Source organism: Gemmatimonadota bacterium (assembly GCA_009835325.1).
Taxonomy (GTDB): Bacteria; JAAXHH01; JAAXHH01; order JAAXHH01; family JAAXHH01; genus JAAXHH01.
Genome location: VXWP01000027.1, coordinates 1 through 40,448 on the forward strand (window position 1 = coordinate 1; position 40,448 = coordinate 40,448).

The window sequence follows — 40,448 nt, forward strand, 5'->3', positions numbered from 1 at the left end:
CCCCCAACCCCAACGAACGGAATCGCAAATCATGGACAGCGTCATTTCGTACCTGGAAGGACAGCGGACCCAGGCCCTGGAGGGCTTGAAGGATTTCCTCCGCATTCCCAGCGTGAGCACCCATCCCCACCACCGGGAGGACCTGCGCCGGTGCGCCCGGTTCCTCGCCGGCGAACTGGAGCGGATCGGCATGCATAACGTGGCCGTGAATCCCACGCCCGGCCATCCCATCGTGACGGCGGATTGGCTCGGTGCGCCCGGCAAGCCCACCGTCCTGTTATACGGCCACTACGACGTCCAGCCCGCCGAACCCTTTGAGTTGTGGGAAAGCGATCCCTTCGATCCCGTGATCCGGGGCGACAACCTCTACGCCCGGGGATCGACGGACGACAAGGGGCAGGTCTGGCTGCACGTGAAGGCACTGGAGGCCCACCTGCGGGAGAACGGCCGGCTGCCCGTGAACGTCCGCTTGTTGATCGAGGGCGAGGAAGAGGTCTCGAGCGAGAACCTGGAAGCCTACCTGGAAAGCCACAGGGAAGCACTGGCGGCGGACGTGGTGGTCATTTCCGACACGTCCATGTTCGACTACGAGCAGCCCTCGATCGGGTATGCCCTGCGGGGCATGGCCTACATGGAAGTCCGGCTCGAGGGACCCAATAAGGACCTGCATTCGGGCGTCTACGGCGGCGCGGTTCCCAACCCCCTGAACGTATTGTCGGAGATCCTGGCCAGGATGGTGGACGGCGACGGAAGGATCACCGTCCCCGGTTTCTACGACGACGTCCTGGCCCTGGACGATGAAGAGCGTGCGTCGCTTGCCGCCCTGCCCTTCGACGAGGAAGGATTCGCCGGGAGACTGGGCCTGCCGGAATCCACGGGCGAGAAAGGCTACTCGACCCTGGAACGCCTGTGGGCGCGGCCTACTCTCGATGTGAACGGAATGCTGGGAGGATTCACGGGCGAGGGATCGAAGACCGTGATCCCTTCGAAGGCCATGGCCAAGGTGAGCATGCGCCTCGTGCCGAACCAGGACCCCGAAAAGATCGCCCGGTCGTTCGACGACTACGTCAGAAGCCTCGCACCGCCCTCGGTCAAGGTGGAAGTCATCCATCACGGCACGGGCAAGCCAGTCCTCACGGCGCGGGACCATCCCGCGGTGACGGCCGCCCACGAGGCCATAACGAGGGGCTTCGGCAAGGAGCCCGTCTACATCCGGGAAGGCGGCAGCATACCGGTGGTGGCCATGTTCGAGGAGATACTCGGCCTGCCCACGGTCCTGATGGCTTTCGGCCTGCCCGACTGCGACGCCCACGCGCCCAACGAGAAGTTCCACCTGCCCAATTTCTACCGGGGCATCGACAGTGCGGCCTGGTTCTACGAGGAATACGGACGATACGCGGACTGACCGGCCGTTACGCGGACTGACGGGCGGCCGCCCGTTTCTCCATGGCGTCCACCGAGGTCGCCACGGCGGCGTCGCCCGTGACGTTCACCGCGGTGCGGCACATGTCGAGGATGCGGTCGACGCCGAGGATCAGCGCGATGCCCGCGGCCGGCACGCCGATGGTCTCCAGGATGATGATCAGCATGATGATGCCCGCGCCGGGCACGGCGGCGGTACCGATGGAGGCGAGTACTGCCGTGAGGACGATCTGCAACTGGGCGGTCATGTCGAGCCCGAGACCGAGGGCCTGTGCGATGAACACGGCGGCCACGGCCTGGTAGAGCGCGGTGCCGTCCATGTTGATCGTGGCGCCGAGAGGCAGGACGAAGGACGAAACCTCTTTTGAAACCCCGAGATTCCGTTGGCTCACATCCATGGTGACGGGGAGCGTGGCCCCGCTGGAGCTGGATGAGAAGGCCAGGAGCTGGGCCGGGGCGATACCCCGGAAAAACCGCCCGATTTTCATGTTGGAGAAGATCTTGAGCATGACCGGGTAGGTGATGATGCCGTGGATCAGCAGCCCCAGGAGGACCACCAGGCAGTAGAAACCCAGGGCGCCGAGGAGTTCGCCGACCGCGGACAGGTCGTCCTGGGCTACCTGGTTGATGGTCTTGGCGATCAGGGCGAAGACGCCGATCGGCGCGACGACCATGATCATGTTCACGATCTGGATGATGACCGACGTGAGACCGGAGAAGAAATCCACCAGGGGTTTGCTCTTGTCGGACGGGATCAGTACCAGGGCGATGCCGAAGAGGAGTGAGAAGAAAACGACCTGGAGCATGCGTCCGTTGTTGCTCAACGCGCCGAAGATGTTATCGGGAGTCATGTCCACGAAGACCTGCAGCGGCCCCCGCTCCCTGGCCGTTTCGGCCCGTTCCATGTCGGATTCCGCGTCGGTCTGGTAGGCCGACTGCAGCTGTTCCTGCAACCCCTGGGGCACGCCCGTCCCGGGTTCGAGCAAATTGACCATGACGAGCCCGATGGTCACGGAGACGGTCGTCGTGAGGATGTAAATGGCGATCGTCCTGCCGCCGATGCGCGACAGTTTTCTCACGTCCGACAGGGAGGCGACGCCCATGATGAGCGAGCCCAGCACGAGGGGAACGGCGATGACCTTGAGCAGGTTCAGGAAGATGTCGCCGAAGGGCGTGATCCAGTCCTCTGTGAACCGGCTCCAGCCCATGGCCGCGGAGAGGATCCCGTAGAACAATCCGAGAATCAACCCGATGATAATCTTCCAGTGCAGGGGAAGGCGCCAAAGGTTCATTTAGTATGATCGCTCCGCAGACTCGGCTTAATCCGCAGTCTCGGTTTAGACGGTAACGTCGTGGAACAGGCCCTGGACGGTGTGGACAAGTTTCGCCTCGTCGGGAATGGTCTGCGGCTCCAGCCCGGGACTGAAGGGTACGGGGACGTCCATGGCGCCCACGCGCTTCACCGGGGCGTCCAGGTAGTCGAAGGCTTCGTCGGCGATCCGGGAGGCCAGTTCACCCGTGACTCCGTAGCTCTGGTAGGCTTCGTCGACCACCACGGCGCGGCTGGTCTTCTCGACGGAACGAATGATCGTGTCCATATCGAGAGGTGAAAGCGTCCTGGGATCCACCACCTCCGCGCTGATTCCCTCCTTGTCCAGCATGTCCGCGGCCTTGAGCGCGGTATGCACCATGCTCGAGGTGGCGACGAGGGTCACGTCCGACCCTTCCCGCTTTATGTCGGCCACGCCGAAGGGTATGGTGTAGTCGTCGTCATCGGGTACCGGCCCCTTCAGGGCGTACATCATCTTGTCTTCGTAGATGACGGTGGGGTTGTCGTCGCGGATGGAGGTCTTGAGCAGGCCCTTCAGGTCGGCCGGCGTGGAGGGGATGGCCACCTTGACGCCGGGTATGTGGGACAGCCAGGCCTGCAGGCTCTGGGAGTGCTGGGCTGCCGAGGAACGGCCCGCGCCGATCGTGGTCCGGATCGTCAGCGGCACTTTGGCCTGTCCGCCGGTCATGTAACACATCTTGGCCGCCTGGTTGACGATCTGGTCCATGGCGATAGTGATGAAGTCGCCGAACATGATCTCGACGATGGGCCGCATGCCCGTCAGGGCGGCGCCCACACCGGCGCCCATGATGCCCGCTTCCGAAATGGGCGTGTCCCGCACCCGGTCTTCGCCGAACTCTTCGAGCAGCCCCACGGTGACCTTGAAGACCCCGCCCGCGGCGGCCACGTCCTCTCCCATGAAGAAGACGGTCTCGTCCCGCCGCATCTCCTCCGCGATGGCCTCGCGTACTGCTTCGCCATAGGTGATCACACGCTCAGGCGTAGACATGGTCGGTTACCTCGTCGGCCGTGGGATAGGGGGATTCGTTGGCGAAGGCCACGGCGTCTTCCACCCGTTTCGTGATATCCGCGTCGATGGATTCCAGTTCCGTCTCGTCGACCATGCCCGCCTTCATCATGCGCCGGGCGAAGCGGGGAATAGGATCTTTCGCGAGCCAGGTGTCCGTCTCCTCCTGGGTCCGGTAGGTCTTTTCCGGGTCGCCGTCGCCCACGTGGTGCCCGCGGTACCGGTAGGTCTTGTTCTCGATCAGGCACGGCCCCTCGCCGGCCCGGGCCCGCTTCACCATCTCCACCGCGGTCTGGTGCACCGCAACGGCGTCGTTGCCGTCCACCACCATGGCCGGCATGTTGAACCCCGCGGCCCGTTCGGCCACGTGCTCCCGGACGGCCGTTACGTCGCTGGCGGCCGTATATTCTCCATAGTGGTTGTTTTCGCAGACGAACAGGACGGGCAGCGACCAGACGGAAGCCAGGTTGGCGGATTCCAGGAAGGCACCCTGGTTGATGGCGCCGTCGCCGAAGAAGCACACGGCTACCTGCCCGGAACCGCGCATTTTGCCGCTCAGGGCCGCGCCGGTCGCCATGCCCATGCCGCCTCCGACGATGCCGTTGGCGCCCAGGATGCCCAGGCTCATGTCGGCGATGTGCATGGTGCCGCCCTTGCCGCGGTTGTAGCCGTCGACCTTGCCCATCATTTCCGCCATCATGCGATCGACTTTGCCGCCCTTGGCGATCAGGTGGCCGTGGCCCCGGTGGGTGCTGGTGAGGTAATCGTCGTCGTTCAACGCCGAGCAGATGCCCACGGCCGAGGCTTCCTGGCCGATGTACAGGTGCGCCAGGCCGCGCATCAGGCCCTGGGTGTAGATCTCCAGAACGGCCTCCTCGAAACGCCGAATGGTCAGCATTTTATCGTAGATTTCCCGGCACAGCGGCTCGGGCAGTGGCAGCGTTCCTTCGTCGCTGGAGGTCGTGATCAGCTCCAGGGATTCGGACATGTTTCGAGCTCTCCTTGGCCGTAGCGGCGGGATTGGAGATTCGGTACGGACGTATAGGAATAAACGGTTCGGACGAATTGTGACATAATACGGGAGGGCCGGCCGTCAGGCAAGAGGAAAATACCCCCGCCGAGGCGTCGTCGATCCCACCCGGTTTCGGCGGTTTCCACGCCTGCGCTCACCGGGTTTGTTCCGGCGCGAATCCACGGTTGAGCCGGCGGACCAGCGGCGGGGCGAAGAGGAACATCAGGACCGTCTCGGGAACGACGACGCTGGCATTGTAGAGCAGGGCGTAGAGCCACGGCGCCGTCCAATCCTGGAGCAGTGGGGAGAGGGTGATCCCCGTGTAATCCCGGACCAGTTCGTAAACCTGCCGGTTCAGTTCCGGGGGCGTGAAGGCCGCGAAGTAGACCGCGCCGGACACCACGTGGCTTGCCAGGCGGAGTACGCCGGCCGCCAGGATGCCCACCCGGGGCCAGGAAGGGAAGAAGCCGATGATCCCGATCAGCGCGTAGGGCAGCAGGTAGTCCAGGAAGACCTGTATGGGATGGAAGATGACCGGGTCGAGGATCAGCGTGACCAGGCCCGCGGCGAGCCCGCCGGCCATGCCCGCCCTGGGTCCGTAGGTGATCGCCAGGTAGACCAGGGGCAGGATCTTGAGCGAAAGCGAACCGCCCCACGGCAGCCGGTACAGACGGATGAACCCGAGGAGGACCGCGAGGGCAACGGCCACGGCCATGGCCGTCAGGCGGCGCGTGCCGGCGGCGCTATTCGCCGTCTTTGGATTCGCTTTCTTCGGGCTCGTGCTTGCCATGTCCGTTCATTTCGGCCACGCGCTTCAGTTTTTCCTGCTTGTCCAGTTTCTGCATCGTCACGAGGAGCGCCGTGTCGAGTTTCCTGATCCGTTCCGTGGTGGAAGTCAGTTCCAGCAGGGATTGCCGGTCCTTCAGCACCATGTCGATCGTCGACGCGATGATGAAGGAGAAGTGCACCGGGTCGAATATGCCGCGGATGGCGCCCACGCCCCTGGTCTGCAGGCGGATCATCTTCTGGTAGGCGTTCAGGACCTTTTTCAGGAGGTCGGAGGGGATGTCCTCGTTCTCGTCGTCGAAGTACTCCACGACGGCTTCCAGGTAAGACTCGCGGTTCAGCACGTCGAGGACCCGGAACCGCCTGCGGCCCTCGGTGAGGATATCCATGGAACCGTTCTCGAACTGTCTCAGGATCTGCGTGATCCGGGCCGTGCAGCCTACCTGGCACAACTGGGTTTCATGGAGGAGGAGAATGCCGAATTCCGTTTTCTCGTGGAGGCACTTTTGCACCATTTCCTTGTAGCGGGGTTCAAAAATGTGAAGGTGCAGGGGCATGCCCGGAAAGAGCACGGTATTGAGCGGGAAAAGCGGTATCTCGAGCGTGTTCATAGCCATGCTGGAGGTTCGGAATTTGAGAAAATGACGCGGGAAACCACTATTGAAATGGATGACGAACGCGGCACGATGGGCGGCGAATCCGGAAATCGCCGCGCGCGATTATCGCGATCAAAAGTGTGATCGGGTCATGCGAATCTTAACCGGTGGGTGTCGAAAATGTCAACGGAATTCGGCAGCTCCCGCGGGTGTTTCAGGGGAGCACTTCCCGCTTGACGACCCCCTGCCCGTGGCTATATTACGGTGTTGATTGTGGGTGTAACTGAAATAGTCTGGCGCAATTAAGTCTTGCCGGGCGGTCGCGATGGACGGAATGAAAAGAAAGCCGAAGGAAGCTGAAAACGGGGGGCGGCCCCTGCGCAAGGCTTCCTTCACCAATATCTCCGGGTCTCCCGTGGAAGGGTTGTATACGGCCGGCCGGCAGTCCGGTACCGGTTATCTGCGCGACGAAGGATACCCGGGGCAGTACCCCTACACGCGCGGGATCCACGCTTCCCTGTACCGGGGCAGGCCCTGGACCATCCGGCAGTTCTCCGGCTTCGGTTCCGCGGCCGATTCCAACGCCCGTTTCAAGTTTCTCCTGGAACAGGGCCAGAACGGCCTGTCGGTGGCCTTCGACGTGCCCACGCTGATGGGGCTGGATTCGGACCACCCGTCCTCCGAAGGCGAAGTGGGCGTCTGCGGGGTCGCCGTCGACACGCTGGAAGATATGGAGACCCTGTTTACCGGCATCCCGCTGGACCGGATCAGCACGTCCATGACCATCAACGCCCCGGCCGCCGTGCTGCTGGCCATGTACCTGGCCCTGGCGGAGAAAAGAGGCATACCCTGGACCGGGTTGCGGGGCACGCTGCAGAACGACATCCTGAAAGAATACATCGCGCAGAAGGAGTGGATCTGCCCGCCGTCCTCCGCGGTTGGGTTCGTATCCGATACGGTGGTTTTCTGCACGGAGCGCGTACCCCGGTGGAACCCCGTCAGCATCAGCGGGTACCATATCCGGGAGGCGGGCGCGACGGCCGCCCAGGAACTGGCCTTCACATTGGCGGACGGATTTGCCTACGTCGACGCCTGCATGGCCTCCGGCCTCGAAGTCGACCGCTTCGCGTCCCGGCTTTCCTTCTTCTTCAACGCCCACATCGATTTCTTCGAAGAGATCGCAAAGTTCCGCGCCGCCAGGAGGATCTGGGCGCGCCACATGCGCCGGCGGTACGGCGCCCGGTCCGAGCGATCCTGGATGCTGCGTTTCCACACCCAGACCGCCGGGTGCAGCCTGACCGCCCAGCAGCCGGAGAACAACATCGTGCGCACGGCCGTGGAGGCGCTGTCCGCGGTGCTGGGCGGCACCCAGTCGCTGCATACCAACGCGCTGGACGAAGCCTACGCACTGCCTTCGGAAAAGGCGGCCCGCATCGCCGTGCGGACCCAGCAGATCATCGCCCATGAAACCGGCGTGACCGACACGGTCGATCCATTGGGAGGATCTTACTACGTCGAGTCCCTGACGAACCGGCTGGAAGAGGAGGCCGAGGCGTATTTCAAGAAGATCGACGCCTTCGGCGGCATGGTGGGGGCGATCGAAGCGGGCTTTCCCCAGCGCGAGATCATGTCCGCGGCCAACCGGTACCAGGCGGAGATCGAAGACCGGGAACGGATCATCACCGGCGTGAACGATTTCTTCGCCCCCGAGGACCGCGACCTGGAGACGCTGCGCATCGACCCCCGCATCGAAAGGGAACAGCGAAGCCGACTCGACGCGGTGCGGCGTCGGAGAGACGACCCTGCCGCCGGGCACGCCCTCGATGACCTGGGGACCGCGCTGCGGAACGGGGAGAATATCATGCCGCCCATGCTGGCCGCGGTGAAGGCCTACGCCACGCTGGGAGAGATCGTGGGCGTGATGCAGGAAGTGCACGGTCTGTACGAGGAACCCGCGGCCTATTGACGCGCGACGACCGCAATTGCCATAGGATGCCAAAGTGGCCATGCAGAATGCCATAGCAATAAGAAACCTTAAGGGAAACCGGATCACATGCCGCGTAACAAGAAGGGACTGTCCACCCGCTCCGTGCATGGCGGGGAACACCGCGACAAACCGTTTTCGTCGGTGACCAATCCCATCGTCCAGACTTCCACCTACGTGTTCCAGAATACCCGGGAGTTGATCGAATACACCACGGGTGAGGTCGACCGGGAGGAATACGGACGCTACGGCAACCCCACCAAGTCGGTGGCGGAGCGCAAGATCGCCGAGCTGGAAGGCGGTGAGGACGCCGCCCTGTTCTCTTCGGGGATGAGCGCCTTCACCTCCGTGCTGCTCGCCATGCTCTCCTCCGGCGCCCATGTGATCGTCATGGACGAGTGCTACCGGCGCAGCCGCCAGTTCTGCCGGCAGATCCTCCCGCGGTACAACATCGACGTGACCTTCGTCAAGACGGGCGATTACGATGAACTGGCCTCGTCGATCACCTCGAAGACCCGGCTCATCGTATCCGAATCTCCCACGAATCCGTACCTGAACGTGATCGACCTGGAGAAAGTCGTGGAGATCGCCGATCGGCACCGGGTTAAGGTGCTGATCGACGGCACGTTCGCCACGCCCTACAACCAGAAGCCGCTGGAATTCGGGATCGACCTGGTCCTCCACAGCGCCACGAAGTACCTGGGCGGCCACAACGACCTGCTGTCCGGCGCCGTCGTGGGCAGCGCGCCGCTTATTGCCGCCGTCCGCGAGTTCCGCGACGTCACAGGGGGCATCGTCGATCCGCACGGCGCGTACCTGCTGATCCGCGGCCTGAAGACCTTCGCCCTGCGCATGGAACAGCACAACGCGAACGGCCTGGCCGTCGCCCGTTTCCTGGAAGACCATCCGCGCATCCGGAAGACGTACTATCCCGGACTGGAAAGCCACGCGGGGCATGAAATCGCACGCAGGCAGATGAGCGGTTTCGGCGGCGTGGTGAGCTTCGAGGTCGACGGCGACATGGATACGACCATCCGCTTCATCGACGCGGTGCGCATCCCCTACATCGCGCCGAGCCTGGGCGGTGTGGAGAGCCTGATCGAGCAGCCCGCCATCATGTCCTTCTATGAAATGGACCGGTCCGAGCGCCTCGAGATCGGCATCAAGGACGAACTCGTCCGGTTTTCCGTGGGGATAGAAAACGCCGACGATCTGATCGCCGACCTGGACCAGGCCCTGGGACAGATCTAGGCGGATCATGGGTTGCGGGTTCTCAGGGACGGGTAACCCGCGACCATCCGTTACCGTTCCTCAGATTCCGTCCTGACGTTCGATCCATCTTCCTGCATCGGTAATTCGATCGTGACCGCTGGTTCTATTCGAATCAGTTGTTACTTTAGCAGAAATGTTTATATTCAGAGAATAGTCGTTTTCTTCATGTGATGTGTGAACCCACATTTCCAATAAGGCGATTATGCAGAGAAAACCGACAACAGGCCCGGAAGGCAAGCTGATCGAAAGGTTCGTAAATGCGGTTGAACATCTGAATCGCTTGATGTTCAGCGGTCGTATTACAGAACTCCGACGCCTGCACGTGAATACGCACCAGATGAACACCCTGTTCCTGCTGGGATACTTCGGCCCCTTGAAGATGAGCGCTATCGCGGGCGAACTGGGCACTTCGATCGCCCACACGACGATCATCGTGAAGAACCTGGTTCAAAAGGAGTATGTCAAGCGAGGCTCGAGTCCGACCGACCGCAGGTTGATTATCTGTGAACTTACCGATCTCGGCAGGGAAGCTACGGAAGTGTTCTTGAGTCACGCTCGACAGCGTGCGTTGCAGATCGCGGAGAGGTGGGATGCGGAGAGTCTGGAGTCCATGGTGGATTCGTTGGAGTTATTGTGGCAGACCGAAGACGAAGTACTGAAATCAGCAGGGGCAAATTCAAAGCGGCAAACTCCGGGGCCAGGACTCGAACCTGGATAGCCAGAACCAAAATCTGGTGTCCTGCCAATTGAACGACCCCGGAATACTCACGGACCGGTCGGCGTTTCTGACCGGAAGACTTCTACCCGCCACGCGATTTCGCACGCCCCCGTCTGCACGTTTCTTTCAGCCCGGTACCTGAGAATGGTATCGGCGGCGACTTCCACCGAGTTGCGGTCGACTCCCGCACAGGTAGGGGATTCCACCGACAGGATGTGCGTCCCCGGCTTGACGGACCGGAACTCCGTGTACGCGCCTACCGGCAGTTCCCTCGCGTCCCCCGCCAGGTCGACCTGAATGGCTTCGGTACTCTCCAGCGTGTTGTATACGGTCAGCACGAAGGTATCTTCGCCCCCGCAGGCCGCATGCACGAATGCCGCTAAAAACAGGGCAGCGACGCAACCGGCTCGCTTTCGCATTGACCCTGAGCCGTTGTTTCCATCCATAAGAATACCCGAAACAGTTGCCCTGACTACCGCGGTACCAGCGGCCCGGCTCAATCTACCCGGCCGGCCGCCGCGTGTCAATCGGAAGTTGGCTGTTGACCCGACTTGACAGGTAGTCCGCGACAGCCGGCATCCCGAGTTGACCCGCGCGCCCGGGCCGTTATCTGCTTGACAGGCGGTCCAATCGATAGTAAAATGTTGAAACTCACACGATCCCCTCCTCCAGATCAGGTATTACTGGGCGGTGTTTTCATGCTGAAAGCACGGCATCTCACGGTCAGAAACCTGCTTGCCTGCACGTCGATCCTGGGCCTGTCCCTGCTGTTTTTACCCGACGCGGTCCTCGGCCAGTCCCAGGTGCGTCCGGAGCCACAGGAGCGCCTTAATCCCCAGGACAGCCCGGCTTTGGAAGGCGGTGTGGTCACCATCGGCAAGGTGGCCGTCGGAGATCTCACCTTCCACCCCCTGTTCAACAGTCTCGGCGTGGAGCGGGAGATTGCCTCGTTGATCTACGGCGATGGCCTGCTTCGCGTGGATGAATCGGGTACGCCGTCGGACGGGCTGGCCTATCTGCCCTTCAAGCTGTCGAACGGCCGCGACTGGGTGTTCCGGCTGAAACAGGATATTGAATTCCACGACGGGGAGCCGATGACGGCCGCCGACGTGATCTTTACGTACACGCGGTACAAGGCCGCCCGGGTGTACGATCCCGTCTTCCACCGCTATTTCCAGAACATCGATCAGATTACCGCCCTCGACCAGCAGACCGTTCGCATCATCATGAAGTCGCCGATCGAAACCTTTCCCAACCGGCTCGCGACCCTGCCCATTCTGCCCCGTCACCAGATGGGCCCCGGCCTCTTCGCCGACGCCGGCGCGCACCTGGAAACGACCCGGCCAATCGGACTGGGTCCGTACCGGGTCGCGTCATGGCCCGTCCACGATACGGTGACGCTCGAGGCCAATGAAACCTGGCACCAGGGCCGCGCGAGCCTGGACCGGGTGGTCTACCGGTTCTACCCCACGTCCGAATCCCTGCAGGCGGCTTTCATCATGCGGGAAGTGGATCTTATCGAAGTGGAACGCGACGGCACGCTGAAGGACCTGAAGCGGGCGCGGTCCGATGCGAAGATCCAGGCGATCGTACCCGGAAGCCGCGCCTTCTCGGCGGTGTTCTACAATCACCGGCATCCGCTGCTTGCAGATTTGGCCATTCGGCGCGCGCTGACCTTTGCCACGGACCGCCAGCGCATCCTGGAAGAGGTGCTCGTGCGCGGCGCCGGGGTGTTGGCCCAGGGTCCCCTGCACCCGGATTTCGAGTTCAAGGGCGGCGACATGGAATTCGATTACCGTCCGCGCGAGGCCCTTGAGCTGCTGCGTCTGCAGGGCTGGGAGGACGGCGACGGCGACGGGTTCCTCGATCGGGAGGGACGGCCCCTCCGGTTCGAACTGCTCTTTCCCAGGGGACAGACCTCGGCCGAGAAGACGGTGCGGGTCGTCAAGCTGAACCTGAACCATATCGGCATCCAGGTCGTTCCCGTGCCCGTTACCCAGAAGGAACTGGTCCAACGGCTCGGTATCGGCAGCTACGACGCGGCGCTGTTCGTGCAGGATTTCGAGCCCACGGCAGACGATCTCTACGCCGTCTTTCACTCGGAGAGCATCGGCCTGGGGAACATGCTCGGATACCGGAACCGCCAGGTCGACCGCAACATAAACTTCCTCTTCGGGCTGCCCGACCAGTACCGGGCCGGACCCGTCTACCAGCAGCTCGAAATGCTTCTGGTCCGGGACCAGCCCTGCATGTTCCTCTACTTCGTGGATACCCGTTACATCGCGTACGATCCCACCTTGAATAACCTGGGCCGCCCAGGTGAAGCGCTCAGGTCGCCCGCGGCCTGGTTCCGGACCGAACACGCCCCTTGACGGCGCGCAAAACCATGTTTCCCAGAAACTTACGAGAAGGATTGTGGCCACGGCTGCTCGTGTCCCATATCGCGCTGGCCACCATTCCGGTGCTGATCGTCGGACTGCTTCTGCTCGCGACGGCCCGCCGTTCCATCGAGGACACGGTAGCGGACGGCAACCTCGAGGTCGCGCGCCGGGCGAGTAACGAGATCCGCCTGTATATCGAACAGGCGCAGCGCGTGATCGACCTCGCCGCGGACAACATGGACATGATCGACGCGACGGACGCGGTGTACCAGCAGTTGATCGACAACCTGGTCATCCGCCAGGACTTCCTCAGCGAACTGTCCGTGCTTGACCTTGTGGGAAGCGAAAGGCTGACCACACGGCTCGAAGGGCCGTTGCGGGCACGGCCGGACCTGGCGCTTCCTTCGGAGGACGGCACCACGATCTCCCCGGTGTTCATTGCGGACGATGGCCTGCCCGCGGTGACGATCACCGTGGCAGTGAGGCGTCTCGACGAGCACACGGGTTATCTCGCGGCGCGGGTGAGCCTGAAGGATATGTGGGACCTGGTGGACAACATTCAACTGGGGGAGGGACAACGGGAAGGATTCGGCAACGCCTACGTCGCGACCGGGAACGGCCGCCTGATTGCCCATCCGGAACGGGAAAGGGTGTACCGCCAGGACGATTTGACCGGCTCTCCCGTCGGCACGGCGCTGGGTGAACAGCAGAGCGGCACGCTGGTCTACACCGGGGCGTCAGGCGAGATGGTCGCCGCCTTCGCGACCGTCGCGCCGATCGGGTGGAAAGTCGTCATCGAACAACCGGCGGACCGGGCCTTTGCCAGGTCGCGGGACATGATCGTGGGCATCAGCGTACTCATGGTGATCAGCGCGGCGGTCGCTTCGCTGATCGGTGTTCTCGTCGTCCGGAAAATTGTCCGACCGATCTACGAACTGGTGCGCGGCGCGCAGTTGTTCGCCCGGGGCAGGCTGACCCATACCATAGAAACGCCGGGCCATGGCGAACTGACGACCCTGGCCCGGGAGTTCAACCAGATGGCCCGCGAGTTGCTGGAGAAGGAACGCCGCCTGAAACAGGCCGAGCGACTGGCGACGCTGAGCAAGTTCGCCACCATCCTCTCCCACGAGATCCGGAATCCGCTCAATTCCATGATCATCAACCTCAGGATTCTCAAGCGGGACATGGAGAAGCAGAACGGCGACCTGGATAAACCGGGCGGGCACTATGAGAAGGTGATTTCGGAAATCTGGCGTATCGACAGCCTCGTCGAGAACTTCCTGAACTACGCCCGGCCGCCCGAACTGGTGCCTTACCCTCACGACATCAACGAGGTGCTCGACGAAGTCGTCGCCACCCACAAGGGCACGGCACAGGAACGGGGCGTCCGCATCGACACCCGGTACCAGATAGGCGAACTGCCGGTATCGGTCGATGTCAACCAGATCAAGCAGGTGTTCCTGAATATCATGCTGAATGCTTTCGACGCCATGGAGGCCGGGGGCACGCTTACGATCTCCACGGAACAGGCGCCGCCCCGCAACCGCGGGGACCTGACCCTGGAAGGCTTCAGCGAAAGCCCCCGGGTCCACATTAAATTTGAAGATACGGGAAGGGGTATTGATCCCGACCGGCTGGATCGTATATTCGAGGTGTACTACACGTCCAAGTCGACCGGTACGGGCCTGGGCCTACCCATCGCCCAGCAGATCGTGGAGAAACACGGGGGCGTGATCTCGGTCGAAAGCACGCCCGGCAAGGGGACGGCCTTCACGCTGACCCTGCCGGCGCTGGAAGCGGAAATCGCCGAGCCTTCCGCCGGAAAAGAAGGAACAGAGGTCATTCATGGAACGCATCCTGATCGCGGAAGACGACCGGAACACCCGTGAGGGGCTGGTCGAGTTGCTGTCGGGCGAGGGGTACGAAGTCACGGGGGTGGCGGACGGGGAACAGGCCTATGAAACGGCCAGGAACGGCCAATTCGACGTCTTGCTCACGGATATGAAAATGCCCCGGGTCAACGGCCTGAACCTGATCAAGCGCATGACCGGCACTTCGCCGGAAACGAGTATCATCATGATGACGGCCTTCGCCACCGTGGAGACGGCCGTCAAGGCCATGCGCGACGGCGCTTTTACCTATCTGACCAAGCCGGTGAAGTTAGAGGAACTGCTCGCCACCATAGAAGGCGCGCTGCAGGAGAAGAAGAACCGGCGGCGCACAAATGCATCACCCAGACCGTCTTCCATCCCCGATCCGGACATCATCGGCGAAAGCGCCCGGATCAGGGACATCTTCGACCGCGTGGAGAAAGTCGCCAGGGCCAATACCACGATCCTGCTGCTCGGTGAAAGCGGTACGGGCAAGAGCCTGATCGCCCGGGCGATCCACGCCAGAAGCTACCGGAAGGAACATCCATTCGTGGATGTGAGTTGCGCCTCCATTCCCGAAAGCCTGCTGGAAAGCGAACTCTTCGGGACTGAAAAAGGGGCGTACACCGGCGCACTGAGCACGACGCGCAAGGGGTATTTCGAGCGGGCGGCCGGCGGGACGATCTTTCTGGACGAAATCGGCGAGATCAGCGGGGCCGTCCAGGTCAAGCTGCTGCGCGTGCTGCAGGAACGCCGGTTCGAACGGCTCGGCGGCACGGAACCGTTGCACATCGACGTCCGGGTGATCGCGGCCACCAACCGCAACCTGGAGGACGCGGTCGCCGAGGGGCGCTACCGGCAGGACCTCTACTACCGGTTGAACGTCCTGCCCATCGTGGTGCCGCCCCTTCGCGAGCACCGGGACGACATCCCGCCGCTCATCGACTACTTCATCCGGAAGTACACGCGGGAGAACGGCCTCGGCGACAAGTATATCTCCGAGGAAGCCCTGGAGATCTGCACGAGGTACGACTGGCCCGGGAACATCCGGGAAGTGGAGAACGCCATCGAGAGCGCCGTCGTATTGAGTGACGGAGAACGCATCCTGCCGGAACATTTACCCGGCTTTCCCAACGCGCACGCGATCGAAGCGGCCGAGGTCCCCGTCCAGGGGTCACTCAAGGACTCCAGGGGACAGGCCGAAAAACGCCTCATCCAACAGGCGCTGCTGGAATCCGGCGGAAACCGGACGCGCGCGGCGGAGGCTCTCGGCGTCACGGTCAGGACCATCCAGTACAAGATCAAGAAATACGGTCTTCAGTGACAGGCTTCAGGATGGTACCGCATGGAATCGACAATCCGTCCCGTCTCCGTCGTGATACCCACCTACAACCGGGAAGACCGTCTGCCGTCGGCGATCCGGTCCGTCCTGGAACAGACAGCGCCGCCGGCCGAGATCATCGTGGTCGACGACGGTTCGACGGACGGTACCCCCGCCCTCGTCCGCACTTTTCCCGGTGTGCGGTTCCTGCGCCAGGAAAACCAGGGGGTGAGCGCGGCCAGGAATCACGGCATCAGCGCGGCGAAACACGATTGGATCGCCTTGCTCGATTCCGACGACGAATGGCTTCCCCGCAAGTTGGAAAGACAGTGGAGCGCGCTGGAACGGGATCCGCGATTCAGGTTCTGCCACACCGATGAGATCTGGATCCGCAAGGGCAGGCGGGTCAATCCCATGAAAAAGCACGCCAAGTACGGTGGACACATCTTCCATCATTGTCTGCCCCTGTGCGTCATCTCCCCTTCTTCCGCGCTGATACATCGTGATCTGTTCGAGCGCTTCGGCATGTTCGACCCGGAACTTCCGGTCTGCGAAGACTACGATCTGTGGCTGCGCATCTGCGCACGGGAACCCGTGCTTTATGTGGACGAACCCCTGCTGCTGAAGTTCGGCGGCCACGAGGACCAGTTGTCTCGCGCGTACTGGGGCATGGACCGTTTCCGCATACGCGCACTGGAGAAACTGATTCAAAGCGGCACTTTGGAAGACGAGGCCCTGACCGCCGCCCTGGATACCCTGTACCTGAAAATCGACATATACGCCGCCGGCGCGGAGAAGCGGCGCAGGTTCGAGGAAGCCGATCGCTACCGGGACAAGAAACGGCGTTTAGCGGCCAGCCTGGCCAGCCTGGTCAGCCTGGCCCGTTACGCCGGGACAGAGGGCTGCTGAACCTGTGCAAATCCTTTCACATCGTTCCGAAGGAGATTTCCGGTTCACGTTCGCATTCCGCGCAGAATCCCCGCTTCCAGGGCGTTTTTATCCCGGAATTCCACGATTTTGAACGTTTCCGGCAGAAAATGGACGCCCTGTACGCCCGTCGGCATGTTATTTGCGACCTGTCGGTAACGGATGATTGTATCGTACTCGAGAGGAACTGGAGGCCCATGAAGCGCATCGCTTTGCTGATCATTCTTATATGCGGACTCGTCCCGGGTTCCGCCCTGGCCGTCACCTCCGGCAAGGTCACGGGGTTTGTACGGGACGCGGCGACCGGTGATCCGCTGGCCGGCGTCACGGTACGCGTAAAGGGTACCGAATCACGGACCGTTTCCGGGTTGAACGGGGAGTATTTCATCCTCAACGTCCCCGTAGGCGCGTACCGGCTTGAAGTACAGATGATCGGCTACCTGCCCGTCCGCACCCAGGTGCTGACCGTCAACAGCGACCGCACCACGCGGATCGACTTCGAGCTGGAAACGACCATGCTCGACCTGGCCGAACCCGTTACCATCACCGCGCGGAGGACGTCCGTCCGGTCGGACCTGACCGCTTCGAGTGAATTGATCGTCCCCCGGGAAATCGAGTCATTGCCCGTAACGGACCTGTCGGATCTGATATTTCTCCAGAACGGGGTGGTCCGGGACGCCGAGGGCGGCCTGCACGTGCGGGGCGGCCGGGCGAACGAGATCTCCTACTACGTGGACGGCGCCACCCTGGAGGATCCCCTGCTGGGCGGCATGGGTACGCATATACCCCTGGCTTCGGTCGAGGAACTGGTGGTCAACCGGGGCGGCTTCAACGCGCAGTACGGGGAGGCCATGTCGGGTGTCGTCAATATCGTGACCCGCGAGGGAAGCGGTCCCCTGTCGGGCACCTTCAGGGCCGCAACGACGCTGCAGTCCCAGTACGACCTGGAAGCGGGGAGTTACGACGAAACCGCGGCGGGACGGGGAGGGCGCCTGGAGGGGACGCTCAGTGGCGCGCTGCCCTGGTTCGGGAACCGTGGCGGCTATTTCCTTTCCGGCCAGGTCCTGAGCGACGGGCACCATATCCCCCACAACAGCCGTTCGCTGGCCACGGTGGCGGGAAACCTGGTGTTCAAGCCCTATCCCCTCATGAAGCTGAAGATCAGCGGTCACTACTTCCGCCAGCGCCATTTCCAGTATGACCATCGCAATCAGAACGGGCTTTCCTACGATTTCAATCCGGACGGACTTCCGGAAAGGCAGGCCGGCAGCCAGGCGCTCAACCTGTCGGTCAGCCAGAACATCAGTCCGCGACTCTTCTATACCGCACGGTTTTACAGGTATGCCACCAACAGCATCCTGTTTCCCACCATGCTGGCGGACAGATACTGGTCGGAGTGGCCGGGCTATTCGGTGGACGATCATGGTCAATACAACGGATCGATCTACGAGTCCACCCAGTTGCCTTCCGATCGATACGAGGGACTGCCGTTCACGGAAGGCAACGACTTCTTCCCGCTGTACCGGGACGCACGGGCAACCTATTACGGTGTAAGGGCTGACCTGAGCGGGCAGGCTACCTACTGGAACCAGGTCCGGGCGGGCGTCGAAGCGCAGTGGTACCGGCTGGACTGGAACGAGCGGTCGTTCCTGCAGGCCGTACCGCAGGGGCAGCGATACATCGTCAATCCCGTGGAAGGCGCCCTGTACTTTCAGAACAGGGTGGAGTTGAGCCGGTTGATCGTGGACGCCGGGCTCCGGATGGATTACCTGGACACGAGCCAGCGGTTTTTCGTCGATTTACCGTCGGGCCAGGCCGCGCAACGGGACAACTCGACCAAGTTACGGCTTAGCCCGCGTCTGGGCGTTTCCCATTCCTTCACGCCGCGGAGCCTGCTCCGGTTCAATTACGGATACTTCTACCAACCGCCGGAGTTCCGGCATGCCTATACGAACCTGCGGCGCGACTTCAGCGGCGAATCCCCGCGCCTGGGGAATCCCGACCTGGCCCCCCAGAAGACCGTGGCCTATGAGTTCGGCCTCGAGCATATGCTGTCCGGGGACGTCCGCGTCGGGTTCACGGCCTCCTACAAGACCATCTCCAACCTGACGTCGACGGCGCAGGTCCAGTATCCCGGTGGGATGTATTACATCTTCAACAACGCGGATTTTGGTTCCGTGCGCAGCGTGGAACTGATCGTGAAACGGGACGTGACGCGCATGGTTTCCGGGTCCTTCAACTACACCTACTCCATCGCCCGGGGCAGCGCGTCCACGCCCCAGGAGCACGCGGAGCAGGTCAGGCCGACCGGCTCCGCCGATCCCGCGGAGAGAGGCTATTTCCCGCTCGCCTTCGACCAGCGGCATACCTTGAAAGCCGTGGTGAACGTGCTCGCGCCCGAAACCGTGCAGCAGCGTGTACTGGGCGTACCGCTTAGGGGATGGGGGATGTCCCTGGTCGGTTATTTCGGCAGCGGCCTGCCCTACACGCCGACCAACGCCCTGCGCGAACGGACGGAAATCGAGCGGAACCAGGCGCGCCTGCCGGCCTTCGCCAACCTCGACTTGCGCCTGAGGAAGCGCTTCAGGGCCGGCCGGTTCGCCTACACGGTGTTCTCGGAAGTCCGGAACGTGTTCGACCGCCGGAACGTCGTCAGCGTCTACGCCAACACGGGCCGTCCGGGGGACGATGGATATACCCTGGAGTCGTTTACCGGCCGGTCGGATGAGTTTGTCCGGCTGCGGCGCCTTTTGAGCCTGGATCCCCAGCAGTACGCCCCGCCCCGGGAAATACGGTTCGGTTTCGAAATCAGTTTCTGAAGTCTCGGCCTCAGAGCGGCTTCGCCCGTTGCACCAGTTGCAGCGGTGCGCCTTCCGGATCGCGGAAGAAGAGCAGGATGTTCTGCCCGGCCCGGACCGGCGGACCTTCCAGCTTAACACCCTTCGATTCCAGCACGGAAACAGCTTCGTCCATGTCATCCACGTTGAAGGCGATATGCACGTGGGCGGTCCGGATGTCGGCGAGTTGCGTGTCATCTCCTTCGGGCATGGAAATGATCTCGATGAAACAGGTGCCGGCGGGATCGCGGACGAAGTAGTAATTCGCGTCGCTTCCCGGGTTGTTGAACTTGAGCGCGATTTCGAAGCCCAGCACGTCGCAGTACCATTTCGCCGCGGCGTCCGTGTCCCGGTAGGCCACGGCTACATGCTCCAGTGAACGTATCTTTACCAAGGAAATGCTCCTTCCTGTTCAGGATTGATCTGTAACCTGCCGCAATCTCAGCGTTCCCGACCACGGGTCGATTGCGACGGGACTCAACATTATTTCTTCACCCGGTGAAGGCCTGCCCTCCGCCTTGACCGCCATCCTCGTTCCGAAATCCGGAAACTCGACCAGGATGTTCCGTTCCCGCGTCTCGAGGACGATCGCCCTGATGTGGACGTCTTTCTGTTGCTCGAGGTGCTTGAGCAACCAGTACCATTCCCGCCTGGCCTGGATCTTGTTCAGTATCCTGCTGCGTTCGAGGGCGGACAGTTCATCCATCATTTCTTCGGCGTCGTAGGCCGGGGGGCCTTCCGCCAGGGCCGTCCGCAACTGCCGCTGAAGGACCAGGTCGGCGTACCGCCGGATCGGCGACGTGATCTGGCAGTAGGTGTCTACGCCCAGCGTGGCGTGCGGACGGGACTTCAGGCTGAGTTCGAGCGGCTTCATTCTTCTCAGTACCAGGAAGCGCCAGACCGCATCGTGCTCCGCCTGTTCAAGGTCGCCCAGGTCGGTCTCGGCCTGGGTACGGTAAATCGCGGGTATGTCGCGGCCGGCCAGGTACGCCGCGGCGGTCCGGTTGGCGAGGATCATCAGTTCCGACACGATGTGTTCGGACCGGGTGGAAGTGTCCCGAAGCACGATCCGGATACGCTTCTCGCCGTCCACTTTGATCGAGACTACGCTGCGTTCCAGGTCGACCGCGCCCTGGTCGATGCGACGCTGGTAAAAGACGTCCACCGCCTGGTTCAGGATCTGCAGCACTTCGGCGTAGGGTTGCTCGATCGTACCCAGCAGCCGGTTGGCTTCGTCGTAGGACAGCCTCGCCCGGTTGACGATCAGGGACGGCATGATCCGGGAATCCAGCAGTTCGAATTCCGAAGACAGCGTGAAGAAGAAACTGATGGCACAACGCCGTTCGCCCTCGAGCAACGCACAGTGGTCCTGCGAGAGGTTGGCGGGCAGCATGGGTATGTGCCGATCCGGCAGGTAGACGGACGACATCCTTTCCCGCGCCGCGAGGTCCAGGACCGAATCCCGGGGCACGAGGTCCGCCACGTCGGTGATATGCACGCCGATCCGGTAGCCGTCCTCGGTCCGTTCCGCGGAGAGGGCGTCGTCTATATCCTGGGTGGATGCATCGTCAATCGACAGGATCGGCAACCCGGTCAGATCTTCCCGGCCGGATTCGGAGGATCGGCAACCCGCGGCGTAATCGAGGACCTCGTCGGAAAACTCGGTCGGTATCTCGTAACGCAGCAGATCGAGATTTTCGTCTTCGTCCCAGAACCCCTTTCGTACCATGACTTCAAAAACGGATCGCTGCGGATCGCCGCCGGCCAGGGTGGGCATTTCCTTCAGCAGGCTGCGCACCTGGTCGATCGCGGCGTATTCGTCGCCCTGAATGACGAAATCCCGGAGGTGGGACAACCAGCGCTTCTGGCGGTTCGTCAGGGACTGAAGGTCCTGTTGCGTTTCGTCCGCGAGCCAGCGGTCGAACCCTTCCCGCTCGGTGCTCACGGCGCGCTGGCGGGCCTCTTTGTCCAGGATGCTTCTGACCTGGTCGGTCGTGCGGGACGTGAAGCCGTTGTCCCGTTCGCAGAAGTACAGGCACTGGCGGCTCAGGTGCAGCTGCATGGCCGCACGCTGCTCGGGCGAGCCGGGTTCGCCCCAGTACAGTTCACCGATGTCTTCCGAGGTGAATACGTTGGGATCGTCTTTGAGGATGTCCCAGACCTCTTCAAGGTCTAAGGAAAGGGCCTGGTCCTCGATTTCCCGCCGGACGGCCAGCATTTCCGGAAGGTCGCGGACCCGGATATCGGTATAGCGCACGATGGGATCGGTGGAGATGTCCATGACCCGGTTGGCCGAGGTCGCCACCTTGAGTTTCTTCCTGGAAACCGCCTGGAGCATACCTATCTGAATGTCCCCGCGATGACGGAAGATGATCAGGTCGCCGATATGCACGGAGTGCTCTTTTCTTTCGGATTCAAGCCGTTTGAACACGCGTGTTTTCATGCATTTATCCTGTGCCCGGACCGGGTCGAAGTCAAGCGAATTCACGGCGGGCGGGTAACCGGTTGACTTCATCCCGCCGATGGGATATCATGCGGGAACCGAGTTGCAACGGCTCGGGGCGCAGGCGATTCGAATGGTACGGGACGTTCATAAATGGACGCGGACTTTGATTCAGGACCAGGTCGATTCGAAAGGGACGAGGATGATATTCGAACAGATCGAGAACGGGGGCGACCGGAACTTCGGTTACCTGGTGGCCGACGAGGAAACCCGGAAGGCGGCGGCGGTCGACCCCTCCTACCGGCCCGAATACTACATACGCCGCGCGGGCGAACTGGACGTGGAACTAACCTGCATCATCTGCACGCATTCCCACCATGACCACGTGAACGGCAACGACCACCTGATCGAGGAACTGGGCCTCGACGTGGTAATGTACCGGGACGCGGAGTATTTCTATGATATTGAAGTCAAGGATGGGGAGATCTTCCGGCTGGGTGAACTCGAGCTGGCCGTGATCCACACCCCCGGCCACTGCGAGGACGGCATGTGCCTCCTGGCGGAAGACAAGCTGATTACCGGGGATACGCTCTTCGTGGGCAAGGTGGGCGGCACGGCCACCGAAGAAGAAGCGCGGAAGGAATTCGACAGCCTGCGGCGCCTGATGGAGCTGGACGACGAAACCGGGGTCTACCCGGGTCATGACTTCGGGGTAAAGCCCACTTCGACAATCGGTTACGAGCGAAACAACAATCCGTTCATCCTGCAGCCCACCTTCGCGGATTTCCTGCATCTCAAGGAAAACTGGCTCGCCTACAAGGAACGGCACAACATCCCGTAGATCTCCGCGAGATCCGGATCATCGCTCGATCCGGGTCGCCCCGCGAGATCCGTATCACCGCACCCGTTCCAGCGCCGATGCGACCTTCCGCACCGCGCCGGCCACGTCGTCGATATCCCCGTCGGTATATTGTTCGTTGAAGGAGAGCATCACGAGTTGTCCGAGCAATTCGCGGGTGCTCGGACACAGTTCGTCCGCATGCTCGAAGGTGCGGTCCGTGTACGGGCTGTAGAAGGGGAAACGGGAGTTCCCGTAGGTCCGGTGGTCCGTGAGCGCCGCCGAACACTGAAAAATCGGATCGCCGATGTACCCGGCACTCGCCCCGATTCCTTCGGCGTTCAACGCTCTGGCGAAAGTTTCATTCGAATACCCGGTGACCCGCATCGGGTAGGACCAGTAACTGTGCGTTGCGCCCGGCGTCACCGGCGCCGGCACGATGCCGTCGAGGTGTTGGATCCCCTTTGACAGCCGGCCGCCAAGCCGGTTCCTCGATGCAACGACCCGGCCGACTTTTTCCAGCTGGGCCAGTCCCACCGCGGAATGCAGTTCCGTGATTCGGAAGTTCATGCCCAGCGGTCCGTACATGCGCGATCCTGCCCGATCCCGGTCGTAGTGCTTGTCCGCGAAGCTCCGCATGCAGCGGCCCAGGGCGTCGTCGTCCGTGATGGTCATGCCGCCGTCCCCGGTGGTCATGTGCTTCGACTGCTGGAAACTGAAGCAGCCGATGTCCCCGAAGGTGCCCAGCAGCCGTCCCCGGTAACGCGTCAGGTGAGCCTGGCAGCAGTCCTCGATGAGCGGAATCCCCATGCGGCGCGAGATCTCCGCCAGGGCCTCCATCCGGCAGGCGTTGCCGAAGAGGTGTATGGCGATGATCGCCCGCGTTCGCGGCGTGATGAGCCGTTCGACGTCCTCCGGGTCCACGGTAAGTGTCTCCGGATCCGTGTCCGCGAAGACCGGCACGGCGTTCTGGTACAGGATGGGGATGATTGTGCCCAGGTCGGTGATCGCGCTCGTGATGATCTCGTCCCCGGGTTCCGGGTCTACCGCGCCGATGGCGACATGCAGGGCCGCGGTCCCCGACGTGGATCCGATGGCGTGCTTCGCACCGTAGGTTTCGGCGAAACGGCTTTCGAACAGCGGGGTGAGTTCGCCACCCCACCGAAAGAGATTCTGGGAACGCAGCGCTTTCGTGACGAGTCGTATTTCTTCGTCGCCGAAGGGCGTCCGGGTGGGAAAGGGGCGGGAGTCCGTATCCCGGTAGGGCGATCCGCCGTGGAGGGCTAACATGGGCTAAAGATCCACCCGATACCGGCACTTCCACTTCGTGTCCCACCGGTAAAGCGGATCGGTCGGGGGAATCGGGACGGTCTCCACCAGCGTGGAACCGATGATCTCGCAGGTCCTTCTGGACGCCGTGTTCTCCGGATTGCAGGTGATCCAGAGCGGGTTGATCCCGTGTGCCCGGGCGAGCGGCAGGATGAGCAGGCAACTGCGGGCGGCCAGCCGGCGGCCTCGATAGGGCGGGTCCACGGAGTATCCGATGTGGCCGGCGTACTTTTCGATGTGCTCCGTGTTGCCTATGCGCAAGGACAGCCTTCCCATCACGGTTGCCGGTTGGTCCGGTTTGTCCGGTCCTTCGATTGTATCCGGGCCGGTCGCCCGCACCATGTCGAAGATGTACTCGGGAACGATGCCGCGCCGCGCGTCGCCCGGCAGCGTCCCGTGGAGCCGCAACCGCAGATCCCCGTCCACAAGCACGCCCGGGTCGCGAAATTGAAACGGGACGTCCTCGACCTTGAATCGGTTCCTGAGCGTGGCAAAAAACAAACTGAAGTTTTTCATCGAGAACGGTGGACATCCCCCGCGACTTCACGGGGAAGGCTGATGGTCCACGCCCCTTCTGCCCGTCAGTATCGGTAATGATCGGGTTTGTAGGGGCCTTCGATGGGGACGCCGATGTAATCCGCCTGGTTCCGGGACAACCGGGTCAGTTTCACGCCCAGTTTCTGCAGGTGCAGCCTGGCCACCTCCTCGTCCAGGTGTTTCGGCAAGGTCGTCACGCCGGTTTCGTGTTCATTGAGCCGCAGGTCGATCTGCGCGATCACCTGGTTGGTGAAGGAACTGGACATGACAAAGGAAGGGTGACCCGTCGCGCATCCCAGGTTCACCAGTCTCCCCTCCGCGAGCAGGAAAACGGCGCGGCCGTCGGGGAATACATACTTGTCCACCTGAGGCTTGATGGCCTGTTTCACGATACCCGGAAATTCGTTCAGTGCGTCCACCTGGATTTCGTTGTCGAAGTGCCCGATGTTGCAGACGATGGCCTGGTCCTGCATGTGCTCCATGTGCTCGACGCGGATGATGTCCCGGTTCCCCGTAGTCGTAACGAAGATCTGGCCCTGGTCCAGCACGTCCTCGATGGTGGTCACCTCGTAGCCTTCCATGGCGGCCTGAAGCGCGCAGATGGGATCGATCTCCGTGATCACCACGCGCGCGCCGAATCCCCGCATCGACTGGGCGCATCCCTTGCCCACGTCGCCGTATCCGCAGACGACGACCGTCTTCCCGGCGACCATGACGTCCAGGGCGCGCTTGAGACCGTCCGCCAGCGATTCACGGCAGCCGTAGAGATTGTCGAACTTGGACTTGGTCACCGAGTCGTTGACGTTGATGGCCGGGAACAGGAGCTTGCCGTCCTCCATCATCTGGTACAGCCTGTGGACGCCCGTGGTCGTCTCTTCGGAGACGCCGCGTATGTTCGCGCTCATATCGTGCCAGAACCGCGGGTTCCGGTCCAGCTGCCGCCGGAGTATTTCGTTGATGATCTGCAGTTCCCGGTTGTCCGTGGGTTCATCCAGGATGGAGGGGTCGTCCTCGGCCTCCACGCCGCGGTGAATGAGGAGCGTGGCATCGCCGCCGTCGTCCACGATCTGCGTGGGGCCGGTTCCGCCTTCGAAGGTCAGCGCCTGCAGCGTGCAGGCCCAGTATTCCTCCAGGCTCTCCCCCTTCCACGCGAAGACGGGAACGCCGTCGTCCGCGATGGCGGCCGCCGCGTGGTCCTGGGTCGAGAAGATGTTACAGGAAGCCCACCGAATCTCGGCACCGAGGGCCCTGAGTGTCTGGATGAGCACGGCGGTCTGGATCGTCATGTGGAGGGAACCCATGATCCGCGTGTCCCGCAACGGCTGTTCGCGGGCGTATTTCTCGCGGACGGCCATCAGCCCGGGCATCTCCTGTTCTGCGATGGCGATTTCTCGGTGTCCCAGTTCCGCCTCAGACAGGTCGGCCACCTTGTAAGGCAGGCCGGAATAGTCGGGCAACTCGATGGTGGTCGGCAATTCCTGCGCCATGTATGCACTCCTTGATTCCGTTTTTAGGTCTGCGATCATCAAAATTCGATCTGAAAATCGCACCTATTATACGAGGTAGTCCTGTTAAATGCAACAACCACGTTACCCAACGCCGGCCGCTTGCGGCGTTCACCGGGAACCATGCCGCACGCCCGGCCCCCGGCGCTTTCTAAAAATCGCTTGATCGCGCTTCCCGCGCGTCTTATAGTCTGTCCCAACCAGAACCATTCAACGCATCGGACGCGGAGGGAAGCATGATCGACCAGGAGTTGCTGGACATACTGGCCTGCCCGGAAACCAAAGAAGAGGTCCGTCTCGCATCCGATTCAGAAGTCGCAACCATCAACGAGATGATCAGGGCGGGCAATCTCGTCAACCGGGGCGGCGAGAAGGTGACGGAGCCCATCGACGGCGGGCTGGTACGGGCCGACGGCAAGTACCTCTATCCCATCCGGGAAGAGATCCCCATCATGCTGATCGACGAAGCGATTCCCCTTTCCACCGAGGCGGACGCATCCTGAACGGCGCCGCGCGGCGCCGAACCGGCCACCTTATCTAACACCCCGCACAGGCAACCGCATGTCCCGTGAATACGACCCTTATGCGCTGCTCCCCGAACATGTGAGAAAACCGCCCACCGACCGGTGGTCGACGATCCGCCAGCTCGGGCCGGGCCTGCTGTTGACCGGTTCCATCGTGGGTTCCGGCGAACTCATCGCCACCACCCGGCTCGGCGCCGAGGTCGGTTTCGTGGTGCTATGGCTCATTCTCCTGAGCTGTGCCGTCAAGGTGCCAGTACAGAGCGAACTCGGCCGCCACGCCATCGCTACGGGCCAGACTACTTTCGTCGCCTTCAACAAAGTTCCGGGACCGCGTCTGCGTGTTTCGTGGCTCGTATGGGGAAGCCTTTTTCTCCTGCTCTGGAGCACGATGCAGGTCGGCGGTATTTTCGGTACGATGAGCCTGTCGCTGGACCTGATCTTTCCAGTCTTCGGAAATACGTCCTGGCTGATCATACTCACTCTGGTCGGCATGGGGCTCGGGCTCGTAGGGCAGTACATGACGCTGGAGCGGATTACCACAATCCTGGTGGCCCTCTTTACCTTCACCACGCTGGCCAGCGCGCTGCTCCTGTTCTGGACCCCCTACGCCGTATCGCCCGGCGTAATCCTCGACGGGCTGCGTTTCGCCCTGCCGCCGGACGGAGCCGTTACGGCCTTCGCCGTCTTCGGCATTACCGGCGTCGGCGCTTCCGAACTCCTGCTCTACCCGTACTGGTGCGTGGAAAAGGGATATGCCCGGTCGGCCGGACCCAGGGACGGCAGCCCGGACTGGCGGGCGCGCGCCCTGGGATGGATCGGCGTAATGAAGAAGGACGTGTGGCTGTGCATGGTCATCTACACGCTGGCCACGCTCGCCTTCTTCTTTCTCGGGGCGGCCGTGCTCCACGCCCAGGGGATGGTGCCCGAGGGATTCGGCACCGTGCAGATCCTCTCCGGCATGTACACCGAAACGCTGGGCAACTGGGCGTTCTACCTGTTCGGCGTAGGCGCTTTCGTAGTCCTCTTCTCGACCTATTTCGTCACCATCGTGGGACAGTCGCGCATGCTGGCGGACGCCCTTTCGGTCCTCGGCCTGGTGACCTACGCGCGGCCGAACGACCGGCAGCGCGTCGTGCGGTTGATCGGCGTCCTGCTGCCCCTGGTTTACCTCGTCCTCTACGTACTGTGGTCCGCGCCGGTCACCATGGTGATCATCGGCGCGCTGATGCAGACGATCCTCTTGCCGGCCATCGGGTGGGCGGCGCTCTACTTCAGCCGAACCACGGCGCGGGAAGCGGGCGTCCCCCCGTCCCGGCTTCTGCTGGTGGCGCTGACGGCCGCCACGCTGATCATGGCGGCTTTCGCGATCTACGCGGTGTGGGTAAGGTTCTAGGCCGGGCGCCTGTCAGGCCATGCCCATATCCTGATCGCGGGTACGGCCCGTGCAGGGACGCGGCCCGTGCAGGGACGCGGCCCGATCAAACCAGTCCCGACTCCCGGTCGCGTGAACGGTTGTCCGGGTCCCGGGATCCGGGCGGTCCGTAGCCACCTCCTCCGGCGGACAGGGCGATGATGCGGTCCCCGGGGAGAATGGGCACTTCGGTTTCCTTAGATTTCAGCATCCGCTCTTTGCCGTTGGACACCACCTTGTATCGGTGCGGCAGGCCCGGCGCGCCGCCGAAGAGCCCGAAGGGCGGGTTGACGACGCCGTCGCCCGCCATGTTCAGTTTGGCCGGCTCGTCCCCCTCGTAGACCATCTCGAACACGGCGCCCAGTCCGCCCCGCCACGTGCCGTCGCCGCCCGAGCCCGGCCGCAGGTCGTTCCGTACGATCTTGAAGGGGAAGCGCTCCTCGGTGATCTCCACGCTGGGGCTCCGGATCGCCCCGGCCACGTTCACCTCGCCCACGCAGGACCAGCCGTCGTACCCCCGTGACGCGCCACCTCCTCCCCGTCCGAAAAAGAAGTGCCAGATGAACCGGCTCCCCGTACGTGGATTGCGCCCGGTGATCGCAAAACGGAGCCTTCGGGAGAACCCCGCGTTCACGGCATCCGGCGCTACCGGGGCCAGCGCCTTGAAGACGGCCTCCACGATCTCCTCCCCGCAGTGGTTGGTGCTCATGCACACCGGTGCCGGCGGGTTCGGGTTCACGATCAGGCCCCTGGGCGCAATGACCTTCACCGGCCGCATGGATCCCTCGTTCTTCGGCACGTCGGATGGCGCCATGTACATGATGGCGACGTGGGCCAGCGAGCGCGTGTTGGCATAGGCGCTGTTGATGAATCCGGTGACCTGGGGACTCGATTCGCTCAGATCAATGGTCATGTGGTCGTCCTGGACGGTGACCTTTGCCCGTATGGGGATCGACTCGGCGTCGAACCCGTCGTCGTCCAGCAGCGTCTCCCCGAAGTACACGCCGTCCTTCCAGCCGCCGATGAGTTGCCGGATCCGCCGCTCCGCGCTGTCCAGGATGGCTTCGACGGACGCCATCAGGCCGTCGGCGCCATAATCGTCGAGCAGTGCCTGCAACCGACGCGCGGCGATCTGTACCGATCCGATCTGGGCGTGCAGGTCGCCGGTGAAGTTCTCCGCGTGGCGCACGTTGACCGCCAGCATGTGCAGCAGGTCCTCCCTGGGCCGGCCCGCTTCATAGAGCCGTACGGGCGGGATGCGAAGGCCTTCGTGGTACAATTCGCTGGCCGAGGGGTTGTAGCCGCCGTGGGTTACCCCGCCGATGTCGCTGTGATGGGCCCGGTTTACGGCGAAGAAGCGCAGGACCCCGTCGCGGAACACGGGATAGATCGCCGTGATGTCCGGCAGATGGCTGCCGCCGAAATAGGGGTCGTTCAGGATGAACAGGTCACCCTCGTTGATGTCGTCGCCGAAGTACTCGCGCACCGCTTCGACCGACGGCGGCAGGGCGCTGATATGCACGGGAATGCCTTCGCCCTGCGCCACGAGCTGGCCCGTCGCGTCGAGGATCGCGGTGGAGAAGTCCCGGCTGGAGTTCAGGATCTGCGACATGGACGTGCGGATCATGACATCCGCCATCTCGCGGGCGATCGATTCCAGGCGGTGGGCCACGACCGAGTGGGTGACCGGATCCGATCTGGCCGGATCCGCGTCCGGCGCGTCGGGTGCGTCCGGCGCGTCCAGCGCATCCAGCGTATCCGACGAATCCGACACCGCGGGAGAAACGGACAGGACCATGCCACCGTAGGGATCGACTTCGAGTCGGTCGCCTTCCTCGACGAGCACGGTGGTGAAATCGGATTCGACGATGGCCGGTCCCTCGATCGCGGTGCCGGGCGCGAGGTCGTCCGCCGCGTAGACGTCGGCCTCGGACCAGGTTCCGGTGTAGACCCGCCGCGTGCCCTTTCGGGTGTTCCCGGTCCCGTCGATCCGTTCCTTAACGGGCAGGTCGACAGACGGCAGTTTCCAGGTGACCGTGGCGCGCAGCGTGACCAGGCGGATCTCCTGGTCGAGCTGATGGTAGGAATACAGGGTCTGGTACCGTTCGTGAAAGAGCGAAGCCCACGCACGTCGTATCGCACCGTCGTCCATCGCAAGGTCCGGGACGGTCACGTTCACCTCGTAGATCTGGTCCAGGTAGCGCATGTCCGCCGTAAACTGGGTGGCGATGTCCTCGTCCGCCAGTCCCTGGTTCCTGAGCCGGGCGATGCCCTGGCCCGCCATCCGGTCCGTCAGGCGTCTTACTTCGTCGAGATCGACAACGTCCAGGCTGGCCGTGAATGACTGGGCGAAGTCGTACCGGAGGTCGGACGCGAGCATGCCGTAGGCCGACAGCACGGGGGCTGCCGAGGGCAGGTAGACTTTGCCGATACCCGTCTTCCGGGCGACCTGACCCACGTGCAATCCCGCCGCTCCACCGAAGGCCAGCAGGGAATAATGCCGGGGATCTCCACCCCGGCGCACGGTCAATAGCCGGATGCCTTCGGCCATGGCCGTGGTCACCACGTCGAGGATGCCGCGGGCCGCGTCCACCGTGGACAGCCCGAGTGGTTCGGCAACGGAGTGCTGCACCGTCCGTTCAGACAGATCGGGAAAGAGGGGGTTCCGTCCGCCCAGGAAATTCCCGGGATCGAGGTAGCCCAGGACCAGGTTCGCGTCCGTAACCGTGGGCTTATCGCCGCCCCGGCCGTAACAGGCCGGACCGGGATCGGCCCCGGCGCTTTGGGGTCCGACGTGCAGGGTTCCTCCGTCGTCCACCCGCGCGATGCTCCCGCCGCCCGCGCCCAGCGTGTGGAGATCGATCATCGGCACGGCGATCTTCCACCCCCCTTCGTAGTGTTCCCCGGAGACCTGGGGATCGCCGGCTTCGATCACTGAGATATCCGTGCTCGTTCCGCCCATGTCGAATCCGATGAGATCGCCTTCGCCGATCAGCCGGCCGTAGGCAACGGCCCCGCTGACCCCTCCGGCCGGTCCAGAGAGTATGGCCTGCACGGCCTGCCGTGCGGCGACGTCCAGCGGCGTTACCCCTCCGTTGGACGTCATCGTGAGGATGTCACTCGCGAGGCCCAGGCCGGACGCTTCCTCCTTCATGCGTTCGAGATACCTGGCGTAGACCGGACCCACATAGGCGTTCACGGCCGTGGTACTCAGGCGGTCGTATTCCTTGATCTGGGGCAGGATCTCGGAGGAGAGCGAGAGGTACAGTTCCGGGTGCCGCTGCCGGATGCGTTCGCCGACGAGCCGTTCGTGCGCCGGGTTCAGGTAGGAGAAAACCAGGCAGACGGCGACGGATTCCACGCCGGCCCGCGCGAGTTCGTCCAGTATCCCGTCCAGCGCCTCATTATCCACAGGCGCTTCGACGGCGCCGTCGGAGCGGATTCGTTCCGCCAACGTATGCCGCAGGGGCCGCGGAACCAGTGGCTCGACGGGGGTCATCCTCAGATTGTACCGGTCTTCTTTCAGCCCTTCCCTGAGCGCCAGCAGGTCCCGGAAACCCTCGGTGGTGATCAGGCCGACCCGGGCGCCCTTGCGCTCCAGGAGCGTGTTGGTCGCGACGGTCGTGCCGTGAATGAACAGCCGGGTCCGGGACATCAGTTCGGCCGCGGAGAGGCCGTGGGATTCGGCGATATCACCGAGTCCGTTCATCACCGCATTGGACGGCGCCTGGGGCGTCGACGCCGTCTTGAAGTAGCGCGGCGCGGTATCGCCTTCCACCACGACAAAATCCGTAAACGTCCCGCCGACGTCGATGCCTATGGAGATGGGCGGTTTCGAGGCGTCCGGTGAATCGGCGTCCGGTCTCGTGGCGTCCGGTCTCGTGTCGTCGGGACTCGCGGCGTCGCTGGCATGTTCGTTCATTTCGAATCTCCGGACCGGTCCGTGTTGACGCAACACGATCGGCATACTATACTGTGCTATACCGTTCAGGCGAAATCGGAAAACGCACTTTCTCCATACAGTAATCCCACAACCAAGTCCATGAATCCGTCCCGCATTTTCGAACAGAACGCGCAGTGGATCAAGCGAAGACTGGGCTCCGATCCCGGTTATCTCGATCGGCTGTCGCGGCCGCAGCAGCCCGGCATTCTCTACATCGGATGCTCGGACAGCCGGGTGATGCCCGAAGCCTTCATGGGCGCCGGTCCGGGTGAGGTCTTCGTCCACCGTAACGTGGGCAACCTGGTCTCACCCCTGGACCCGAACACGGGTTCCGCCGTCATCTACGGGGTCGAGCATCTGAAAGTCGGGCATGTCGTGGTGTGCGGTCACTACGACTGCGGCGCGGTAAAGGCGGTGTTGCAGTCGGAAGACCTCGGCTCGCTCGAGCCCTGGCTTCGGAACCTGAGAGCGGTTTCCCGGCGCCATCAGTCGGAACTGGAAGCCCTCCCCGATGCGACGGACCGCTGCGACCGCCTGGTCGAACACAGCGTCCGCGCGCAGTGCGCGAACATCCTTGAGTTCCCCGAAGTGCAGGCGTCGATCAGCGAGACCGGCCTGCAGGTGCATGGCTGGGTCTTCGACCTGCGCAGCGGCAGGATCGTGGACCTGAACGTAGATCGCGGATGATGCCGGTCTCCTCGGACACCGATTAAGCCGAACGAACGGTGGACGGGCATCCCCGCCACAGGCACTCAGGCCGATCCCGCCTGCTTCCGCAATACCTTGCCCGGCAGCGCGCCGGTGTGTTCCCCACCGTCAATGACGACCGCGCCGTTGACCAGGACGCTTTCGATGCCCTGCGCGTACTGATGGGGGTTCATGAAATCAGCTTGGTCGATGACCGTGTCCGGATCGAACACTACGAGATCGGCGACCAGGCCCACGTCGATCCTGCCGCGGTCGGCGAGTCCCAGCCGCTGGGCCGGCTGGCCGGTCATCTTGTGCACGGCGGTGGGCAGGTCGAACAGTCCCTCTTCGCGGCAGTACTTGCCGAGCACTCTGGGAAAGGTCCCGTAGTACCGGGGATGAGGCGTGGTTTCGCTCAACGGGCCGGAGACGGCTGCGGCCCCGCCGTCCGAGGCGACCATGACCAGCGGATGGGTCAGTACGGAAGTGATCTCCTCCTCGCTCATGCCGAACCCGACCATGCCCACGCTCCCGTTCTCCGCGATGAGCAGTTCCCGCACGAACTCGAACGGGTCCTGACCGCTTCGCGCGACGATCTCGGACACCCGCCGGCCTACGTAGTCCTGGTTTTCCGCCCTGCCGACCGAAGTAATCATGACGGCGCTCCAGTCCCCCAGCATATCGACCTTGTCGACGGCCGCCCGTCTCATGGCGGGCAGGACGTCCGGTGACTGCAGACGGCCGACGAACGCCTCGGCGCCGCCCGCGCGGAAGCGGGTAGGAAACAGGTTCTGCAGTGTCGTGGCGTAGGCGATATAGGGATACCTGTCGAGGGTGATGTCCATCCCCTCGCCGATCGCCTGTTCAATCATGTCGAAGCATACCGCGACCTTGTCCCGGTTCCGCCTGCCCGAAGCCTTGAAGTGGGCGATCTGGAGCGCGATCTCGGCTTTTCGTGCGGTGCTGATCGCTTCGGTCACGGCTTCTACGAGGAAATCGTCCTCGTTGCGCATGTGAGTCGCGTAGAACCCGCTGTAGCCCGCCGCCACCCGGCCGAGTTCGGCGATCTCATCCTCATCGGCAAAACTGCCGGGCGTGTATTCGAGCCCGGACGTAAGGCCCCAGGCCCCTTCCGACATGGCCTGGTCCACGAGGTCCTTCATCGCATCGACCTGGCGCGCGCTGGCCGGCACGTTCTCGTACCCCACGACGTATCCGCGTATGGTGCCCTGGCCCGCGAGCGAGATGAAATTGAGACCGATGCCCTGCTGTTCGAGGGTGTTGAAAAGCCCCGTGAAATCCGTCCATCCTATGTCCACGCCGTAACGCCGTCCGTAGCCGTTCTGCAGCGACCTGAGCCGCGCGTCTGTCAGCGGGGCCAGCGAAGAACCGTCCTGGCCGGCCACCTCCGTGGTCACGCCCTGCCGGATCTTGCTTTCGGCCCTGGGATCGACCAGGAGCGAAAGGTCGGTGTGGGAATGGATGTCGATGAATCCAGGGCAGACGATCTTGCCTGTGGCGTCTATCGTATTCCTGCCGGAACCCTGGACAGGACCGATCAGGACGATCCGGTCTCCCTCGATGGCTATGTCGGCGACCACGGGTGCTGCGCCCGTCCCGTCGATGACTTGTCCCCCTCGGATGATCACGTCGTAACGCTGGGCGATCGCACAGCCGTCCAGCATCGTGGACAGGCCGCCAACTGCCGCGCCGGCGCCCGCCAGGCTTGTTCTCCTGAGAAAGTTGCGTCTGGACCAGTCCATGATTGCGCTCTTTTCGTTAGTTGGTCATCCGGATCTTCAGAGCCCGATCGTGAAGATGCTGCTTGATGGAATCCACCGAATAGTGACCGTAGTGCAGCATGGAAGCCACCAGGGCCGCGTCGGCCCCGCCTTCCGTAAGGGCGTCGTAGAGGTGCTCCGGCCTGCCGCCGCCGCCCGATGCGATGACCGGGATGCCCACGTTGTCGGCGATCATCCGCGTGAGTTTCAACTCGTAGCCTTCGAGCGTGCCGTCCGCGTCGATGGAGTTGACGACGATCTCGCCGGCGCCGAGGGCCTCGCCGCGCCGCGCCCATTCGAGGGCGTCCATGCCGGTGTCGCGCCGGCCGCCGTGGGTCACGATCTCGTAGCCGGACGGCAGGGATCCGGAACCGGCCGCCTTGATGTCCATGGAAAGTACCACGGCCTGAACCCCGAAGGCGTCGGCCGCCTCGGAGATGACCCCGGGATTGCCGACGGCCGCCGTATTCAGATTGACCTTTTCCGCGCCGGCTTCCAGCACCTTCCGACAATCGCCGACCGACCGGAGGCCGCCGCCCACCGAGAAGGGGATGAACACCTGCCGGGCAACTTCCTCCACCACGTCGAGCATGATGCCGCGCTGGTCGCTGGATGCCGTGATGTCGTAGAAGACGAGTTCGTCCAGGCCGGCTTCGTAATACCGCCGCGCCGCGGAGACCGGATCGCCGATGTCCTTCGTGTCGACGAACCGAACGCTCTTGACCAGCCGGCCGTCACGCACGTCCAGGCAGGAAATGAGCCGCTTGCTCAGCATGGATTCCCGTCCCAGCTCGCGAATTCGCCCAGGATCTTCAAGCCCACGGGACCGCTTTTCTCCACGTGAAACTGGGCTGCCACGATATTGCGCCGGCCGATTACAGCCGCGAACTCCACGCCGTACCGGCTCCTCGCAAGCACGTCCCGCTCCTCGCAGGGGGCGGGAAAATAGGAGTGTACGAAATAGACTTCGTCGCCCGGCCTGACGTGACGGAGCACGGGGTGCGCGCGGTCGACCCTAAGTGCGTTCCACCCCATGTGCGGCACCTTCAGGGTGTCGTCGTCCGGCCGGAACCTGAGGCACCGGCCGCCGATCAGGTCCAGGCACGGCAGATCGGTTTCCTCGGAACCCGAAAGCAGGATCTGGCAGCCCACGCAGATCCCCAGGATAGGCGTCCCCCGATCGGCGGCCGATATGAGCGCTTCGTCGAGCCCCCGTTTCCGCAGCGTCTCGAGGGCGGAATGGGCATGCCCCACCCCGGGAAAGACGATGCGCTCCGCCCGGACCAGTTCCTCCGGATCCGACGTGATGACCGAAGCCACGCCCAGGTGATCCAGCGCTCTTTTCACCGAGGTCTGATTCCCGGCGTCATAGTCAACGATGTGAATCATTAAATGTGGATCATTTGAACGTACGTTCTTCGGGGTGGTCAGGAGGGACAGAATACGATCCTGGCGCATGTTGGCCGCATGTCCCTAGTAATCCGATTGCGCCCGTTTTGTCAAGGGAAAGATGGCTCCGCGGGCTCGCCGGGGGACGGCCCTGGAAGAGGATTCGATCGTTGACATCGCCGGGTGTCGTTTCTATACTGGCTTGGTGCTTCTTCACGCCGTCGCCGCCGCGCCGGATTGAAGGCGAAAACGGCGGAACCAGCTCACTGAAATCCATCCTGAGGATTTGAGAACCAGATGCTCTTCAATACCGAGCGGGCCAGGGCGTACATGCGGGATCGCGGGCTCGACGGACTGATCGCGACCTCGCCCGTGAATATCACCTATTTCACGGACTACTTCATCTGGATCGACGGGCTCATGAAGGCGTACATGGTCCGGCCCGGCGCATCGGCGGATCTGGCGCAGGGGTACGCCCTGTTTCCCCTCGAGGGCGAACCCGCGCTGGCGGTGACCGGCGCGATGCTGGCCGTCAACGGCGTCGACCTGTGGGTGAAGGACATGCGGGTCAGCGGCGATTCCGGGCTCGACTGGTCCCTGCCGCCGAGGCCGTTGTCCGACCGGATGGACCGTGTTTTCCACCTGCTGCAAGGTACTCCGGACTACACCACGACCACCCAGGCCCTCGTCGGGGCCCTGAGCGACCGGGGACTTGCCGAGGGCACGCTGGGCGTGGAAGCCGACGGCCTGACCGCCGACCGGTACCGGCAACTGAAGGAGGCGCTGCCCGATGCGCGGCTGCTGGATTGCTCCAACCTCATCCGGCTGCTTCGCATGGTCAAGACCGGGGACGAGATCGACCGGCTCACGCAGGCGGCAGAGATCAGCGAAACGGCGGCCATGACGGCCATGGAACAGGCGCGGCCGGGAGACAACGTGCAGGATGTCGTTCACCGGTTCAGGGCGGAGTTGGGTGCCCGGGAGGCGGACCTGGACCACTTCGCCTTCGGAGTCCACGGGCTCGGCATCGCGACGGAACCGGACTTCATCCTCGGCGAATCCGACGTGGAGTACGTGGACTGGGGATGCCGGTACCGGTCCTGCTATTCGGACACCGGGACCACCTTGGCCATGAGGCCGCTGTCGGACGACATGCAGGTCCGGTTCGACACGCTCCGCGCGTCCATGGACGCCGGCCTGGCCGCGATTCGGCCCGGCGTTAAATCCTCGGCGGTACAAGCAGCCATGCAGGAAGTCGTCGACGAAGCGGGTCTTTCCATGTATCCCCATGGCCACGGGGTCGGCATGGAAGTGCGGGACTATCCCGTCCTGTCGCCGGACACCGGCCTGCGGATCTCGGACGACTGTGTCGACGTACCTTCGGATCTGCCCATTGAAGAAGACATGGTGCTCAACGTGGAAGCGCCGCTGTGCCTGGCCGGGGTCGGATCCCTGCACCTGGAACAGTCCGTTGTTGTGACGGCGAGCGGATCCCGTCCGCTCACGGAGCAGCGGAGGGACGGACCGGTGTTTCCCCAGGGCGCGTCGGGGCAGGAGTAGGGCGAAACAGAATCGGCGGCAACCTCCCATGAAAATCACCACAATCACGTTGCATCAGCCCGCGGGCCTGCTTCGTCTGGTGACCGGCGAAGGGTTCGAGGGATATTGTACCGGGATCACCGCCACAGGATACGACGTAGAGCGCGCGGCATCGATCGTGGTGGGATCGAATCCCCTGGATCGGGAACGGACCTGGTGGGCCTTACGGGATTTGGACGAAGGACTGCCGCCAGCTCTTCGCGCCGGGATCGACGTCGCACTCTGGGATCTCTCCGCCAAGATCGCCGGACGGCCGCTCTTCCGGCACCTGGGCGGGTTCAGGGACCGGGTTCCGGTCTGCCGGGCCAGCACCGCAGGAGGCACCACAGCCGCAACGGGAGACCCCTCAGGCGATGCGGACCCCTCCGGACCGGAGATCGTCAAGGAAGCGAAAGACGCTCAGCAGGCCGGATTCAAAGCCTACCGATTCGGCGCGATGGCGGATGAGAACACCCTCGTCCAACTGGTTCGCGAGGTGCGTGCGGCCGTGGGACCTGATTTCCCGCTGATCCTCGACGGCCGGGCCCTGTGTGTAGTCGATGAGGCTATACGGATTGGCCGGGTGCTCGACGAGGCGGACTATTTCTACTTCGACCGGCCCCGTCCCCGAAACGATCACTCCGGTGGGAAGCAGGTAGCCGGCGAAATCGATACACCGACCACCGCGGAAGTGCGCAGCCCCATCGAGGCGTCCCAGGTCATGACGGTCCAGTCCGCCGACCACATCCGAACCAGCGTACGGAGCGCGGGCGGGATCACGGACGTGTTGAAGACGGCCCGTTGCGCCGAAGCGTTCGGAGCGTACTGTCACCTTGAGGGTGCCGGGATCAGCGACGGCTTTGCCCATATACATCTCGCGGGTTCGCTCCGGAATATGCCTTTTATTGAGATGTCGAGGCATGAGGTCGCACCGCCGTTCGTCCTGAACCCGTTACAGATCGAAGACGGCCTCGTCCATTTGCCCGATCTGCCGGGCCTCGGCATGGAAATCGACCAGGACGCGGTCATGGACATGACCTCGGAACGGATTGAAGCCTGATACGGTGCGCGCCGACTGAATAACCGGTGCGGCCGTCTGAATAACGGCGGTCCACTGATCAAGGAACCCTCATGCAGATCCGGAACGTCAAATGCTACGTGCTGAAGGATGAACCCGAAACGCGCCGGGAGAGCAGCGCGGACCGGGGCAGCATGGCGCCTGTGCCGCCGGGGGTCTCCGGGCTGTTTACCCATGATCAGGGTTTCGGCGCCGGCGCGCCCGACGGATATACCTTCACCGGAGACGGACCGGAACCTAAGTACCGTCTGGTGGTCCGCCTCGTCACGGATGGTGATCTGGACGCCTTTGCCGACTATGGCACGGGTTTCGATCCACGGGAACTGGAATGGCAGGGCCGCCAGTTCCTGGCCCGCTACGCCCACATGCTCATCGGTGTGGACGCCTTCGACCGGGAATGCGTGTGGCAGCGGTTCTGGATGGCCCAGCGCTTCATGTATACGGGAAGAGGGCTATTGGATACGATCGACCGGATGTTGTGGGACCTGGCGAGCCGGAGCGCCCGTCTCCCCATCTACAAGCTGCTTGGCGCATGCCGAGAAAGTGTGCCCGCCTACTGCAACGTGGGCGGCCGCACCATCGACGATCTGGTGGCCCACGCGGTGCAGCGCGTGGAAGAAGAGGGATTCATCGGCTGCAAGGATCATTCCTACCGAGGGGTGAAGGCCAACGGGGAAATGGCCGTCAAGTTACGGGAAGCGCTCGGTGATAACATCATGCTCTTTCACGATCCCGTCGAGTCGTACACCTACGAAGAGGCCGTGAAAATCGGGCGCATCATGGAGAAGTGCAGTTACCGGTGGATCGAAGAGCCCCTGCAGGACTACGACATCCTTGGTCTGAAGAAACTGTGCGCCACCCTTGACCTCCCGGTCCTGACCCTGGAATGGATCGGCGCCATCGGGGGACAGCCGTACAACACGGCGCCGTACCTGGCGATGCAGGCCGCCGATATCGTCCGGCAGCGGGGCATCGGAATCACCGGACAGATCAAGCAGGCCCAGTTGGCCGAGAGCTTCGGCGTGGAGGTGCACGGAGGTGATCCCCACGTCATCCTGGCCATCGGAAACGACCCCGTCTTCGAGGCCTTCATGGGGCTGCGGCCACGCCCGCCTGACGAGGAACTCGACTGCCGGGGCACGCTCGTCGTGGAAGACGGCGCCATGTCCATCGCCTGGAGCGACCGTCCAGCGCCGGAACCGGACTGGGACGAAATGGCGCGGAGCGCGGTCGCGGTGATCTGAAATTTGACGCCGGAAGAATGCTTGACAGCATATTTTGCTATCATTAGTTTTCTGGTGTCAACCAGACAGAAAAGGAGGCCGCGATGAGTACCACTGTCACTGTCCGCGGCATTGATCCGGCGGACAAAGCCTGGCTCAAACGAGAGGCGCGACAAGTCGGCGTGTCTATGGAAGAATTCATCCGTCATATGATCCGCGAGAAGCGTGCAAAGGCTGAGCACCGCGCATCGCCTTCCGAGGCTTTCAAGCGGTATTTCGGGCCCGAAAACGGGGTCGAGCTACCGGAGTCCGGGCACTATGCATACCGTAAGGTCGAGTTCGCAAGTGAGCGTGAGACGTGAACACTCCTGTTGCCTGGCTCCTCGATGCGAATGTCATTTCAGAAATGATGCGCCCACATCCAGATCCACGTGTCGCTGCGTTTCTGGATAAGATCGCCGACCAGGGGATTGGTCTTGCATCCATTACGGTCTGGGAGATCCTCAATGGCATTGGCCTTCTCGATGCCGGACGGAGACGTGAAGCCCTCGCCGATCGATTTCAAAACCTGCTCGATGACCTCTTTGAGGATCGGATATACGATTGGACCTTGAACGACGCTCGAGAGTGTGCCCTCATAATGGAAGCTAAGCGACGGCGGTGCGAAGCGTTGGAGTACCATCTGCCGGACGCCTTTC

At 63.0% G+C, this 40,448-nt stretch carries 33 protein-coding genes and 1 tRNA gene; 18 read left to right on the top strand and 16 right to left on the bottom strand.

Features of this window, described 5'->3' with window-relative positions:
- Positions 1-31: 31 nt before the first annotated feature.
- Complete coding sequence (locus F4Z81_02725; GenBank protein MXW03963.1) at positions 32-1,405, top strand: dipeptidase; 1,374 nt, start codon at positions 32-34, stop codon at positions 1,403-1,405.
- Between the two features lie 7 nt (positions 1,406-1,412).
- Here F4Z81_02725 and F4Z81_02730 read toward each other — a convergent pair whose 3' ends face one another.
- The 5 genes from F4Z81_02730 to F4Z81_02750 form a co-directional block, all read right to left on the bottom strand.
- Positions 1,413-2,714: a dicarboxylate/amino acid:cation symporter gene (locus tag F4Z81_02730; GenBank protein ID MXW03964.1), complete on the bottom strand. Its 1,302-nt coding sequence runs from the start codon at positions 2,712-2,714 to the stop codon at positions 1,413-1,415.
- 45 nt (positions 2,715-2,759) lie between these two features.
- A complete protein-coding gene (locus F4Z81_02735; GenBank protein MXW03965.1) occupies positions 2,760-3,761 on the bottom strand; it encodes an alpha-ketoacid dehydrogenase subunit beta in 1,002 nt (333 codons plus the stop codon).
- Positions 3,748-4,767 (bottom strand): thiamine pyrophosphate-dependent dehydrogenase E1 component subunit alpha, encoded by a 1,020-nt coding sequence (locus F4Z81_02740; GenBank protein MXW03966.1) that lies wholly within the window; start codon positions 4,765-4,767, stop codon positions 3,748-3,750. The genes F4Z81_02735 and F4Z81_02740 overlap by 14 nt, the downstream gene beginning before the upstream one ends.
- Before the next feature lie 178 nt (positions 4,768-4,945).
- A complete protein-coding gene (locus tag F4Z81_02745) occupies positions 4,946-5,581 on the bottom strand; it encodes a hypothetical protein (protein ID MXW03967.1) in 636 nt (211 codons plus the stop codon).
- Positions 5,535-6,194 (bottom strand): hypothetical protein, encoded by a 660-nt coding sequence (locus F4Z81_02750; protein MXW03968.1) that lies wholly within the window; start codon positions 6,192-6,194, stop codon positions 5,535-5,537. Before F4Z81_02750 ends, F4Z81_02745 begins: the two co-directional genes overlap by 47 nt.
- A gap of 313 nt (positions 6,195-6,507) precedes the next feature.
- On the opposite strand from F4Z81_02750, the gene F4Z81_02755 reads away from it, so the two are divergent.
- From F4Z81_02755 to F4Z81_02765, 3 genes are all read left to right on the top strand, one after another.
- Positions 6,508-8,139, top strand: a complete 1,632-nt coding sequence (locus F4Z81_02755) for a methylmalonyl-CoA mutase (GenBank protein ID MXW03969.1) — start codon at positions 6,508-6,510, stop codon at positions 8,137-8,139.
- An 87-nt stretch (positions 8,140-8,226) separates the two neighbouring features.
- Positions 8,227-9,408 carry a PLP-dependent transferase gene (locus F4Z81_02760; protein MXW03970.1) on the top strand — a complete coding sequence of 394 codons (1,182 nt, stop codon included), beginning with the start codon at positions 8,227-8,229 and terminating at the stop codon, positions 9,406-9,408.
- A 223-nt stretch (positions 9,409-9,631) separates the two neighbouring features.
- Positions 9,632-10,147 (top strand): MarR family transcriptional regulator, encoded by a 516-nt coding sequence (locus F4Z81_02765; protein MXW03971.1) that lies wholly within the window; start codon positions 9,632-9,634, stop codon positions 10,145-10,147.
- On the opposite strand, the gene F4Z81_02770 is transcribed toward F4Z81_02765, so the two are convergent.
- Together F4Z81_02770 and F4Z81_02775 are read right to left on the bottom strand one after the other, a co-directional pair.
- Positions 10,119-10,190, bottom strand: a tRNA-Gln gene (locus F4Z81_02770). The genes F4Z81_02765 and F4Z81_02770 overlap by 29 nt on opposite strands.
- Before the next feature lie 4 nt (positions 10,191-10,194).
- Positions 10,195-10,566, bottom strand: a complete 372-nt coding sequence (locus F4Z81_02775) for a hypothetical protein (GenBank protein MXW03972.1) — start codon at positions 10,564-10,566, stop codon at positions 10,195-10,197.
- 222 nt (positions 10,567-10,788) lie between these two features.
- Between F4Z81_02775 and F4Z81_02780 the strand changes: the two genes are divergently transcribed.
- The 5 genes from F4Z81_02780 (at position 10,789) to F4Z81_02800 (ending at position 19,466) form a co-directional block, all read left to right on the top strand.
- Positions 10,789-12,519 (top strand): hypothetical protein, encoded by a 1,731-nt coding sequence (locus F4Z81_02780; protein ID MXW03973.1) that lies wholly within the window; start codon positions 10,789-10,791, stop codon positions 12,517-12,519.
- A 14-nt stretch (positions 12,520-12,533) separates the two neighbouring features.
- Positions 12,534-14,417 carry a HAMP domain-containing protein gene (locus tag F4Z81_02785; GenBank protein ID MXW03974.1) on the top strand — a complete coding sequence of 628 codons (1,884 nt, stop codon included), beginning with the start codon at positions 12,534-12,536 and terminating at the stop codon, positions 14,415-14,417.
- Positions 14,374-15,723 (top strand): sigma-54-dependent Fis family transcriptional regulator, encoded by a 1,350-nt coding sequence (locus F4Z81_02790; protein ID MXW03975.1) that lies wholly within the window; start codon positions 14,374-14,376, stop codon positions 15,721-15,723. The genes F4Z81_02785 and F4Z81_02790 overlap by 44 nt, the downstream gene beginning before the upstream one ends.
- 21 nt (positions 15,724-15,744) lie before the next feature.
- The gene (locus tag F4Z81_02795) at positions 15,745-16,629 is read left to right on the top strand and encodes a glycosyltransferase (protein ID MXW03976.1); all 885 of its coding nucleotides are present in this window, start codon (positions 15,745-15,747) and stop codon (positions 16,627-16,629) included.
- 128 nt (positions 16,630-16,757) lie between these two features.
- Positions 16,758-19,466 (top strand): TonB-dependent receptor, encoded by a 2,709-nt coding sequence (locus F4Z81_02800; GenBank protein MXW03977.1) that lies wholly within the window; start codon positions 16,758-16,760, stop codon positions 19,464-19,466.
- A 10-nt stretch (positions 19,467-19,476) separates the two neighbouring features.
- Here F4Z81_02800 and F4Z81_02805 read toward each other — a convergent pair whose 3' ends face one another.
- Entirely contained in the window at positions 19,477-19,884 is a 408-nt protein-coding gene (locus F4Z81_02805; protein MXW03978.1) for a VOC family protein, read from the bottom strand.
- A gap of 12 nt (positions 19,885-19,896) precedes the next feature.
- On the bottom strand, positions 19,897-21,999 hold the full coding sequence (locus F4Z81_02810; protein ID MXW03979.1) for an RNB domain-containing ribonuclease: 2,103 nt from the start codon (positions 21,997-21,999) through the stop codon (positions 19,897-19,899).
- 130 nt (positions 22,000-22,129) lie between these two features.
- On the opposite strand from F4Z81_02810, the gene F4Z81_02815 reads away from it, so the two are divergent.
- Complete coding sequence (locus tag F4Z81_02815; protein ID MXW03980.1) at positions 22,130-22,768, top strand: MBL fold metallo-hydrolase; 639 nt, start codon at positions 22,130-22,132, stop codon at positions 22,766-22,768.
- A 54-nt stretch (positions 22,769-22,822) separates the two neighbouring features.
- On the opposite strand, the gene F4Z81_02820 is transcribed toward F4Z81_02815, so the two are convergent.
- The 3 genes from F4Z81_02820 to F4Z81_02830 all read right to left on the bottom strand — a co-directional run bounded on the left by F4Z81_02820 (position 22,823) and on the right by F4Z81_02830 (position 26,118).
- The gene (locus tag F4Z81_02820; GenBank protein ID MXW03981.1) at positions 22,823-24,055 is read right to left on the bottom strand and encodes a DegT/DnrJ/EryC1/StrS family aminotransferase; all 1,233 of its coding nucleotides are present in this window, start codon (positions 24,053-24,055) and stop codon (positions 22,823-22,825) included.
- A gap of 3 nt (positions 24,056-24,058) precedes the next feature.
- Complete coding sequence (locus F4Z81_02825; protein ID MXW03982.1) at positions 24,059-24,610, bottom strand: GNAT family N-acetyltransferase; 552 nt, start codon at positions 24,608-24,610, stop codon at positions 24,059-24,061.
- Positions 24,611-24,675: 65 nt separating this feature from the next.
- Positions 24,676-26,118: an adenosylhomocysteinase gene (locus tag F4Z81_02830; protein MXW03983.1), complete on the bottom strand. Its 1,443-nt coding sequence runs from the start codon at positions 26,116-26,118 to the stop codon at positions 24,676-24,678.
- 254 nt (positions 26,119-26,372) lie between these two features.
- Between F4Z81_02830 and F4Z81_02835 the strand changes: the two genes are divergently transcribed.
- A complete protein-coding gene (locus F4Z81_02835) occupies positions 26,373-26,639 on the top strand; it encodes a hypothetical protein (protein ID MXW03984.1) in 267 nt (88 codons plus the stop codon).
- 58 nt (positions 26,640-26,697) lie between these two features.
- Entirely contained in the window at positions 26,698-28,053 is a 1,356-nt protein-coding gene (locus F4Z81_02840; GenBank protein MXW03985.1) for a divalent metal cation transporter, read from the top strand.
- 85 nt (positions 28,054-28,138) lie between these two features.
- Here F4Z81_02840 and F4Z81_02845 read toward each other — a convergent pair whose 3' ends face one another.
- On the bottom strand, positions 28,139-32,038 hold the full coding sequence (locus F4Z81_02845; protein ID MXW03986.1) for a hypothetical protein: 3,900 nt from the start codon (positions 32,036-32,038) through the stop codon (positions 28,139-28,141).
- 75 nt (positions 32,039-32,113) lie between these two features.
- Between F4Z81_02845 and F4Z81_02850 the strand changes: the two genes are divergently transcribed.
- A complete protein-coding gene (locus tag F4Z81_02850; GenBank protein MXW03987.1) occupies positions 32,114-32,701 on the top strand; it encodes a carbonic anhydrase in 588 nt (195 codons plus the stop codon).
- A gap of 65 nt (positions 32,702-32,766) precedes the next feature.
- On the opposite strand, the gene F4Z81_02855 is transcribed toward F4Z81_02850, so the two are convergent.
- Genes F4Z81_02855 through hisH form a run of 3 tightly spaced genes read right to left on the bottom strand, consistent with a single transcriptional unit; the run spans position 32,767 to position 35,871 of the window.
- On the bottom strand, positions 32,767-34,464 hold the full coding sequence (locus F4Z81_02855; protein MXW03988.1) for a D-aminoacylase: 1,698 nt from the start codon (positions 34,462-34,464) through the stop codon (positions 32,767-32,769).
- Positions 34,465-34,480: 16 nt separating this feature from the next.
- On the bottom strand, positions 34,481-35,257 hold the full coding sequence (gene hisF, locus F4Z81_02860; protein ID MXW03989.1) for an imidazole glycerol phosphate synthase subunit HisF: 777 nt from the start codon (positions 35,255-35,257) through the stop codon (positions 34,481-34,483).
- Positions 35,251-35,871, bottom strand: a complete 621-nt coding sequence (hisH, locus tag F4Z81_02865; GenBank protein MXW03990.1) for an imidazole glycerol phosphate synthase subunit HisH — start codon at positions 35,869-35,871, stop codon at positions 35,251-35,253. The genes hisF and hisH overlap by 7 nt, the downstream gene beginning before the upstream one ends.
- 297 nt (positions 35,872-36,168) lie before the next feature.
- Here hisH and F4Z81_02870 point away from each other — a divergent pair, with 297 nt between their 5' ends.
- The 5 genes from F4Z81_02870 to F4Z81_02890 form a co-directional block, all read left to right on the top strand.
- On the top strand, positions 36,169-37,431 hold the full coding sequence (locus F4Z81_02870; GenBank protein MXW03991.1) for an aminopeptidase P family protein: 1,263 nt from the start codon (positions 36,169-36,171) through the stop codon (positions 37,429-37,431).
- A gap of 28 nt (positions 37,432-37,459) precedes the next feature.
- Positions 37,460-38,509 (top strand): hypothetical protein, encoded by a 1,050-nt coding sequence (locus F4Z81_02875; protein MXW03992.1) that lies wholly within the window; start codon positions 37,460-37,462, stop codon positions 38,507-38,509.
- A gap of 71 nt (positions 38,510-38,580) precedes the next feature.
- A complete protein-coding gene (locus F4Z81_02880) occupies positions 38,581-39,771 on the top strand; it encodes a hypothetical protein (GenBank protein ID MXW03993.1) in 1,191 nt (396 codons plus the stop codon).
- An 83-nt stretch (positions 39,772-39,854) separates the two neighbouring features.
- On the top strand, positions 39,855-40,112 hold the full coding sequence (locus F4Z81_02885) for a plasmid stabilization protein (GenBank protein ID MXW03994.1): 258 nt from the start codon (positions 39,855-39,857) through the stop codon (positions 40,110-40,112).
- A partial coding sequence (locus F4Z81_02890; protein MXW03995.1) for a type II toxin-antitoxin system VapC family toxin occupies positions 40,109-40,448 on the top strand: 340 nt, incomplete at its 3' end. The genes F4Z81_02885 and F4Z81_02890, both read left to right, overlap by 4 nt.

What these genes read in the sequence shown, in the direction of transcription:
- F4Z81_02830 (MXW03983.1), bottom strand. Translation starts at nt 26,118, where the DNA reads ATGGCGCAGGAATTGCCGACCACCATCGAGTTGCCCGACTATTCCGGC.
- F4Z81_02855 (MXW03988.1), bottom strand. Translation starts at nt 34,464, where the DNA reads ATGGACTGGTCCAGACGCAACTTTCTCAGGAGAACAAGCCTGGCGGGC.
- hisH (MXW03990.1), bottom strand. Translation starts at nt 35,871, where the DNA reads ATGATTCACATCGTTGACTATGACGCCGGGAATCAGACCTCGGTGAAA.
- F4Z81_02745 (MXW03967.1), bottom strand. Translation starts at nt 5,581, where the DNA reads ATGGCAAGCACGAGCCCGAAGAAAGCGAATCCAAAGACGGCGAATAGC.
- F4Z81_02795 (MXW03976.1), top strand. Translation starts at nt 15,745, where the DNA reads ATGGAATCGACAATCCGTCCCGTCTCCGTCGTGATACCCACCTACAAC.
- F4Z81_02735 (MXW03965.1), bottom strand. Translation starts at nt 3,761, where the DNA reads ATGTCTACGCCTGAGCGTGTGATCACCTATGGCGAAGCAGTACGCGAG.
- F4Z81_02820 (MXW03981.1), bottom strand. Translation starts at nt 24,055, where the DNA reads ATGTTAGCCCTCCACGGCGGATCGCCCTACCGGGATACGGACTCCCGC.
- F4Z81_02815 (MXW03980.1), top strand. Translation starts at nt 22,130, where the DNA reads ATGATATTCGAACAGATCGAGAACGGGGGCGACCGGAACTTCGGTTAC.
- F4Z81_02760 (MXW03970.1), top strand. Translation starts at nt 8,227, where the DNA reads ATGCCGCGTAACAAGAAGGGACTGTCCACCCGCTCCGTGCATGGCGGG.
- hisF (MXW03989.1), bottom strand. Translation starts at nt 35,257, where the DNA reads ATGCTGAGCAAGCGGCTCATTTCCTGCCTGGACGTGCGTGACGGCCGG.
- F4Z81_02740 (MXW03966.1), bottom strand. Translation starts at nt 4,767, where the DNA reads ATGTCCGAATCCCTGGAGCTGATCACGACCTCCAGCGACGAAGGAACG.
- F4Z81_02725 (MXW03963.1), top strand. Translation starts at nt 32, where the DNA reads ATGGACAGCGTCATTTCGTACCTGGAAGGACAGCGGACCCAGGCCCTG.
- F4Z81_02790 (MXW03975.1), top strand. Translation starts at nt 14,374, where the DNA reads ATGGAACGCATCCTGATCGCGGAAGACGACCGGAACACCCGTGAGGGG.
- F4Z81_02825 (MXW03982.1), bottom strand. Translation starts at nt 24,610, where the DNA reads ATGAAAAACTTCAGTTTGTTTTTTGCCACGCTCAGGAACCGATTCAAG.
- F4Z81_02850 (MXW03987.1), top strand. Translation starts at nt 32,114, where the DNA reads ATGAATCCGTCCCGCATTTTCGAACAGAACGCGCAGTGGATCAAGCGA.
- F4Z81_02780 (MXW03973.1), top strand. Translation starts at nt 10,789, where the DNA reads ATGTTGAAACTCACACGATCCCCTCCTCCAGATCAGGTATTACTGGGC.
- F4Z81_02845 (MXW03986.1), bottom strand. Translation starts at nt 32,038, where the DNA reads ATGCCGATCGTGTTGCGTCAACACGGACCGGTCCGGAGATTCGAAATG.
- F4Z81_02880 (MXW03993.1), top strand. Translation starts at nt 38,581, where the DNA reads ATGCAGATCCGGAACGTCAAATGCTACGTGCTGAAGGATGAACCCGAA.
- F4Z81_02800 (MXW03977.1), top strand. Translation starts at nt 16,758, where the DNA reads ATGGACGCCCTGTACGCCCGTCGGCATGTTATTTGCGACCTGTCGGTA.
- F4Z81_02835 (MXW03984.1), top strand. Translation starts at nt 26,373, where the DNA reads ATGATCGACCAGGAGTTGCTGGACATACTGGCCTGCCCGGAAACCAAA.
- F4Z81_02785 (MXW03974.1), top strand. Translation starts at nt 12,534, where the DNA reads ATGTTTCCCAGAAACTTACGAGAAGGATTGTGGCCACGGCTGCTCGTG.
- F4Z81_02750 (MXW03968.1), bottom strand. Translation starts at nt 6,194, where the DNA reads ATGGCTATGAACACGCTCGAGATACCGCTTTTCCCGCTCAATACCGTG.
- F4Z81_02765 (MXW03971.1), top strand. Translation starts at nt 9,632, where the DNA reads ATGCAGAGAAAACCGACAACAGGCCCGGAAGGCAAGCTGATCGAAAGG.
- F4Z81_02870 (MXW03991.1), top strand. Translation starts at nt 36,169, where the DNA reads ATGCTCTTCAATACCGAGCGGGCCAGGGCGTACATGCGGGATCGCGGG.
- F4Z81_02810 (MXW03979.1), bottom strand. Translation starts at nt 21,999, where the DNA reads ATGAAGTCAACCGGTTACCCGCCCGCCGTGAATTCGCTTGACTTCGAC.
- F4Z81_02730 (MXW03964.1), bottom strand. Translation starts at nt 2,714, where the DNA reads ATGAACCTTTGGCGCCTTCCCCTGCACTGGAAGATTATCATCGGGTTG.
- F4Z81_02840 (MXW03985.1), top strand. Translation starts at nt 26,698, where the DNA reads ATGTCCCGTGAATACGACCCTTATGCGCTGCTCCCCGAACATGTGAGA.
- F4Z81_02875 (MXW03992.1), top strand. Translation starts at nt 37,460, where the DNA reads ATGAAAATCACCACAATCACGTTGCATCAGCCCGCGGGCCTGCTTCGT.
- F4Z81_02775 (MXW03972.1), bottom strand. Translation starts at nt 10,566, where the DNA reads ATGCGAAAGCGAGCCGGTTGCGTCGCTGCCCTGTTTTTAGCGGCATTC.
- F4Z81_02755 (MXW03969.1), top strand. Translation starts at nt 6,508, where the DNA reads ATGAAAAGAAAGCCGAAGGAAGCTGAAAACGGGGGGCGGCCCCTGCGC.
- F4Z81_02885 (MXW03994.1), top strand. Translation starts at nt 39,855, where the DNA reads ATGAGTACCACTGTCACTGTCCGCGGCATTGATCCGGCGGACAAAGCC.